At 62.9% G+C, this 56,023-nt stretch carries 56 protein-coding genes and 3 pseudogenes (1 of these 59 cut by a window edge); 17 read left to right on the plus strand and 42 right to left on the minus strand.

Annotated elements, in window-relative coordinates; translation table 11 throughout:
* Positions 1 to 122: 122 nt before the first annotated feature.
* From NKI85_RS18545 to NKI85_RS18570, 6 genes are read left to right on the plus strand one after another with little or no spacing between them, the layout of a single operon-like run.
* The gene (locus NKI85_RS18545) at positions 123 to 605 is read left to right on the plus strand and encodes a (2Fe-2S)-binding protein (protein WP_352777387.1); all 483 of its coding nucleotides are present in this window, start codon (positions 123 to 125) and stop codon (positions 603 to 605) included.
* Between the two features lie 13 nt (positions 606 to 618).
* Positions 619 to 1,986, plus strand: a complete 1,368-nt coding sequence (locus NKI85_RS18550) for a xanthine dehydrogenase family protein molybdopterin-binding subunit (protein WP_352524197.1) — start codon at positions 619 to 621, stop codon at positions 1,984 to 1,986.
* Between the two features lies 1 nt (position 1,987).
* Entirely contained in the window at positions 1,988 to 2,992 is a 1,005-nt protein-coding gene (locus tag NKI85_RS18555) for a xanthine dehydrogenase family protein molybdopterin-binding subunit (protein ID WP_337145651.1), read from the plus strand.
* A gap of 9 nt (positions 2,993 to 3,001) precedes the next feature.
* Positions 3,002 to 3,883: an AAA family ATPase gene (locus NKI85_RS18560; protein WP_352524196.1), complete on the plus strand. Its 882-nt coding sequence runs from the start codon at positions 3,002 to 3,004 to the stop codon at positions 3,881 to 3,883.
* Positions 3,880 to 5,013 carry a vWA domain-containing protein gene (locus NKI85_RS18565; RefSeq protein ID WP_352524195.1) on the plus strand — a complete coding sequence of 378 codons (1,134 nt, stop codon included), beginning with the start codon at positions 3,880 to 3,882 and terminating at the stop codon, positions 5,011 to 5,013. The genes NKI85_RS18560 and NKI85_RS18565 overlap by 4 nt, the downstream gene beginning before the upstream one ends.
* Entirely contained in the window at positions 5,013 to 5,900 is an 888-nt protein-coding gene (locus NKI85_RS18570; RefSeq protein WP_352777506.1) for an amidohydrolase family protein, read from the plus strand. The genes NKI85_RS18565 and NKI85_RS18570 overlap by 1 nt, the downstream gene beginning before the upstream one ends.
* Positions 5,901 to 6,110: 210 nt before the next feature.
* On the opposite strand, the gene NKI85_RS18575 is transcribed toward NKI85_RS18570, so the two are convergent.
* The 7 genes and pseudogenes from NKI85_RS18575 to NKI85_RS18605 form a co-directional block, all read right to left on the minus strand.
* Entirely contained in the window at positions 6,111 to 6,518 is a 408-nt protein-coding gene (locus NKI85_RS18575; protein ID WP_352524194.1) for a carboxymuconolactone decarboxylase family protein, read from the minus strand.
* Between the two features lie 217 nt (positions 6,519 to 6,735).
* Complete coding sequence (locus NKI85_RS18580; protein WP_352524193.1) at positions 6,736 to 8,232, minus strand: sugar ABC transporter ATP-binding protein; 1,497 nt, start codon at positions 8,230 to 8,232, stop codon at positions 6,736 to 6,738.
* The gene (locus tag NKI85_RS18585) at positions 8,232 to 9,290 is read right to left on the minus strand and encodes an SMP-30/gluconolactonase/LRE family protein (RefSeq protein WP_352777391.1); all 1,059 of its coding nucleotides are present in this window, start codon (positions 9,288 to 9,290) and stop codon (positions 8,232 to 8,234) included. The genes NKI85_RS18580 and NKI85_RS18585 overlap by 1 nt, the downstream gene beginning before the upstream one ends.
* Positions 9,287 to 11,410, minus strand: coding sequence for an ABC transporter permease (locus tag NKI85_RS18590; RefSeq protein WP_352777393.1), 2,124 nt, complete (start codon positions 11,408 to 11,410; stop codon positions 9,287 to 9,289). The genes NKI85_RS18585 and NKI85_RS18590 overlap by 4 nt, the downstream gene beginning before the upstream one ends.
* An 82-nt stretch (positions 11,411 to 11,492) precedes the next feature.
* Positions 11,493 to 12,518 carry a sugar ABC transporter substrate-binding protein gene (locus tag NKI85_RS18595; protein WP_352524188.1) on the minus strand — a complete coding sequence of 342 codons (1,026 nt, stop codon included), beginning with the start codon at positions 12,516 to 12,518 and terminating at the stop codon, positions 11,493 to 11,495.
* A gap of 60 nt (positions 12,519 to 12,578) precedes the next feature.
* Positions 12,579 to 13,565: an ABC transporter permease gene (locus tag NKI85_RS18600; RefSeq protein ID WP_352524186.1), complete on the minus strand. Its 987-nt coding sequence runs from the start codon at positions 13,563 to 13,565 to the stop codon at positions 12,579 to 12,581.
* A gap of 280 nt (positions 13,566 to 13,845) precedes the next feature.
* A pseudogene (locus NKI85_RS18605) lies at positions 13,846 to 15,287 on the minus strand (DHA2 family efflux MFS transporter permease subunit).
* Positions 15,288 to 15,519: 232 nt separating this feature from the next.
* Between NKI85_RS18605 and NKI85_RS18610 the strand changes: the two are divergent.
* Both NKI85_RS18610 and NKI85_RS18615 read left to right on the plus strand, forming a co-directional pair.
* Positions 15,520 to 16,521: an ornithine cyclodeaminase family protein gene (locus NKI85_RS18610; RefSeq protein ID WP_352524183.1), complete on the plus strand. Its 1,002-nt coding sequence runs from the start codon at positions 15,520 to 15,522 to the stop codon at positions 16,519 to 16,521.
* Positions 16,518 to 17,998 (plus strand): annotated as a pseudogene (locus tag NKI85_RS18615) (HAL/PAL/TAL family ammonia-lyase). The gene NKI85_RS18610 and the pseudogene NKI85_RS18615 overlap by 4 nt, the downstream one beginning before the upstream one ends.
* 51 nt (positions 17,999 to 18,049) lie before the next feature.
* On the opposite strand, the gene NKI85_RS18620 reads toward NKI85_RS18615, so the two are convergent.
* The 14 genes from NKI85_RS18620 to NKI85_RS18685 form a co-directional block, all read right to left on the minus strand.
* Positions 18,050 to 18,850 (minus strand): 3-methyl-2-oxobutanoate hydroxymethyltransferase, encoded by an 801-nt coding sequence (locus NKI85_RS18620; protein ID WP_352524180.1) that lies wholly within the window; start codon positions 18,848 to 18,850, stop codon positions 18,050 to 18,052.
* 37 nt (positions 18,851 to 18,887) lie between these two features.
* On the minus strand, positions 18,888 to 19,193 hold the full coding sequence (locus NKI85_RS18625) for a MocE family 2Fe-2S type ferredoxin (protein WP_352777396.1): 306 nt from the start codon (positions 19,191 to 19,193) through the stop codon (positions 18,888 to 18,890).
* Positions 19,194 to 19,235: 42 nt separating this feature from the next.
* On the minus strand, positions 19,236 to 20,324 hold the full coding sequence (locus NKI85_RS18630) for a fatty acid desaturase family protein (protein ID WP_352524178.1): 1,089 nt from the start codon (positions 20,322 to 20,324) through the stop codon (positions 19,236 to 19,238).
* Between the two features lie 91 nt (positions 20,325 to 20,415).
* Positions 20,416 to 21,597, minus strand: a complete 1,182-nt coding sequence (locus NKI85_RS18635) for an aldose 1-epimerase family protein (protein ID WP_352524177.1) — start codon at positions 21,595 to 21,597, stop codon at positions 20,416 to 20,418.
* 34 nt (positions 21,598 to 21,631) lie between these two features.
* Positions 21,632 to 22,414 carry an ATP-binding cassette domain-containing protein gene (locus NKI85_RS18640; protein WP_352524214.1) on the minus strand — a complete coding sequence of 261 codons (783 nt, stop codon included), beginning with the start codon at positions 22,412 to 22,414 and terminating at the stop codon, positions 21,632 to 21,634.
* Complete coding sequence (locus NKI85_RS18645) at positions 22,411 to 23,415, minus strand: ABC transporter permease (RefSeq protein ID WP_352524176.1); 1,005 nt, start codon at positions 23,413 to 23,415, stop codon at positions 22,411 to 22,413. Before NKI85_RS18645 ends, NKI85_RS18640 begins: the two co-directional genes overlap by 4 nt.
* Positions 23,416 to 23,475: 60 nt before the next feature.
* Entirely contained in the window at positions 23,476 to 24,417 is a 942-nt protein-coding gene (locus NKI85_RS18650) for a sugar ABC transporter substrate-binding protein (RefSeq protein ID WP_352524174.1), read from the minus strand.
* Between the two features lie 37 nt (positions 24,418 to 24,454).
* Complete coding sequence (locus NKI85_RS18655) at positions 24,455 to 25,369, minus strand: sugar phosphate isomerase/epimerase family protein (RefSeq protein WP_352524173.1); 915 nt, start codon at positions 25,367 to 25,369, stop codon at positions 24,455 to 24,457.
* Positions 25,370 to 25,411: 42 nt separating this feature from the next.
* On the minus strand, positions 25,412 to 26,500 hold the full coding sequence (locus NKI85_RS18660) for a Gfo/Idh/MocA family protein (protein WP_352524172.1): 1,089 nt from the start codon (positions 26,498 to 26,500) through the stop codon (positions 25,412 to 25,414).
* Between the two features lie 35 nt (positions 26,501 to 26,535).
* Positions 26,536 to 27,609, minus strand: coding sequence for an ABC transporter ATP-binding protein (locus tag NKI85_RS18665; RefSeq protein WP_352524170.1), 1,074 nt, complete (start codon positions 27,607 to 27,609; stop codon positions 26,536 to 26,538).
* Position 27,610: 1 nt separating this feature from the next.
* Positions 27,611 to 28,702, minus strand: coding sequence for an ABC transporter ATP-binding protein (locus NKI85_RS18670; RefSeq protein WP_352777399.1), 1,092 nt, complete (start codon positions 28,700 to 28,702; stop codon positions 27,611 to 27,613).
* A complete protein-coding gene (locus NKI85_RS18675; protein WP_352777401.1) occupies positions 28,699 to 29,658 on the minus strand; it encodes a carbohydrate ABC transporter permease in 960 nt (319 codons plus the stop codon). The genes NKI85_RS18670 and NKI85_RS18675 overlap by 4 nt, the downstream gene beginning before the upstream one ends.
* Positions 29,655 to 30,515 (minus strand): carbohydrate ABC transporter permease, encoded by an 861-nt coding sequence (locus tag NKI85_RS18680; protein WP_352524166.1) that lies wholly within the window; start codon positions 30,513 to 30,515, stop codon positions 29,655 to 29,657. Before NKI85_RS18680 ends, NKI85_RS18675 begins: the two co-directional genes overlap by 4 nt.
* Before the next feature lie 78 nt (positions 30,516 to 30,593).
* Positions 30,594 to 32,207 (minus strand): extracellular solute-binding protein, encoded by a 1,614-nt coding sequence (locus NKI85_RS18685; RefSeq protein ID WP_352777403.1) that lies wholly within the window; start codon positions 32,205 to 32,207, stop codon positions 30,594 to 30,596.
* Between the two features lie 370 nt (positions 32,208 to 32,577).
* Between NKI85_RS18685 and NKI85_RS18690 the strand changes: the two genes are divergently transcribed.
* Both NKI85_RS18690 and NKI85_RS18695 read left to right on the plus strand, forming a co-directional pair.
* On the plus strand, positions 32,578 to 33,609 hold the full coding sequence (locus tag NKI85_RS18690; RefSeq protein ID WP_352524164.1) for a LacI family DNA-binding transcriptional regulator: 1,032 nt from the start codon (positions 32,578 to 32,580) through the stop codon (positions 33,607 to 33,609).
* 110 nt (positions 33,610 to 33,719) lie between these two features.
* Positions 33,720 to 33,926: an SIP domain-containing protein gene (locus NKI85_RS18695; protein WP_352524163.1), complete on the plus strand. Its 207-nt coding sequence runs from the start codon at positions 33,720 to 33,722 to the stop codon at positions 33,924 to 33,926.
* Here NKI85_RS18695 and NKI85_RS18700 read toward each other — a convergent pair.
* The 3 genes and pseudogenes from NKI85_RS18700 to NKI85_RS18710 all read right to left on the minus strand — a co-directional run bounded on the left by NKI85_RS18700 (position 33,923) and on the right by NKI85_RS18710 (position 36,045).
* Positions 33,923 to 34,363: an aconitase X swivel domain-containing protein gene (locus tag NKI85_RS18700; RefSeq protein WP_352524162.1), complete on the minus strand. Its 441-nt coding sequence runs from the start codon at positions 34,361 to 34,363 to the stop codon at positions 33,923 to 33,925. The two genes, NKI85_RS18695 and NKI85_RS18700, sit on opposite strands and share 4 nt — an antisense overlap.
* On the minus strand, positions 34,360 to 35,610 hold the full coding sequence (locus NKI85_RS18705) for an aconitase X (RefSeq protein WP_352524213.1): 1,251 nt from the start codon (positions 35,608 to 35,610) through the stop codon (positions 34,360 to 34,362). The genes NKI85_RS18700 and NKI85_RS18705 overlap by 4 nt, the downstream gene beginning before the upstream one ends.
* A gap of 185 nt (positions 35,611 to 35,795) precedes the next feature.
* Positions 35,796 to 36,045, minus strand: a pseudogene (locus NKI85_RS18710) (hypothetical protein).
* A gap of 227 nt (positions 36,046 to 36,272) precedes the next feature.
* On the opposite strand from NKI85_RS18710, the gene NKI85_RS18715 reads away from it, so the two are divergent.
* Entirely contained in the window at positions 36,273 to 36,650 is a 378-nt protein-coding gene (locus NKI85_RS18715; RefSeq protein WP_352524159.1) for a hypothetical protein, read from the plus strand.
* A gap of 546 nt (positions 36,651 to 37,196) precedes the next feature.
* Here NKI85_RS18715 and NKI85_RS18720 read toward each other — a convergent pair.
* The 4 genes from NKI85_RS18720 to NKI85_RS18735 form a co-directional block, all read right to left on the minus strand.
* Positions 37,197 to 37,421: a DUF2934 domain-containing protein gene (locus NKI85_RS18720; protein ID WP_352524158.1), complete on the minus strand. Its 225-nt coding sequence runs from the start codon at positions 37,419 to 37,421 to the stop codon at positions 37,197 to 37,199.
* An 86-nt stretch (positions 37,422 to 37,507) separates the two neighbouring features.
* Positions 37,508 to 37,720, minus strand: coding sequence for a hypothetical protein (locus NKI85_RS18725; RefSeq protein ID WP_352524156.1), 213 nt, complete (start codon positions 37,718 to 37,720; stop codon positions 37,508 to 37,510).
* A 122-nt stretch (positions 37,721 to 37,842) separates the two neighbouring features.
* Positions 37,843 to 38,148, minus strand: a complete 306-nt coding sequence (locus tag NKI85_RS18730; RefSeq protein ID WP_352524154.1) for a DUF1236 domain-containing protein — start codon at positions 38,146 to 38,148, stop codon at positions 37,843 to 37,845.
* Between the two features lie 363 nt (positions 38,149 to 38,511).
* Positions 38,512 to 38,808: a hypothetical protein gene (locus NKI85_RS18735; protein WP_352524153.1), complete on the minus strand. Its 297-nt coding sequence runs from the start codon at positions 38,806 to 38,808 to the stop codon at positions 38,512 to 38,514.
* 191 nt (positions 38,809 to 38,999) lie between these two features.
* Between NKI85_RS18735 and NKI85_RS18740 the strand changes: the two genes are divergently transcribed.
* The gene (locus NKI85_RS18740) at positions 39,000 to 39,275 is read left to right on the plus strand and encodes a hypothetical protein (RefSeq protein ID WP_352524152.1); all 276 of its coding nucleotides are present in this window, start codon (positions 39,000 to 39,002) and stop codon (positions 39,273 to 39,275) included.
* A 532-nt stretch (positions 39,276 to 39,807) separates the two neighbouring features.
* Here NKI85_RS18740 and NKI85_RS18745 read toward each other — a convergent pair.
* From NKI85_RS18745 to NKI85_RS18765, 5 genes are read right to left on the minus strand one after another with little or no spacing between them, the layout of a single operon-like run.
* Positions 39,808 to 40,131 (minus strand): hypothetical protein, encoded by a 324-nt coding sequence (locus NKI85_RS18745; RefSeq protein ID WP_036245970.1) that lies wholly within the window; start codon positions 40,129 to 40,131, stop codon positions 39,808 to 39,810.
* Positions 40,131 to 40,334, minus strand: coding sequence for a hypothetical protein (locus NKI85_RS18750; RefSeq protein WP_352524151.1), 204 nt, complete (start codon positions 40,332 to 40,334; stop codon positions 40,131 to 40,133). Before NKI85_RS18750 ends, NKI85_RS18745 begins: the two co-directional genes overlap by 1 nt.
* On the minus strand, positions 40,319 to 40,588 hold the full coding sequence (locus NKI85_RS18755) for a hypothetical protein (RefSeq protein ID WP_352524150.1): 270 nt from the start codon (positions 40,586 to 40,588) through the stop codon (positions 40,319 to 40,321). The genes NKI85_RS18750 and NKI85_RS18755 overlap by 16 nt, the downstream gene beginning before the upstream one ends.
* The gene (locus NKI85_RS18760) at positions 40,588 to 40,800 is read right to left on the minus strand and encodes a hypothetical protein (RefSeq protein ID WP_352524149.1); all 213 of its coding nucleotides are present in this window, start codon (positions 40,798 to 40,800) and stop codon (positions 40,588 to 40,590) included. Before NKI85_RS18760 ends, NKI85_RS18755 begins: the two co-directional genes overlap by 1 nt.
* A 1-nt stretch (position 40,801) precedes the next feature.
* Positions 40,802 to 41,590: an N-acetylmuramidase family protein gene (locus NKI85_RS18765; RefSeq protein WP_352524148.1), complete on the minus strand. Its 789-nt coding sequence runs from the start codon at positions 41,588 to 41,590 to the stop codon at positions 40,802 to 40,804.
* Between the two features lie 157 nt (positions 41,591 to 41,747).
* Between NKI85_RS18765 and NKI85_RS18770 the strand changes: the two genes are divergently transcribed.
* The 5 genes from NKI85_RS18770 to NKI85_RS18790 all read left to right on the plus strand — a co-directional run bounded on the left by NKI85_RS18770 (position 41,748) and on the right by NKI85_RS18790 (position 43,953).
* Positions 41,748 to 41,933 (plus strand): hypothetical protein, encoded by a 186-nt coding sequence (locus tag NKI85_RS18770; RefSeq protein WP_352524147.1) that lies wholly within the window; start codon positions 41,748 to 41,750, stop codon positions 41,931 to 41,933.
* A gap of 140 nt (positions 41,934 to 42,073) precedes the next feature.
* Entirely contained in the window at positions 42,074 to 42,256 is a 183-nt protein-coding gene (locus tag NKI85_RS18775; protein WP_352777409.1) for a hypothetical protein, read from the plus strand.
* A gap of 120 nt (positions 42,257 to 42,376) precedes the next feature.
* The gene (locus NKI85_RS18780) at positions 42,377 to 42,604 is read left to right on the plus strand and encodes a hypothetical protein (RefSeq protein ID WP_352524145.1); all 228 of its coding nucleotides are present in this window, start codon (positions 42,377 to 42,379) and stop codon (positions 42,602 to 42,604) included.
* Between the two features lie 158 nt (positions 42,605 to 42,762).
* Positions 42,763 to 42,930 (plus strand): hypothetical protein, encoded by a 168-nt coding sequence (locus NKI85_RS18785; protein ID WP_352524144.1) that lies wholly within the window; start codon positions 42,763 to 42,765, stop codon positions 42,928 to 42,930.
* 321 nt (positions 42,931 to 43,251) lie between these two features.
* Positions 43,252 to 43,953: an acyltransferase gene (locus NKI85_RS18790; RefSeq protein ID WP_352524143.1), complete on the plus strand. Its 702-nt coding sequence runs from the start codon at positions 43,252 to 43,254 to the stop codon at positions 43,951 to 43,953.
* Here the strand turns inward: NKI85_RS18790 and NKI85_RS18795 are convergent.
* The 9 genes from NKI85_RS18795 to NKI85_RS18835 form a co-directional block, all read right to left on the minus strand.
* Positions 43,942 to 44,655: a class I SAM-dependent methyltransferase gene (locus tag NKI85_RS18795; RefSeq protein WP_352524142.1), complete on the minus strand. Its 714-nt coding sequence runs from the start codon at positions 44,653 to 44,655 to the stop codon at positions 43,942 to 43,944. The genes NKI85_RS18790 and NKI85_RS18795 overlap by 12 nt on opposite strands.
* A gap of 72 nt (positions 44,656 to 44,727) precedes the next feature.
* Positions 44,728 to 44,910, minus strand: coding sequence for a hypothetical protein (locus NKI85_RS18800; RefSeq protein WP_352524140.1), 183 nt, complete (start codon positions 44,908 to 44,910; stop codon positions 44,728 to 44,730).
* Positions 44,911 to 44,914: 4 nt separating this feature from the next.
* Positions 44,915 to 48,118 carry an SGNH/GDSL hydrolase family protein gene (locus NKI85_RS18805; RefSeq protein ID WP_352777413.1) on the minus strand — a complete coding sequence of 1,068 codons (3,204 nt, stop codon included), beginning with the start codon at positions 48,116 to 48,118 and terminating at the stop codon, positions 44,915 to 44,917.
* Between the two features lie 166 nt (positions 48,119 to 48,284).
* The gene (locus NKI85_RS18810) at positions 48,285 to 48,635 is read right to left on the minus strand and encodes a hypothetical protein (RefSeq protein WP_352524138.1); all 351 of its coding nucleotides are present in this window, start codon (positions 48,633 to 48,635) and stop codon (positions 48,285 to 48,287) included.
* Positions 48,636 to 49,470: 835 nt separating this feature from the next.
* A complete protein-coding gene (locus tag NKI85_RS18815) occupies positions 49,471 to 49,956 on the minus strand; it encodes a hypothetical protein (protein WP_352524136.1) in 486 nt (161 codons plus the stop codon).
* Positions 49,937 to 52,591, minus strand: a complete 2,655-nt coding sequence (locus NKI85_RS18820; RefSeq protein ID WP_352777416.1) for a hypothetical protein — start codon at positions 52,589 to 52,591, stop codon at positions 49,937 to 49,939. The genes NKI85_RS18815 and NKI85_RS18820 overlap by 20 nt, the downstream gene beginning before the upstream one ends.
* The gene (locus NKI85_RS18825; protein WP_352524134.1) at positions 52,591 to 53,082 is read right to left on the minus strand and encodes a hypothetical protein; all 492 of its coding nucleotides are present in this window, start codon (positions 53,080 to 53,082) and stop codon (positions 52,591 to 52,593) included. Before NKI85_RS18825 ends, NKI85_RS18820 begins: the two co-directional genes overlap by 1 nt.
* Positions 53,083 to 53,084: 2 nt before the next feature.
* Positions 53,085 to 53,756, minus strand: a complete 672-nt coding sequence (locus NKI85_RS18830; RefSeq protein ID WP_352524133.1) for a hypothetical protein — start codon at positions 53,754 to 53,756, stop codon at positions 53,085 to 53,087.
* 233 nt (positions 53,757 to 53,989) lie between these two features.
* Positions 53,990 to 56,023: the 3' portion of a phage tail protein gene (locus NKI85_RS18835; RefSeq protein ID WP_352524132.1), read on the minus strand. It continues 318 nt past the right edge of the window; the window shows 2,034 of its 2,352 coding nt (coding positions 319–2,352); the start codon falls outside the window, past its right edge; its stop codon occupies positions 53,990 to 53,992.

Here is a 56,023-nt window from a genome sequence, read left to right on the forward strand (position 1 = left end):
CCCGGGCGTGGTCCCCCACCCAGGCCCGGCCGGCCAATCGCGGGGGTTTGCGGGGGCCCTAAAATTCCCGTTGGGGGGGCGGGGGCTGCCCAAAACCGGCAAGGCGCGCAAGGGAGGAAAACATGGCAAAGGTCCCGGTTCAGTTCACGCTCAATGGCGCCGAAAAGGCCGAATTCATCGACAGCGGCACGACACTGCTTCATGCGTTACGCGACAAGATCGGCGATACCTCGCCGAAGGGCGGCTGCCACCAGGGCACTTGCGGCGCCTGCTCCGTCATCATCGACAGCGAGCTCCGGCTATCCTGCCTGACACTGGCCGAGACCTGCAACGGTGCTGCCATCACCACGACATCAGGCCTTTCGGAAGGCGGCGTTCTGCATCCGCTGCAGCGCGCCTTCCTCGATGCGTTCGCCACGCAATGCGGCTTCTGCACGCCAGGCATGATCATGGCGGCCAAGGTGCTGCTCGACCACACGCCGGAGCCCAGCCGCGACGAGGTGGTCGAGGCGCTGTCCGGCAACATCTGCCGCTGCACCGGCTACGAGCCTATCATCCAGGCGGTGTTGACCGCCGCGCGGTCCAATTCGCAGAACGCGGCTTGAGGGAGTCAGGAAAATGGAACTCCGCAAAAGCTATTTCGCCGACCAGCGCAAGGACGATCTGCATGAGATCGGCCAACCGCGGCCACGTTCGGATTCACCTGGCCATGTCACCGGCAAGACGGCCTATTTCGCCGATCGCAATTTTCCCGGCATGCTGCATCTGAAGATGGTTCGCAGCCCGCACCATCATGCGCGCATCCGCAGCATCGACACGTCCGAAGCGGAAAAGCACCCGGGCGTCGTCAAGGTGCTGACCGCCAAGGACGTGCCGCACAATGTCTACACCATCCTGATCCTGATCCAGATCGGGCCGGAGGACGAGACGGTGCTGGCCGACGGCAAGGTGCGCTGGAAGGGCGAGGCGGTGGTGGCGGTGCTGGCCGAAACCGAGCGCGCCGCACAGGAGGCCGCCGCCAAGGTCAAGGTCGACTACGAGGTGCTGCCGGCCGTGTTCGACATGGAGGAAGCGCTGAAGCCCGGCGCGCCGATAGTGAACGAATATCACGGCCAGAACTATTACCTCTATGACAGCGGCGAATGCCGCAAGGTGCGCTTCGGCGATGTCGAGGCAGGCTTCGCCGGGGCCGACCACGTGCTCGAACAGACCTATCAATCGTCGCCGATCGAGCATGCGCCGACCGAGACGACCGGCTGCATCGTCGCGCCCGAGGGCAATGACCGCTTCACCTGCTACACCAACACGCAGGCGATGTTCTTCACCCTCGACAACGCCTCGATCATCCTGCAGATGCCCGGCAACAAACTGCATTTTGTCGGCGGCACCGTCGGCGGCGGTTTTGGCGGCAAGGTCGATGTCATCGTTGAGCCAATCGCCATCCTCGGCGCCAAACTAACCGGGCGCCCGGTTTGTTTCATCTACAGCCGCGAGGAGGAGATGCAGATTTCCTCGCCGCGCGCGGCGGAAAAAGTCGTCATCAAGGATGGCGTCATGAAGGACGGTCGCATCGTCGCGCGGAAAGTGACCGGCTACACCGATGCCGGCGCCTATTCGCGCCATTCGCCCTATGGCGCACAGAAGGGCGCCGGCCATTATCCCGGGCCGTATACGATCCCGAATGTCTGGATCGACACCTACTGTGTCTACACCAACCGCACCCCCTCCTCCGCCATGCGCGGCTTCGGCGTCACCATCGGCGATTTCGCGCTTGAAGTGCAAATGGACAAGCTCGCCCGGCTGATCGGCATGGACCCGCTCGAATTCCGCTTCGTCAACGCCTATCGCGACGGCGACATGAAGGCGCATCGCCAGCCGACCGAGGGTGCGGCGCTGATCGAGTGCATGCAGGAAGCCTCGCGCGCCGCCAACTGGCCGGTGGCGGAAAAATACCTCTCCATGTCGTCTTACGCGAAGGGAGCTTGAGATGGCGATCAGGCGCGGACGCGGCGTCGCCGCAATCAACTACCCGACCGGCATGAATCTCGGCGGCGACCCGACCCAGGCGCTGGTGCATTCGACGCCGACCGGCAATTTCATGGTCACGCTGTCCAGTGTCGATCTCGGCCAAGGCATGAAGCAGATCATGGCGCAGATCTGCGCCGAGACGATCGGCGTGCCGACCGATCGCGTCGTCGTCGACACCGCCGACACCGACACCGGCCCGCACTGCATGGGCACCTTCGCCTCGCGCGGCACCCACCGCGCCGGCAACGCCGTCATCCAGGCCGCCAGGGAAGCCCGCCAGGTGATGCTCGAAGTGGCGGCCGAGGAGCTGGAAGTCAATGCGTCCGACCTTGAGACCGACGGCCAGGGCAACATCCTGGTCAAGGGCGCGCCGCAGAAATCGATCTCGATCTTCGATGTCGCGCTGTCGGCGCATTTCAAGCGCGGCCGCTCGATTTCCGGCCGCGGCATGTTTTTGATCCCACGCTCGTACCCGGAGAAGGAGACCGGCGCGATGAAGCCGTCGACCTGCTATGCGCATGCCTGCACGGTGGCCGAGGTCGAGGTCGACGACGAGACCGGCGAGGTCACCGTGCTGACGGTGAAGAACGTGTTTGAGATCGGCCGTGCGCTGAACCCGAAAATGGTTGAACAGCAGCTCGTCGGCGGTTCATGGATGGGCATCAGCCATGCGCTCTACGAAACGACCGAACCCTATTATCCCAACCGCGACCATGGCGGCACCGATTTCAACCAGTATCTGATGCCGGGGCCGGGCGATCTTGCCGAAACCGAGATCATCGTGCTGGAACGGCCCTCGGCGGACGGGCCGTATGGCGCCAAGGGGCCGGGCGAGATGTGCGCCAACCCGCAGATCCCGGCGGTGGCCAACGCCGTCTTCGACGCGGTCGGCGTGCGCATCGATACGCTGCCGATCACGCCGGAACGCATCCTGCGGGCGCTGAAGGCGCAAGCATCGAACTGAGTGTTGGAAATGCCCAAGAGAAGTGCCGAGACAGTCGCGACCTCGCCGGAGGCGGTCGCGTCGCGCCTCGCCGCCTCGCGCTATCTGGCCGATGAAAGCCTGGCGACCGCTATCTTCCTGGCGATAAGGCTGGGCAAGCCGCTGCTGCTCGAAGGCGCGCCCGGCGTCGGCAAGACCGAGGCCGCAAAAGCGATAGCTGACGTTCTCGGGCGCGATCTGGTTCGGCTGCAATGCTATGAGGGCATCGACGCAGCACATGCGCTCTACGAATGGAACTACCAGCGCCAGCTGCTCGCCATCCGCCATGCCGGCGAGCACGAGATCGACATCTACGACGACCGCTTTCTGATCGCGCGGCCGCTGCTGCAGGTGCTGAAGGCGCCGGAAAAGCGCGTGCTGCTTGTCGACGAAATCGACCGTTCCGATCATGAATTCGAAGCGCTGCTGCTGGAGTTCCTGTCCGATTTCCAGATCAGCATTCCCGAGCGAGGCACCATTCGCGCGACGGCGCAGCCGATCGTCATCCTGACTTCGAACCGCACCCGTGAGCTGGCGGAAGCGCTGCGGCGTCGCTGCGTCTATCACTGGATCAGCTATCCCGATGCCGGGCGCGAGGCCGAGATCATCATGCTGCGCGCTGGCGACGTCGCCAAGGCCACGGCGCGCGCCGTGGCCTCTGCCGTCCGCGACATCCGCGCCCGCCCGCTGGCCAAGCCGCCCGGCATCGCCGAGGCGGTCGAATGGGCCAATGCCGCCACCATCCTCGAAAAGGGCGGCAGCCCGTGGCCGGAAGCGTTTCGCCGCGCCATCGGCGTGCTGATCAAGGACGAGGAGGACCTTTCCTGCATCGCGCCCGAGCTCGGCAAAATTGTCGAGGAGGCGCTGGCGTGAGTGCCGCAGCCCTGCCTCAAGGGGCGAGGCCCTTCCTCGGCTTCGGCCGGCTGCTGCGCCGCTACGGCTTCCCGGTGGCGCCCGAGCAGGTGTCCGGTTTCATGCAGGCGGTGACGCTGCTTGGGCCGCGCTCAATGAGCGACATCCATGAGGCGGCCCTTGCCATGCTGGCGCCACCGCCCGACCGCCGCGACGAATTCGAGGCGTATTTCCAAAGCCATTTCTATGGAAGCAGCGCGGTCCTGGCCGAAGGCGACAGCGACGAGGAAACCCGGATCAAGGACGATGGCGGATCGAGCGAACAGGAAATCAAAGTGATCCGCCAGGAGGAAGGCGGCGAACTGTCTTCGGCCAGCGAACAGTTGAGCGTCCGCGAGTTCCAGCGCGACAGCGACGGGCTTGCCGCCTTCCGCCGCAAGCTCGCAACCGCTTTGCCCGCCCGCCGCTCCTTCCGCACGGTGCGCACGCATTTGCGCGGCAAGCTCGATCTGCGCCGTTCGCTTAGGGAGATCGTCAGTGCCGACGGCGATGTGCCGTCGCCGCTGCTGCGCAGGCGGCAGAGCGTGCCGCGCAAACTTCTCATTCTGATCGACGTGTCCGGCTCGATGAAACTCTACACCGCCGACTACCTCAAGCTGGTGCATGCGGCCGTGCAAGGCGCCGACCGAGCGGAGGTATTCACTTTCGGCACACGGCTGACCCGCATCACCTCGGCGCTGCGCATTCGCGACCGCGACCAGGCGCTCGCCCGCGTGGCCGCGCAGGTCGACGACTGGGACGGCGGCACCCGCATGGGGCCGACGCTGCTCGCCTTCCTCTCAGTACCGCGCTTTTCGGCATTTGCACGCGGGGCGGCGATCGTCATCCTGTCGGATGCGCTGGAGCGTGGCGACCATGCCGAGCTGGAGATGGCGATGCGCCGGCTGAGCGCCCGCGCCTATCGGCTTTCGCTGGCAACGCCATTGGCCGGCGATCCGCGTTTCCAGCCGGCCACGGCAGCACTTCGCGCCATCCTGCCGGTGCTCGACGATCTGGTCGACGGCTCGTCGATCGCCGGCCTCACCGATTTCATCCTGTCGCTCGCCCGCCCTGCCCCGGCGGCCGCGGCAATCTGGACGAGGGTTTCATGATGCAGAAGGCGATCGACGCGCATTTCCACATCTGGCGCCGAGAGGACCAGCCCTGGCTGCGCGGGCCGATGGTGCCGCGCATCTTTGGCCCTTACGAGCCGATCCGCCGCGACTATCCGATCGAGGAATTCCTCGCGGACCAGCAAGGCTCGGGCGTCGAGAAGGCGGTCTATGTGCAGACCAACTGGGCGAAGGAGGATTTCGAGAACGAGGTCGCCTTCCTGCAGAAGACCGCGGAAGAAACCGGCTGGCCGCACGCCATCGTCGGCTATGCCGACATGACGGTGGACGACGTGCGTCACCAGATCGACCGGCTGATCAAGTATCCGCTGCTGCGCGGCGTGCGCATGCAGCTGCACTGGCACGAAACGCCGGCCTTCCGCTTTGCCCCGTCCGCCGATCAGGTCATCGACCCGAAGGTGCGGGCCAACGTGGCGCGGCTGAAGGACTATGGCCTGTCCTTCGACCTGCAGCTTTTCCCGGCCCAGATGAGAGACGGGTTGACGCTGGTCGGCGACAATCCGGAGACCAATTTCATCCTCACCCATGCCGGCATGCTGACCGACATGGAGCGGGAGACCACAGAGGCCTGGAAGGCCGGTCTGCGCACGCTGTCGGCGGCGCCCAACCTCTATGCAAAACTGTCCGGCCTCGGCACCTTCGTCCACCGCAACGATCCGGCGCTGATCGCCTATATCGTCGACAACGCGATCGACATCCTCGGCAGCGATCATCTGATGTTCGGCTCGAACTTCCCGATCGAGAAGTTGTGGACCAGCCATTCCGAGCTGATCAAGGCGCACCGGGAAGCGGTGGCGAAACACGGCGCGGCGGCCGAGGCGGATATTTTCTGGAACACGGCGGAGAAGGTATATCGGCCGGCGTGAGACGCGCAGACCTCCCCTTCTCCCCCTGTGGGACAAGGTGGATCGGCGCGAAGCGCCGAGACGGAAGGAACGCGACGGAGGAAATATAAAGCAATTTAAGCACTTACGCTTCAATGTTGCGATCCTTCCGGCACCCCTCATCCGACCGAGCTTCGCTCGGCCACCTTCTCCCACAAGGGGAGAAGGGAAGGCGCCGCGTCTCGCCTCGCCTCACCTCACCTCAAACTCTGGATCGACCGGAACCTGCATCGCCGTCACCAAATGATTGGTCTGCCCGGCCAGCCCGATGATCGCCACCAGTTCGCCATGCTGCGCGTCGGTCATGCCCTTGGCGCGGGCCGCCGCCGTGTGGGAATGGACGCAATAGGAGCAGCCATTGGCGGTCGAGACCGCGATGTAGATCATCTCCTTGGTCAGCGGGTCGATGACGCTGTCCGCGATCATCACTACCTTCAGCTGTTCCCAGATCCGCTTCAGCGCTGGGGGATCATTGGCCAGCCCACGCCAGAAATTGTTGACGAAATCGGATTTGCGCGTCGCACGGATGTCGTCGAACACCGCCTTGACCGCCGGGATTTTTTCCACCTCGGCATCGCTCAGAAGTCTTGTGGTGGCCATGGCATTTCCTTTCGCTTGATCGTCGTGTGAATTGAATCAGGCCTTGAGCAATCGCTGCCAATCCATTCGCTGATTCACTTTTCCGGCGGCGACGTAGAGATTCAGGTCAGGCCGAGTCGAAAATGGTGGATTCCGAGAACCGGAGCGGAGCGTACTTTTCGTACGTGAGCACCGGAAGCGCAGGAAGCCGCCATTTGCAGGCCGGCCTCAGCTGAATCTAGTGAACCGCCGCATACATGATCTTCTCCTCCGTCGCCTCGGCCGGCGAGAACTCCTCGACGATGCGGCCCTGCCGGCAGACCAGGATGCGGTCGGACAGGTTCATGATCTCAGGCAGGTAGGACGAGATGACGACGACTGCGAGGCCTTCATCGGCCAGCCGGTTGATGATCTGGTGGATCTCGGCAATCGCGCCGACATCGACGCCGCGCGTCGGCTCGTCGAAGATGACGATGCGCGGTTTCTGCACCAGTCCCTTGCCGATCACCACCTTTTGCTGGTTGCCGCCCGAGAGCTCGACCACGCGGGCATTGTCGTTGATCGCCTTGACATTCAGCGTCTTTGTCCATTCGGCCGAGAGCGTCCGCATCTCCTGCGCGTTGATCACCCAGCCCTTTTCCCGCCCTGCCGCCAAAAAGCCGCCGAACAGGTTCTCGGCGACGTCCATGGTCTCGAAAATCCCCTCGCTCTTGCGGTCTTCGGTGACATAAACGATGCCGTCCGCCACGGCCTCGCTGGGCACGAGATAGCGCACCGGCCGGTCGTCCAGCTCGATAGTGCCGCCGCGCAGGAAGTCGCGCTTGTAGATGCCGGAGACGATCTTGAACGTCTCGGTGCGGCCCGAGCCGATCAGTCCGAAGACGCCGGTGATCTGGCCCTCGAAGATCGAAAAGGAATTGTTGCGCACGACATTGCTCATCGAGATGTCCTGCACCGACAGCACTTTCTTGCCGGGCTTGCGCAGTTTCGTTTCGTCGCGCTGGCTGTAGAGCTGTCCCGAAAGCGTGCGCCCGACCATGGCGGCAACGATCCTGTCGCGATCGAAGGCGGCGGTATCGTCGGTGATCACCAGTTCACCGTCGCGCAGGATGGTGATGCGGTCGGCGATATCAAGCGCCTCTTCGAGCGCATGACTGATGAAGACGATCGACACACCCCTTCCCTTGAGCCGGCGGATCAGTGCGAAGAAGTGCCGCTTTTCCTCTGGTGTCAGCGTCGCTGTCGGCTCGTCGAAGATGATGATCTCGGCATTGTGGTGGACGGCGCGCGCGATCTCGACCATCTGCCGCTTGGCCGCACCCAGCGTCGCCACAATGGCGTTCGGATCGACGGGAAAGTTCAGCGATTGCAGGAACTGCTGCGCCGAAATGTAGGTGCCGCGCAGTCGGTTGAGAAAGCTTTCGGTACCCAGATAAAGGTTCTGCGCCACCGTCATCGACGGCACCAGGCTGGTCTCCTGGAACACCATGGCGATGCCGGCTTGAAGTGCCGCATGCGGCGAGGCGTAGGCGATCTCCTGGCCCTTGTGGAACATCTTTCCCGATGTCGCGTCGACGACGCCGGCGATGATCTTGGTCAGCGTCGATTTTCCCGCACCATTCTCGCCGAGCAGCGCGTGGATCTCGCCCTTGCGCAGCTCGAAGCTGACACTCTTCACCGCGGGCACACCGCGATAGGTCTTGGTCACGTTCTCCAGGCGGACGATCGGCTCCATCAGCGATGCCCTCCTGAAGCCAGATCGATGGCCAGCAGGCAATCGCCGCCTTTCGAAGCGATGAACAGACGACCGTCCCGTTCCATCGCGCTGCAAATGCCGTGGCGCGTGCCGTTGGCGCGGCTGTGCAAACTGTGCTGCGGCTGCATGTCCCGGTCGAGCTTGACCACCAGCCCGTAGGAGCGGCTCGGCGACCACGGCTTGTGGATGCCCATGGTGCGGATGCCGCCGCATTGCAGCGGCTCGAGGAAGCTTCGGTTGGAGGCGAGCGCCGGCGCGATCCAGTGTTGCGGCGGCACTTGCGTCAGCATGTCGTTTCGATAGTGCGTTTCCTGCAGTACGAATTCGATCAGACGGTTGCGCGGCGCAAACAGCGTCAGCCAGGCGCCGCCATCGGCGGCAGGCGACAGCCGTGCGGGATAGCCGGGCAGATGCGCCAGCACCGTCGAGCGGCTGCCTGTCGCGCCATCGAAGCGGACAAGTTGATGGCGCCAGCTCTCGCTGACCAGCACATCCTTGCCGGCAGGATGCAGCCCATAAGGAAAGGCGATGTCGCCGGCGACCTTGCGGAATTCGCTGCCCGCCGGTTCACGCTTCCACAGCGAACCCGATGCCCCCTTCTTCATCAGGTCGGCAGCCCATTCCGACGGCGCATGTTCGGCCGAGCCATTGGCCAGCCAAAGTGCGCCATCTGCCGCATAGGCGAGTGCTGTAATGCAGCGGATCTCTGCCGGCAGGGGAGCCTCCTTGCCGGCAATCAAAAGCTTGCCGCTTTCGAGCCCCACGGTCAGTTCGCCGGCGGGCGAAAGCGCAAGCGCGGTAACGCGCGAGGGAAATGTCTCAACCATCGTTGGCGCGCCAGCGGCGGCGGCCGTGTAGACGGCATTGCCGCTGGAGGCCATCAACCGGCCGTCGGCGAGCAGCAGATTGTCGGGCTCGGTCAGATCGGCAAAATCCGGCGCATCGTCCAGCAGCGTATTCGGCCTGAAGGCACCGTCAAGCGGCGGGATTGTCACCGCCTTGCCGCGAAAGATGTCGAGGATCGGGTCCAGCATCATGGCTTGGCACCCCAATAGGAAGCGGGGCTGGTCCAGTTCGGATCGGCGCCGGCAATCCTGTAGCGGCCGATGCGGTTGTTCAGGATACCGCCGACGAAGAGATAGCCCTTGTGCTCGCGCATCGAGGTCACCATCGGATGCGTGGCGCCCGACAGGTCGCCCATCGCTTCGACGATGCCGCCCGTCTCGTTGAATTTCACCACACCTCCGGTGTTGATGTTGGGGAACAGCCATTCGTCCTGCGGCAACCGGCGCGTCATGCGCTTGCGCATGTCTGGATGGCGCAGCGACAGGTCGAAGCTCGGCGTGCGCATGCCAAGCCAGGCCATCCAGTAATTGCCGTCGGAGGCACGGTTGATGTTGTCGGGGTAGCCAGGCATGTCGCGGATGACGCATTCAGCGGTGCCCGCCTTCGGCCCTTCCAACCAATAGCGGTGCACGCGGCAGGCCCAGCTTTCGGCAAAAAACAGCGACTTGCCGTCATGCGCCATGCACACCCCGTTGGTGTAGCGGTAGCCGTCGAGCAATGTCTTCGTCGAACCGTCCTTCGGGTCATAAACGAGCAGCCGCCCGGTGGCGCGGTTCTCGATCGAATCCAGCGCCCAGTCGTGCGCGTCATAGCGCTTGGTGGAGTCGGTGAAATAGATGCGGCCGTCCGGCGCGATATCGCAATCATTGGGATCGCGCAGCCGCGCATCGTCGACGATCGAGGTCCAGGAGCGCGACGTTTCCGCCGAAAGCCGCTTCACCTCCCGCTCCGGTGAGACCGAATAAAGCCCCATCGCGCCGACGCAGCTGATCAGATTGCCTGTTTTGTCGAAGGCCAGGCCGAGCGGAAAGCCGCCAATATGGGCAAAGACCTCGGAGCGTTTGTAATCCGGTGCGAAGCAACGGACGATCTCGCCATGCCTGGTGCCGCAATAGAGATGATCGTCGCGGTCGAGGATGACGTCTTCCGGCCCTTCCAGCTCGCCGAGCCCGATATGGTCAGCCTCCGAGAGCCGGTTGTCGAGTTCGAAAGGGGTGCCGGAGCCCGGTGCCGCCGACTGCGTTGCGCCCATCTTCAGATAGACCGGTGCGACGTAGACCTCGTCCAGCACCTTGTGTCGGTTCTTCAGCCAGCGAATGTCGATCGTGACCGCGACCGCCAGCATGATGCCCAGCACCATCTGGTTGGTGCCGGTGCCATAGCCCAGCCGAATCAGCCCGTTGGTCATCGTCAGCACGATGATCGCGCCCATCAGCCCCTTGATCACCGAACCGCGGCCGCCACCCAGACTGACGCCGCCGACGACCGCCGCCGTCAACGCCATGACCTCAAGGTTGAGGCCTGTGCCCGGCCCTGCCCCGCTCAGCCGGCAGGCAATAAGGAAGCCGCCGAGCGAGGCGCAGAAGCCGGAGAACACATAGGTCATGAACACGGTGCGGCGCACGCGGATACCGGCATTGTGGGCCGAGCGCCGCGACCCGCCTACCGCCTGCACATGCCAACCGGGCCGCGAGCGCGTCAGCGCGACGTGGGTGATGATGGCCAGGATAATCGCCGCCCACACCGCGACCGAGAGGCCCCAGAAGGTATCGTCGCCGATGAAGTCCAGCACATCCGATGTGGCATTGGAAAGCTGGACGTCGGCGGCATAGGTGGTGACCAGTATGTCGAACAGCGCCCGGCCGAAAATGAAGGTGACCAATGTCGTCAGAAAAGCGCGCAGCCTGAAATAGCCGATCAGATAGCCATTGATCGCGCCGAACAGCAGGCCGGAGGCGATCGAGGCGGCCAGCGCCAGCCACACCGATTGTTCGAGGATGAAGAAGACAAAGACCGCGGAAAAACACGACAACGCGAAGATCGAGCCGACCGAAAGGTCGATGCCGCCGCCCAGCATGACCACCGTCATGCCGGTGACGACCAGCGAGAACTCGCCGAGCTGGCGGGTCGATTCCTGCAGCGACATCGGCTTGAAGAAGCCCGGAATGATCGAACCGAACGTCGCCAGCGTCGCCACCAGCGCCAGGAAAGGAATGGCGTTGTCGGTCCAGCGTTTGCTCAGTATCTCGCCGACGAGGTGGTCGGGCACGAGATTGTAGCGCCAGGACTGAAGGCGTTCGCGAAAGGACATCGGTTGCTGCTGCCACTCAAGAGAGAAAGAGGCGGCCGAACCCGGTCCGGCCACCTCGTCGATGCGTGCAACGGACCGCGGTTTACTTGGCCGCAGCTTGGGCTTGCAGTGCTTTCAAGTCCCAGCAGCTGTCTGGCTTGAGGTCGGCCTTGGTTGTCGCCTTCTCCAGCGTGTAGATGTAGGTGTGCGACGTGCCGGCCGGCTGGCCGCTCTGCAGCAGGAATTTGATGACGGCATTCATGTCGCCCGACTGGCGGGCAAGATCGGTCATCACCACCGCGCCATAGGTGCCGTCCTGCAACTTGTCGCAGTCGGCGGTCTTCTCACCACCGCCGGTGGTGACCAGGAACACCTTGCCGTCAAGCTTGGCGTCGCGGATCGCAGCCGAAGCACCGGTCGCGTCGCCGTCCCAGAAATCGATGATGGCGCAGATGTCGGGGTTCTGCTGCAGCATCGTCGTCGTCACATTGCGCGAGGTCGTCGCATCCCAGTTGGAGTCCGGCTTGGCCACGACCTTGAAGTCGGGGTTCTTGTCCAGGACCTTCATGATGCCGGCATATTGGTAGAGGCTCGACGAGTTGGCCTGGTCGCCCTGCACCAGCCCGATCTTCTTGGAGGAGTTCGGCCCACAACCCTTGATTGCCGCTTCGGCTTCGAGCTGGCCGAGCCGATCCCAGTCGCTGCCGACAAAGGCATCGGCCGGGAAGTTCGCCGGATTGTCGACCAGCAGGACATAGGTGCCGGCGGCCTGCGCCTTCTTCATCAGCTTGGCATAGGAGTTGAGGTCCGGCGAGTGGATGATCAGCACGTCCGGCCTGGTGTCCGACGAGATCGCGTCGGTTATCGCCTGCGCGCCCGCATCGACCACCCAGTTCGGATCGCGCGTTTCGAAGATGCCGCCCCAGGCCTCGACCTCCGTCTTCAGGAAATGCGCCCAGCCCTGTGCCAGGTCGAAGCCCATGGCCATCGGAACCAGCATCACGCGCTTGCCCTTGAGCGCTTGCGAATAGGCGGCCGGACCCGGATCCTCGGCGGCGAAGCTTGGCGCCACGAAGGCGGAGACAGCAAGCGCTGCCGCGGCAGCCATAAATGTCCCGATGATTCTCATGTCACATCCTCTGGTTTGGTTATTGTCGTTCGCGGCCGGCCCCCAACCGTCCGCCTCAGTCTAAATGTCGCCTTGCTGGGCGGTCTGCTCGTCGCGCGGATTGATGAAGCCGTCGACGATGATCGCCGCCAGCAGGATCGCCGCCTTGATCAGGTTCTGATAGAGCAGCGGAATGTCGATGATGGTCATGGCGTTGAGCAGGATTCCGATCAGCGCGGCACCGACCAGCACGTTGCGCACCCCGCCCCGCCCGCCCGACAGGCCGATGCCGCCGATCACCGCCACCAGCACGATGTCGTAGAGCAGCGTGGAGTTGACGATACGGGTGTTGATCGAATGCAGGCTCGCGGCAGTGAGCAAGCCGGCCACCAGCGAGACCAAGGCCGACAGCACATAGCGCAGCACCAGCATCGGGCGCACCGGAATGCCGATGTTGCGCGCCGCGACCGGATTGTCGCCGGCGAAATAGACGTAGCGGCCCCATTTGGTGTAGCGCAGGAACAGGAAAAAGGCGAAAGCCAGCCCGGCGAAGACAAAGACCTCGACCGGGATGTCGAGGAAGCGCAGCCCGCCCAAAAGCTCGACCCAATGGCCGGGCGGCACCGGCACGGCGTCCTGCGTGATCAGTTGCGAACGCACATAGCCGAAGACGAAGGACGCGGTCGCCAGCGTCACGAAGATCGCCGGGACCTCGGCGTAGGCGACCAGGATTCCGTTCAACAGCCCGATGGCGAGAACACCGGCGAGCACATAGGCGAAGGCCAGCCCGTCGGACGTCCCCGAATTCAGCAGTTGCAAATACCACGCGACCGACATGGCCATGATCGCCACCGCCGACAGATCGATGCCTCTGCCGATAATGACGACCGCCATGCCGAGGGCCAATATGCCCAGCACCGAGACCGAGCGCACGATGGCAACGAGATTGTTCGAGTTGATAAACCCGGGCAGCCCGATCGCAGCGGCAATGAACAGCACAACCGCGATGGCAAAGACAATGCCCTCCTGGTTCAGGCTTCTCCAGTTTAGCCAGCCGATCGCGTTCATTGCCCGCTTTCACCCGCGATGGCTACGCCCTGCTCCCTCTGCGGCCATCGGAACGAAAGCTAATCGGCTCAAGACCAATTCGTCAAATGAATCCGCGCATTGCAGGCCGGCTTGCGAGGAAATTCTGCTGTTGGGCGCATTGATTGGCGACGCCGGCGCAATGCCCGGAACTCAAGCACTTTTGCAATTGATCGTGCCGATCGAACCGCTGGCGAAGGTTCGCTCCAAGACGAGCGGAGCAAGCAGAATTTATGTCCGCGCTCGCCGCGGAGTTCCCGCGTCAAATCCGCAAAACATGGCCCGAGACCTCGGCGCCGGCGGCCTTCGGCAACGCCAGAAGCGAAACGAGGCGACGAGCCCGATTGCGCCGATCACCAGGAAGGCAAGGCGGAAGTCGACGAGATCGAGCGCCGCCACGCCCCTGGCGATCTGCGACAGGTTGAGCAGTGCCGCCGCGACCGCTACGCCGAACAGCATCGCCACCTGCTGCAGCATACTGGACAGCGTTGCCGCCGAACTGCGCTGCGGCGAGGCCACGTCGGCGAAGGCCAGCGTGTTGAGCGCGGTGAACTGCATCGAACGCGACAGTCCGGCGATCAGCATCAGCACCACCACCAATGCTTGCGGCGTCTGGGGCGAAAGCGCTGCGCAAGCCATGATCGACAAAGAGGCGATCACCCCGTTGACGATCAGCACCGAACGGAAGCCGAAGCGCCTCAGCGTCGGCGTCGTCACCGCCTTCATGCCGAGATTGCCGAGGAAATAGGCCAGGATCATCATGCCCGCATCGACCGGGCTCAGGCCGAAGCCGACCTGGAACAAAAGCGGCAGCAAGAATGGCGTGGCGTTGATGGCGATCCGGAAAATCGTGCCGGCCGACAGCGTCGAGATGGCAAAAGTCTGCACCTTGAACGCTGTGAGATCGAGCAACGGATGGTTGGCGCGTCCCAGATGCCGCGCCGCCAGCCAGCCGACCAAAATGCCCGTGCCGAGCAGTGCCACGGTCGGCAACACACCGTCTTCCGGATGCGCGATGCGCTCGAGGCCATAGAGCATCGAGGCGAGCCCGACGGAGGTCAGCAGGAAGCCCGGCCAGTCGAGCGGCTTGGCCCCGGCTTCGCGGTCGCCAGGAATGAAGCGGGCGACCAGCAACAGGCCGGCAACGCCGAGCGGAATGTTGATGAAGAAATTCCAGTGCCAAGAGAGATAGGTGGTGATGAAGCCGCCAAGTACCGGCCCGACCACCGGCGCAAACAGCGCCGGCCAGGTGATCAGCGCGGTGGCGCTGAGAAGCTCGGATTTCGGCGCATTGCGCAGCACCAGGATGCGGCCGACCGGCGTCATCAGCGCGCTGCCCAGGCCCTGAACCGCGCGCGCCGCGACGAATTCGGTCAGGTTCTGTGAGATGCCACAGGCGATCGAGGCCAGCGTGAACAGGGCGATCGCCACGAGGAAGATGTTGCGCGCGCCGAAACGGTCCGCGAGCCAGCCGGACAGCGGCACGAACACCGCCATGGTCAGCATATAGACGGTGATGCCGATGCTCATCGCCACCGCCGGCACGCCGAAGGATTCTCCCATCTGCGGCAGCGATGTCGAGATGATCGTCGAATCCAGAAGCTGCATGAAAAAGGCGACGGCGACAATCAACGCCACCCGCCGGGCTTGCTGCGCCGCCGTCGTGGCTTCGGGCAAGGGGTCGTTTTCGGGAATGGCGGTCATGCGCAGAACTGTCCGAAGGGAATTTTCTCCCGCTCCATCGGCAACCGCCCAATTGTCCGGCAAACCGATGACGCACCGGTTTCAACAGTATTTGGGCGGCGTCGTCCAGACATGGGCAACAAACTTTCATGTGACATCGCAGCCGGTTATGCGATGACTTAGCCCTGCCGCCGAACCGGCCTTTTACAATCCGCGATGACGCTTCGCTCTTTCTGACCAGGAATCTTCTCGCATGAAGCCCATCTATATCGATTATCTGAACGCCCTCGACATCGATGCCTTGGCAATGACTGACGCCGAAATCATCGGTGCGGTCGAGGCGGGCCTGGTGGCGCAAGGCAACGGCCAGACCGTGATCGAGCCGCGCGTCCATCTTGAGCCGGACCCGTCCTTTCACGGTCATTTCAATGTGCTCCGCGGCTACGTCGCGCCGCTCGATGCTGCCGGCGTCAAGATCGTCGGCGACTATGTCGACAATTATCTGCACGGCCTGCCGTCGGAATTCGGCATCCTCAACCTGTTTGACCCGCGCACCGGCACACCACGTGCCATTCTCGACGCCACCGTCATCACCGACATGCGTACCGGCGCCGTCACTGCGATTGGTGCGAAACATCTGGCGAAAAAGACGTCAAAGATCCTCGGCCATATCGGCGCGCGCGGTACCGCCTACTGGAACGTGCGTCTGCTCGATCATCTGTTCGACTTCAACGAGATCCGCGTGCATTCGCGCCGACCGGAAAGCCGCGACGGTTTTGCCGCCAAGCTGTCCGCCGATCTCGGCAAGCCGGTCACGGCCGTCGCCGACTGGCGTTCCTGCATCGAAGGCGCCGATATCGTCGTCGAGGCCTCGCGGCTGCCGGAACCGCAGCCGCTGCTCAAGACAGAATGGATCAAGCCCGGCGCGCTGGTCGTACCCTACGGCACGATGAGCGCGGTGGAGCTGTCGCTGACCGATATTATGCAGAAAATCGTCGTCGACGACTGGGGCCAATGCAAGGGTGGTAAATTCGGCTCCTTGCGCGCCCATGTCGAGACAGGACGGCTCAGCGAAGAGACGCTGCACGCCGAGCTTGGCCAGATCGCCGCCGGCCTCAAGCCTGGGCGGCAAAGCGACGACGAGACGATCCTGTTCTGGCATCGCGGCCTGTCGCTCTCCGACATCGCACTGGGCAAGGCAATGCTGGCCAAGGCGCAGGTGCAAGGCATCGGCCAGCGGTTGCGCTTCGCATGAGCTCGCTCGTCCTCACCGGGTCCGGCGTCAGCGTCGAAGACGTCGCAGCGGTGGCCCGCGACGGCCGCAAAGTCGAGGTGGCGCCTTCGGTTATCGACAGGCTTCACAAAGCACGAAAAGTGCTCAATGACGCCGCCGCATCCGGGCAGCAGATCTATGGGCTGAACACCGGGCTTGGCGCCAATCTCGGCACGTCGGTGAGCGGCGACGCCAGCGCCTTCCAACGTCAGTTGCTGGAGGGACGCAGCGGCGCTATCGGCGATGCGCTGCCGCAAGAGATCGTGCGCGCGACGATGCTTACCCGCGCATCGATGCTTTCGGCCGGCGGTTCGGGCATTTCGCCCGACGTGTTTGTCGCCTTGGTCGAGGCGCTCAATACGGGCGTCCATCCGGTTATGCCGTCGCTGGGTTCAATCGGCGCCGGTGATCTGGTGCTGATGGCAGCACTTGGCCGCATGCTGATCGGCGAAGGCGAAGCCGACTATCAGGGCCGGCGCATGCCGGCGGCCAAGGCGCTGACGTTGGCGCGCCTCGCCCCCGTCAGCCTCGCACCCAAGGACGGACTGTCGCTGATCAACGCCTCGGCCGTGGCGGCCGGCAGCGGCGCGCTGGCGGTGGTCGATGCACTGTCGGCCTTGGCACAGCAGCAGCAGGCCGGCGCGCTGACCATGGAAGGCATCGGCGCCAACCAGACGATCCTCGACCCACGCCTGCAGACGGCACGGCCGGCGGCTGGCCAGGAAGAAGCAGCAAAAGGCCTGCGCGATCTACTTGCCGGTGAGGAAGGGCCGGCGCCGACTACCTTGCAGGATCCGCTGTCGATCCGCTGCATGCCGTCGATCCATGGCGCGTTGCTACGGGCGATCGATCAGGCGCGGCAGGCGGTCGAGATCGAAGTCAACGCCGCCGCCGACAATCCGCTGGTGCTGGCCAACGACAAGCTGGTGCTGTCGACCGGCAATTTCCACACTGCGTCGCTGTCGCTGGCCTTCGAGACGCTCGGCCTGGCGATCGCTCAAGCCGCAGCCGCCAGTGCCGCCCGCTTCATCCAGCTCACCGGCTCCGGCCGCCACGGCCTGCCCAGATATCTGTCGCCGATCGGCGGTGCTTCGGCCGGTTTCGTGCCGCTGCAAAAGACCGTCACGGCGATTCTCGCCGCCATCCGCCACAAGGCCAACCCGGTGATGCTTGATTTCCTGCCGGTTTCGGAGGGCGTCGAGGATCACGCGACCCAGACACCCCTGGCCATTGCGAAATGCGCCGACTGATCGGGCTATGGCGGCGGCTGATCGCCTTCGAACTGATGGCCGCGGCACAGGCCGTCGACCTGCGTGACGGGCTGACACTGGCGCCGGGCACGGCGGGAATTCATGCAGCGGTGCGTGCCCTCGTCGCGCCGCTCAAGGAAGACAGAGCGCTGGGCATTGACGCCGAGGCGCTTTACGCTGCACTGGCTACCGGAACATGGCGGCCATAGCCGGCCGTCGCATATGCCGGCTGACGATGAGCAAGCCCTGGCCGGCGTGTCTCATCCGGCGTCGAGCTTCTCCAGGAACAGGCTGAGCTGGTCCGGATCCATATGCACCACATGCCTGTCCTCGGGATATGCCAGGCTGTTCACATCAGCGACATATTCGGAAAAGGCGGCGATGCGTTCGGCCTGCAGGCGGTCGTATTCGGCGGCGAAATTGCGATAGACCTTGGAATGGCGAGGCATGTGGCCCCGGTTCTGGCCAAGTATGTCGTCGGCGAACAGATACTGCGCGTCGCAGCCGGTGCCCGCCCCCATCGACAGCATGACCAGCGAGGTGCGTTCCGAGATTGCCTTGGCCACCTCCACCGGGACCACTTCGATCTCGGCGCCGATCGCGCCGGCGGCCTCCAGCTGTTTCACCGCCTCGAACACCTGCATGGCGGTGTCTGCGGTCTTGCCGACAGCCTTGAAGCCGCCGGTCCAGGTGGCGCGTGACGGGATGAGGCCGACATGGCCGATCACCGGAATGGCATCGTCTGCCATTCGCTTGATGGTGGCATAGCCGGCGCTGCAATAGACCGCATCGGCGCTGGCCTTGTAAAGCCGGAACGCCCAGCGGACGAAATCATCGGCGGTGCCGATCTCGAAGAAATTCTCGCCCGGCATGGTGAACAGGCTGGGTGCCGCATCGCGGTACTGCGGATTGAGCACCAGCTCCGGCGGCACCGAGACGATATCGACGCCGGCGCGTTCGGCGGCCTCGGCCTCGTCCATCGTCAGCACGCGCAGCATCGTCAATTGCCGCTTGCCCTTCATGGCGCGCAGGTCTGCAATCGTGGGTCTTTTCCGGCTCATCGATTCTGGTCCCCTTTGTTGCATGTATGGAGGGCGGTTAGGCGATCTGGATCATCACCTTGCCAGCTTCGACCTTGACCGGATAGGTGTTGAGGTTGACACAGACGGGAGCGCCTTTTGCCTGGCCGGTCTTGTAATTGAAGCGGCCATTGTGCTTGGGGCATTCGATGATGTCGTCCATGACAAGCCCATCGGCCAGATGCGCCTTCTCATGCGTGCAAAACCCGTCGGTGGCGAAGAATTCATCGTCCGGCGAACGATAGATAGCGAAGGTGCGGCCGCCATGGTCGAAGCGGATGACATCCTCATCGTCCACGGCGCACGCTTCGACCCAATCGGCCATTTCTGCTTCTCCTGAAATTTCTGCGTTGCGCTGGTGCGGTGCCTATTCAGCCGCTGCCGACATGTTCACTTCGTGGAACTCCCCACGGTAGGGGCGCGCCGTCGGCGGCAGCTCACGCTTGAGGAAGTAGTCCTCATAGTTGAGCTGCCTGAGCAGGACCGGCCAGACCTCGCGATAGGCATGCCATATCGACGGGTTCGGCTCAGGCAAATCGTGCTTGATCAATTCATGCAGCCTGGGCAGCGCGTGATAGGGCACCATCGGGAACATGTGATGCTCCACGTGATAGTTCATGTTCCAGTAGATGAACCGGCTGATTGGGTTCATGTACACGGTCCTGGTGTTGAGCCGGTGGTCGACAACGTTGTCGGCCAGACCGATGTGTTGCAGCAGGCCGGTCAGCACCATGTGCCAGGTGCCGTAGAGGCGCGGTACGCCGATGAGCACCACCGGCACCCACGACTGCATGGTGAGGGCGAGCGCGATCGTGGCGATGTAGATGGCAATATGCCAGCGCGCGGCGATGACGGCCTTGTGCTGTTCCATCTCAGGCACGTAGCTTTTCTCGTCGGGCGTGAGCTTGCCGAACGCTTGGCGTACCAGCGCCGGAAGCGAATAGCGAAAATCAAGGATACCGGTGAAAGCGAGCGCTGCACGCAACAGGTCCGGCGGGCGCATCACGGCTATCTCTGCGTCGCGGCCGACGATAATCGTGTCGGTGTGATGCCGGGCATGGCTCCAGCGCCAGGTCACCGGGTTGCGCATCAACATGAAGCTGGCGATCTGGTAGACCACATCGTTCATCCAGCGTGTGCGGAAAGCCGTGCCGTGGCCGCATTCATGCCAGCGCGAGTCGCTGGAGGAGCCGTAGAGCACGCCGTAGACGAAGAAGAACGGCACGCACCACCAGGTGCCCCAGAAATAGACGCCACCGGCAGCGGAGCCCAGAATGGCGACGATCCAGATGATCGTGTCACGGATCGCCGGGCCATCTGAGCGTTGCATCAACTCCTTGATCGCCTTGCGGGGGACGTTGGTGTGATACCACTCCGCCGAGGCAAGCCCGGTTTCGATCGCAATCCGCGTGCTTTCGCCGACCAGGCTGTAATCGCGCTTTACCTTGCCAGCCATTGTGACCTCCAATTCCCGATCGGCCGCGAGCCCTCCCCGCTCGGGCAGGAACCAGCCTCCCAACTGGTGTCTCCTATCGTCCTCGCCATTATCACGACCTGCCTCCAAGAACAGGAAAATGGCCCGACGGCCCCGGGTAGTCCTGCTGCGGCTGTCTGGCAATCGCCGCGATCCGGCCCTCCGCATCGGCGATCTCGCCGACACCGTCGAGAACTCGGAACACCGCATCGTAGGAGCGGCTCTCGCCGTGCTCCAGCCAGATCATCTCGCCGCGTTCGCGCGCGGCCAGATTTCCCAGCACATGATGCGTCGACGGCTCGATCCCAAGCGCGTACTGCCCGGCCTGGAAATTCTGCCATTGGTAGGCGCAGGGCAATTGGTCCTTGCGCGTGACCACCTCGAAGCCGAGACCGAGACTGTCGTTGACCACCGCCACCGGCACATTGCCGGCGCCGTCGGCGCCGAGTTCGTGCTGCCAAACCTGTTCCTTGAAACCCAGTTGCGGCGCCGGCACCGTGCGATAGCCGACCTTCTGCGCTTCATAGCGCTCGCCGGCATGCCCGGCCCAGATCACGTCGCGGATCGGCGCCAGGTAGCGCGCCCCCTGATCGAGCACCGGATAGCTGACATTGATGTGGTAGAAATACATATGCGGCGTCCGGTTGAAGCCGTGATTGACGACACGGTCCGAAAGCCGGATCTCGTTGCCGCCGACATCGGCCTCGATCCGGCGCAGCAGATGCAGATCCTCGCCGAATACAGTCGATTGCTGGACGATGCCTTCCGCCCACAGCACGCAGCGGTCGCCTTCCCAGGTCTCACCATAGCCGGTCAGCCGCGCCGGGATGGTGCTGATGCGGCCATGCAGCGAATGGCGCACCGTCTTCTTCGGCGGATAGTTGTAGGTGTCGGCCGGTACTTCGTTCATGAACAATATATGGTCGAGGCCGCAGGTCAGCAGAAGGCCGGAGAACGATCGCGCCCACGCCAATCCCTCTTCGCCTTCATACTCGTGCAGGCCCGGATGGCGAAAACCGCTCGGCGAGTGCCAGCCGATCGCCTGGCCCTTGAAATCGCAATCGGCGATATCGAGCGCCCGGTCGACAAGCGCGGTGAAGCGCAGGCCGGAGCCGGTGCGGAATTCCAGCATGCGGATGCCGCGCTCGACGCCATCGCCCAGCGTCATCAGCCGCACGCCGGCGAACTGCGACAGCATGCCGGACCGCTCCGAAACCTGCCGGCGCGACAGCGTCTTGCCGTAAAGCTCTACCATGTGACGGCCAGTTCCTTCACTTCGCTCCCGCCCTTCACTTCGCCCTCGTCTCTTTCAGCAGGGCCGACATATCGGCGCCGGTGATGATGCTTTCCACGGTCAGCAGGTCGGTATCGGCGACCGTCTGTTCGGCGACGATCTCGCCGCGGCGCATGACGATGATGCGGTCGGCGACCTGGAAGACGTGATGGATGTTGTGGGTGATCAGCAACACCGAATGGCCGGCGTCGCGCACCTCCTTGACGAAGCGCAGTACGCCGTGTGTTTCCTCGACGCCGAGATTGTTGGTCGGCTCGTCGAGGATGATGACCTTGGCGGCAAACTGCATGGCACGCGAAATCGCGATCGACTGACGCTCGCCGCCAGACAGCGTGCTGACCAATGCATCGGCGTCGAGTTTTTTCGAAATGCCGACGCGCTTCAAAAGCGCCGAGGCGGCGTCGCGTAATTTGGCGAGATCGAGCGGCGCGAACACGCCGAGCCATTTGAGGTTGACCGGCTCACGGCCGAGGAAAAGATTGCGCGCGATGCTGAGGTCCGGCGCCAGCGACGTGTCCTGGTGGATGGTCTCGATACCAAAATCCATCGCATCGCGGGCCGAGCGGATGGAGACCTTCTGGCCACGCACATAGATGTCGCCGCGGTCGACGGGAAACACGCCCGAGATCGCCTTGATCAACGTCGATTTGCCGGCGCCGTTGTCGCCGAGCAAGGCCACCACTTCGCCCTCGTTGAGCGTGAAGGAGGCGCTCTTCAGCGCACGCACGCTGCCGAAGGACTTTTGAAGGTTCTGCAGCCGAAGCACTTCCATGATCAGCTCCTGGCGGCGTTCTTTTGCAGCAAAGCGTGCAGGATGAGCATGGCAAGGATAATGACGCCGACGAAGATGTTGTAGGCGAGGCCCGGCACGCCGATCAGCACGATGCCGTTTCGGATGCTGCGCAGCATCAATGCGCCGACGATCGTGCCGAGGATCGTGCCGCGCCCACCGGTCAGCGCCGTGCCGCCGACCACCACCATGGCGATCACTTCGAGCTCATAGCCGGTACCGGCCACCGGCGAGGCGGCAGAGATACGGAAGGCGCTGATCATGCCGGCGAGACCGGCAAGCACCGAGGTCAGGATGAACAGCCAGATCTTGACCGCATCGGCCGGCACGCCGCGCGCCACGGCAGCGTTACGGTTCGAGCCGATGGCGCTGATCCAGTTGCCAAGCTTGGCATAGCGCAGGATGTAGATCGCCAGCAGCGATAGGCCGATGAACCACCACAAGGACGTATAGAAACGGAACGTTCCGATATTGAAGCTGCCGGCCAGCAGCGTCACGAAAAAACCCGGCTGGTCCCAGGATTTCAGCGGAAAGCCTTGGGTGATGTAAAGCGCTGCCCCACGCACCACGAGCAGCATCGACAGTGTCACCAGGAAGGACGAGATGCCGATCTTGGTGACGATCAGCCCGTTGATCGCACCGATCGCTATGCAGAGCAGCAGGCCGGCCAGCAGCGCGACGCCAATATCAAACCCGCCGTTCTGCACCAGCAGCATGACGACGACCGGCGCCAGCCCGAACACAGCGCCAACCGAAAGGTCGAACTCGCCCGCCGTCAGAAGCAGCGTCATGCCGAGCGCGATGATGCCGAGCTCGGGCAGGAACGCCATCATGTTGGAGATGTTGAGCGGCGACAGGAAATTCGCGTCGGCGATCGCGAATACCGCAAGCAGGACGATCAGGATGACGAGCGACGAGAACTGCGGCGAGCGGATCAGGCTCGACCTGCGTTTGGCACGCGGCATTTCCTCTTCTGCGGCAATTGTCATGACAACTCGACCATACGCCAGGGTGACGCCCGCCGCCTGCGCGGCGAGCGTCAGTTCCAATCACTTGTTGTAGAGTTTCAGGATCGGTTCGACGCTTGAGGCGTCGTAGAGGCTGAAGGTGTGAATGTCGTAGCCGATCGGTTCGCCCGCGGCGGCGAGACCGAGCAGCGCCACCGGCATGAAGCCTTGCGCCGATGGGAACTGCCAGGCAGCCGCGTTGATGAAGCCGGACTTGACTGACTCGGCGGTTTCCTTCGAATTGCCCCAGCCGACGACCGGAATCTTGCCGGCCGGCACGCCGGCGCCGTCGAACACCCGCTTGACGCTGGCCGCCACGGAATCGCCGAGCGCGATGATTGCCGGCGGATTGTTGGCCACCATATAGTCCGTCATCTTGGCGATGATGCCGGCCGGATCGGTGCCGCAATCGACCACGTCATATTTGATGCCGAGCGGATCGAAGACGCTGGCAATGCCTTCCGTCTCGAGCTGCTGGTAACTGGCGCCCGGCACTTCGACCGGCAGGAACACCTTGTCACCTTGCTTCACCATTTTGTGGTCGACCAGATATTTCGCCCAGATGACACCGGCTTCCTTGAGGTCGGCGCCGACATAGGCTTGCCGGCCGGTCGCCGGATCGTCGGTGTTGAAGAACACGATCGGGATGCCGGCCGCCTTCGCTGCCTTGACCTCCTCAGTCCACAGGCCGGGCTGCGCCGAGGTGGTGGCGATGCCGTCCGGCTTGGCGGCGAGTGCGGAGTTAAAGGCCTCCTTCTGCGCCGCCATGTCGCCACCGCTGAACGAGATCTTGCAGGTCACCTTGAGCTGGTCGCAGGCCTTGATGGCGCCGGCATTCCAATCGATCCAGAAGGCATCCGACGGGCCGCCATGCGACAACAGGTAGAACGTCTTCTGGCCGTCCTGCGCCAGCGCCGGCGTAGCCAGCGCCACACTGGCAAGAACGGTCGCCGCGGACGCGATTTTCAACGCGAATTTCAACATTTCTCTTCCTCCCTTGTTTCGTAGCCGAACCGCGCCATCATAGTCCGTTGGCGATGAATTTCCCGTCGAGGAATTTCTTGGCGCGCGGCACGTCGTCTTCCGAAAGATGCTCGATGATGACCGGGATGTTCGGGTGCTTTTCGGCCAGTCGCTTGAGATAGAGGTCGTAGTTCAGCGAACCGAGGCCGGGCGCCGGCAACTCGATCTCGCCGACGCCGCGGAAAGTGTGGCTCTCCAGCGCATCCTCGTCGCCAATGTCGGCGTGCTTCTCCGACTTGTCGCCGCCTGAGCGCTTGACGTCCTTGGCGTGCGCGATTTTGATCTTGTCGGTCAGCGTGTCGAACACCTGGTTCAGGATCTGGTCCATCCTGTCGATGTTGTGGGTTTCGAAATAGTTGGTCGGATCCATCAACAAGCCGAGTCCAGGATGGTCGACCTGCGCGAACATCTTCACTGTCTCCTCGACCGAGCCGACGACATTGTTGACATAGGTTTCGAGCAGGAACACCGCGCCGTGGTCATAGGCAGTCTGGGCAAGCTCGGCGATAACCTTGCGGCATTCCTCAAACCCTTCCTCGGTCTTGTTCTTCGGGTGATGCACCCAATCGGACTCGGTGTTGTAGGTACCGGTTTCCGAGATCACGTAAGGGGTGCCGAAATGGCGTGCGTTACGGATAATCTCCTTCAAATAGCCGACGCGCCTCTCGCGCTCCGCCGGGTCCGGATGGATAATATTGGTGTAGCCCGACACACAGCAGATCGGCAGATTGTGATCGCGGAACGTATCGCGGACAGTCTTGGCCTTGTCCTTGGTGATCTGCCCAGCCGACAGATCTATATCCTTGAAATGCAGGTCGAGCTGCACGGTGTTGAAATCGAGCGCGCGGATCTTCTGCGCGGTTTCCTTGAGGCCATACGGGAAATAACCCGTGAAAATACCTGCCTGCATCATGGTGTGAAGTCCTCCCTGTAAGTGATTCAGTCGCCTGGTGTTTCAGTTGATCGAGATTTCGGAAAGCTTGACTGTGCGGCCTTTGTCGATCGAACGATAGCCAGCTTCGACCAGCGCCATGGTCTTGACGTTGTCGGCGACCGAGAGCGCCGGCGGCGTGCCCGTCTTCACGGCGTGCTGGAGCTGCTCCATGACGCCGATGAAGGCATGCGGGAACCACATCGTGTCCCAACTGGGTGTTACCCACTTGCCGTCGGTGGTCTCGGTCGAGGCATAGGTCAGGGTCGAGGCAGAGCCTGTCGGCCAGCCGATGGTGCCCTTGGCGACGCCCTTGGTGCCGTCGACGCGCCAGTTGATATGCTGGTCGTCCTTGTAGCCCTCCTGGCGCGGACCCGACCAGACATCCTCCAGCGATACCGCGAGCACGCCGGACGGGAACTTGATCGTCGACACGGTGATGCCGTCCGAATGATCGAAGTGGGTGCGCGGGTCCTTGCGGGTCAGCGTCGTAATCTCGTCCGGATCGCCGAACAGGAAGCGCAGTACGTCGAGATGGTGGACGCTCATATTGGCGAGTGTCAGCCGGTCGTAGTCCTCGAGGAAGCTCTGCCAGTGCGGGATGGCATGCATGTCGATCTGCGCGAAGACGATGTCGCCGAGCGCGCCGCTGTCGATGATCTGCTTCAAGACGCGCATCGACTGGTCGTAGCGCATGTTCTGGTTGACCGAGAGGATCTTGCCGGCCTTGGCCGCCTCGTCGCGCAGCTTGACCGCTTCTTCGACCGACAGCGCCAGCGGCTTCTGCGCCAAAATCGCCTTGATGTGCTCCTGCTTCAGCGCATGGCGGATCAGCGCCGGTTGCTGGTCCGGCGGAAAGGCAAGATCGATGATCTCGACATTTTTGTCCTCGATGAGCCGTTCCGGCGTGTCGTGGACGGTCGGTATATCCCAGCGATTGGCGACCTTTTCGGCGCTGCCTTTGGTCCGCGAGGCGATCGCCACCACCGGAAAACCGGCTTCCTTGTAAGCGGCAAGGTGACATTCGGCCATGATCATGCCGGCGCCGACGCAGCCGATCTTGTATTCCCTGGTGCGGACTTTAACGTCCGGCTCGAAGCCGCTGCTTGCCATATGTTCCTCCCGAAGCTCGTTCCTTGCAGCCGCCGTCATCGTGCCAGCGCTCCCCCGCTCTGTCCGAAATAATGCACCCTGCCCGGCTCGCAGGATATCGCCACCATCGCGTCCGGCCTGATGTCCGGCTGGCCGCGCAGCAGCGCCCGCAGACGCGCCTGCCCGGCGGCGAGCGTCACGACGGTGTAGCCGCCGAGCGGCTCGACCTCGAACACTCGCGCCGGGCGGCCCGCGCCCCCCTCCGGCATTTCACCCGACCAAGTCCTGACCTTGATATCTTCCGGCCTGAGCCCGATCTCGACTGCATCGGCCGGCGCAGCCTTGTCCGCGATGCGGATTGTGCCTTCCGCCGCCTCCACGCCTTCCGCGCCGCGCACCGACTTCAATATGTTCATCATCGGCGAGCCGAGAAGCCGCGCCACATAGGTGCTGGCCGGTCGGTCATAGATCTCGGCCGGCGCGCCGACCTGTCTGATCTTGCCGTTCTCCAGAATGGCCATGCGGTCGGCGACCGACATCGCCTCTTCCTGGTCGTGCGTGACATAGATCAGCGTCTTGCCGAGCTCGCGCTGGATGCGCTTGAGCTCGACGCGCGTCTCCTCGCGCAGCCGGGCGTCGAGCGCCGAGATCGGATCATCCATCAGATAGGCAGCCGGATCACGCACCAGCGCGCGAGCGATCGCCACGCGCTGCCGCTCGCCGCCCGAAAGCTGCGCCGGCGGCTTGTGCAGGATATGGCCGATATGCAGCTTGGCCGCGACGTCGGCGACGCGTTTTTCGATCTCGGCTTCTGCCACCTTCCGCTCGACCAAAGGAAAACGGATGTTGTCGCGCGCGCTCATGTGCGGAAACAGCGCCAGGTTCTGAAACACCATGGCGACATTGCGCTCCGCCGGTGACACTGCGTTGACCGGCCTGCCGCCGATCAGGATCTCGCCTGTGTCCGGTGTCTCGAGCCCAAGCACCAGGCGCAGTATCGTCGACTTGCCCGACAGCGGCGGCCCGAAGAAGCAGAAGAACTCGTTGTCGTTGACCGTGAACGAGGCATCGTCGACGGCCAGTGTGGCACCATAGTGTTTCGTCACATTGCGGAAAACGACATCAGCCATCTCAACCTGCTCTCAACGCAAGGCCGGAAGCGGCGTCGAAGACGCGCACCGCCTCCGCCGTAGGCGCGACGACGGCTGTCTGCCCGATCGCCAGCCCGACATCATTGTCGAACACCGCCTTCACCGCTGTCTCGCCGTCGCCAAGATGGATGATGGTGCGAGCACCGATCCGCTCGACGAAACTCACCGGCATGGACAGGCCACGGCCGCCTTCCGCCAGCGTCACCTGCTCCGGTCGAAAGCCATAAAACACTTCGCCGCGCATCCGGCGTGCGGCATCGGCGATCTCGACCGGCAGCGGCGGCGTCGCCCCCAGCGGGCCGAGATCGACGACCATGCCACGGTCACTTTCCGCCGGCCTGCCTTTGAGCAGGTTCATGCCCGGCGCGCCGATGAAGCGGGCGACGAAGACATTGGCTGGATTGTTGTAGACCTCGAGTGGCGTGCCGACTTGCTGCAGCACGCCATGATCCATCACCGCGATGCGGTCGGCCATCGTCATCGCTTCGAGCTGGTCGTGGGTGACGTAGACCATGGTCTGCCGGAACTGCCGCTGCAACTGCTTCAGTTCGGTCCGCATCACTGCCCGGAAGGCGGCATCGACATTGGACAGCGGCTCGTCGAGCAGGAAGATCGCCGGCTCCATGATCGCCGAACGGCCGATCGCCACCCGCTGCAATATGTTGACCGACAGCCTGTCCGCCTTGCGGTCGAGCAGCGGCGTCAGGTGCAGCATCTCTGCAATGGCGCCGACACGGCGGTCGATCTCGGCCCTTGGTGCGCCGCGCATTTTCGGCCCGTAGGCGAGGTTCTGCCGCACGCTCATATGAGTGAAGATCGCATAGTTCTGGAAGACGAAGCCGACGCCGCGCCGCCCCATCGGCACGCCGGCCATGTCGCGCTCGCCAAACAGGATCTTGCCGCTGGTCGGCTCCTCCATGCCGGCGATCATGTTCATCGTCGTCGACTTGCCGCAGCCCGACGGTCCGAGCAGCGCCATGAACTCGCCGTCGGCAATGGCCAGGTCCATCGTCTTCAGCGCGGTGAAGTCGCCGAATTTCTTGACTAGGTTCTGCAGGTGGATGGTGCTCATGCCGCCACCTCGCGTACCCGAGCCATGCGTTTCATGGCAAACACCGCGACGATCGACAGCACGATCAATATGGCCAGCGCGATCGCCGCGACATAGCCCCAGATCAGGTCCTGGGTGGTGAGCTTGTAGATGTAAACGGAAATTGTTTCGGTAGCGACGCCGGGACCGCCGCCGGTCATGATGTAGAGCGTGTCGAATATCTTGAAGTTCTCGATCACCCTGATCGCGAGCGCGATGATGATGATCGTTTTCATCTTCGGCAGCACGATGGTGACGAAGCGCTGCCAGGGGTTGGCGCCGAGCAGCGTCGCCGCCTTGATCTGGTCCTCAGGCACGCCGACGAGGCCGGCGAGCAGGATCAGGAACATCAGCGGCGTCCACTGCCAGATGTCGGCGACCATCACCGCAATCAGCGCCAGCGTCGGGTCCGACAGCCAAGCGATGGTGACGGGAAAGCCTGACATCGCCGATAGGATGTCGTTGACCGGGCCGCCCGACTGAAACAGCATGAAGAACATGTAGCCTGCCACCGCCGGCACTACCATCATCGGCATCAAGAGGATCGAGTAGAAGATCCGCTTGCCGGGAAACTCGTCGGCAAACAGCGTCGCGAGCGCGAGGCCCAGCAGGAACTCCGCCGGCACGCAGACGATCATGACGATGGCCGTGCGCTTCAGCGCACTCCAGAAGCGCGCATCGGCGGCAAGGTCGGTGTAGTTGGCGAAACTGTTCCACATCGACCAGGCGTTCCACCAGCCGAGGCCGGACAGCGGCGACCAGTCGGTGAGGCTGACATAGAGCTGCATCAGAAGCGGGAAGACGGCGATGAACAGCACCAGGATCTGCGCCGGCAGGGTCAGTCGGAACCCGAGCCGCGCTCCCTCGTCCGGCAACACCGGCTCTGCCCGGGCGGCATTCATGGCCTCCTCCGAAATTGTGGCCGTCACCGCGCTCATTGCTTGAGCGCCCCGAAGGTCAGCCCGCGCACCAGATGGCGCTGGATGGCGATGCCCATGATCACCGGCGGCACCGCCGCGATGAGACCGAGTGCGGCCTTGGCGCCGTAGAGCTGTCCGGTCATCGAGGAGGACAGCGAGGCCATGTAGACGGGGACCGTCACCCATTCGCGCGTCGTCAGAAGCAGCGCAATCAGATAGTCCGACCAGTTGAGGATGAAGACGAACAGCGCGGCACTGGCCAGCGGCGCCCGCATCATCGGCAGGGTGATGCGAGTGAAGACGCGCCACCGCGAACAGCCCTCGACCAGTGCTGCTTCCTCGATCTCGCGCGGCATGTCGTCGAAGAAGGTCTTCATCAGCCAGAAGGCGAAAGGCAGCGTGACGATGCCGTAGATCAGCGACAGCCCCCACCAGCTGTCGGTGAAATTGAGGAAGGCCCACATGATCATCACCGGGGTCATGACCGCCATCGGCGGAAACAGGCGAAGCTGGATCAGCGCCAGCGGCAGGTTCTGGCCCGAGCCGAAGCGCGACAGTCCGTAGGCCGCCGCGGTGCCCGCCGACATGGCGATTGCCGTGCCGAACGTGGCCGACAGCAGCGACGACAGGACCGGCTTCAAAGCGGTGCGATCGAGCGCGACAATCAGACTGTTGGTCGATTCACCGAAGACGAAGCGGAAATTGCTGAGTGTCGGGTTCTTCGGCCACCAGGTCAGGTCGGCCCCGGTCGCCGACCATTCGGCGATCGGCTTGAACGCCATCGACATCATCCACAGGATCGGCACCAGCGTCACCGCCATTGCCACGAAGATCGCGGCATAGCGGAATATCTCGAAAGGAACGGAACGCTTCATCTGTCGGCTTTGCTGGAGTCTTCGTTAGCGAGGGGAAGAGCAATCACTCCTCCCCTCTTTGGTAGGATCCTGGGAGGATCAGGCGATCGGATCGAGAACGGTGGGCCAAGCCTCCTTGTTGGTCTTGATGGCTTCGAGAAGTTTCTCCTCGCCGGTTCGGCGGGCAATCTTCTTCCACTCGGCCTCGGTGTCGGCCATCGCCTGCTCGGCCGTCTTGGCCTTGGTCAGCGCGGCGACGAGGTTCTCGTCCAGCGCGTTGTGGAAGGCGGTGGCGCCGGGATAGTTGATGCTCGGCACGGTTCGAGCGACCGTCTCGCGCACCACGTCCATGTGGTAGGCGTGATAGGTCTGGCGAACCAGCGGATCGGAGAAATCCGACAGCCGGAACGGATCGAAGTAGCCGCCCGGATTGGCGGTCATCCAGGCGTAGATGCGGCTTGAACCCAGCCACTGCAGGAACAGGTAGCAGGCCTCCGGGTTCTTGGCTTGCGAGGAAACCGACGCCGACAAATTGAGCCACAGCACCGAACGGCTGACCAGCTTGCCGTCGATCTCGCGACCGGGCGGCAGCATCGAGCCAATTTTGCCGGTGACCTGCGAATCCTTGTTGCCGGCATTGTCGAGGAATTTCGGCAGATTGGAGAAGGCGCAGGTCATGGCCGCACCGCCCTTGGCGAAATTGCCGTACTGCTCAGGCCAGCCCCACGAGATTGCATCCGGCGAATGGTGCGAAAGCGACGCAATGTACTCGTTGGTCGCCGCGATACCTTGCTCCGAATTGATCAACGGCTTGCCGGTATCGTCGAACAAGAACTGATTGGGCGAAGCCATTGAGACATAACGCTGATACCAGTTGGTGTAGCCCCAGCCCTGGTTGCGCAGATCTGTCGAGCCGAACAGGCCCTTGTCCGGGCGCTGGAAGAAGGCCGCGATCTCGTCATGCTGCTTCCAGGTCTTCGGCGCCGCCAGTTCATAGCCGTATTTGTCGGAGAAGGCCTTCTTCTCGTTTGCGTCGCCGAACAGATCGGTGCGGTAGACCCAGGTCTGGAAGTCGCCATCCAGCGACACGCCATAGGTCGAGCCGCGATACTGATTGAGCAGCGACACGCCCTTGGCGCCATTGACGTAGCCAAGCTCGGGATTGTCCCATTCCGGCTTGTACTGGGCGACGAAGTCGTCGAGCTTCAAGATGCCGCCGGTTTCGGCCAGGTCGCCAAGGCGGTTCCATTCGACCGCGTAGATGTCATAGGCACCACCCTTGGTGGAGATGTCCTGCATCGTCTTGGTGAATTCCTGGCCGTTCGGCACACCGACGATCTCGAGCGGAATACCGGTTTCCTTCTCCCAGAGATCCTTGATCGACGGCGCACCGGCAGGAAACGGCTGGGCCAGCTGGCCGATCGAACCGTCGGACAGGCCGAGCACGATCTTGGCCGGCGCCTTGCCGGCGCCCTTCATCGCCTTGGCCGCCTCGATGGCGCGGCCCTCCGGCGTATCTGGCCCGTACTGATAGCGCTCCGAGCCGTCGAAACCCGTCGGGCCACCGATCATGCCGGGCGCCAGGGCATCGGCCGCATAGGCACGGCTTGGGCGAATGAATTTCGGTGCAATACCTGCGGCGGCAACAAGGACGGCCGCCTTTCCACCGGACGCCAGCAAACGGCGCCGCGACATGCGGATCAAATTCGACATTGGAACTCCTCCCTCAGGGCCTTGTTCCTCCACGGCCCTTATGATGGATATTGACGGCACTATACGAAGGCTGTCAACATCATAAATAATCAAGACACCTCATAACATCTCAAGGGAGGGGAGAATGGCGTTTCTCGAGGCTCTCACACTGAAGCCGGTGCCTGAATTTGAGGGAACCAGGTGCACACCCGCCCGCTTTGGTCCGCTTCGGCGTTTTGGTCTAGCGCACCCGCTTGCGCATCGGCCGAGGCCGGCTACATCATTTCCCATCAGAATCGCGGGTGGCGATGAAGCCACCATCCGACATCGGACCCATGAAATGCGTGATCTCGATGCGCCCTTGGCGCATTTTGGAATGAGGTGATCGACAGTGCGGTCCACCCTGACAGACATAGCCCGGGAAGCCGGCGTTTCCGCCGCCACGGTCGACCGTGTGCTCAACAACCGCGCCGGGGTCAGGGCGCGCACCCGCGAGGTCGTGCTCGAAACAGCGCAACGGCTTGGCTATATCGCTGAAAATTCGAATAATCCGAGCTCGCGCAACGCGCAGCACGGCGAGGTCATACGGCTCGATTTCGCCCTGCCCGCCGGCACCAATTCCTTCATCAAGATGCTGCACCGCCAGATCGAGGCGCAGGCGCAGTCGCGGCCTGACCTTGACGTCCGCGTCGCCACGATCGAAGGCTTCAATCCGGACCGGCTCGCGCGTCTGTTGCAGGAATTGCACGGACAGACGCAAGGCGTCGGTGTGATCGCACTCGACCATCCGACGGTGCGCGAGGCGATCCGCTCGCTTTCTGCCAGCGGCGTCAAGGTCGTCACCATCGCTTCCGACATCCTGCATGTGCCGAGGGTCGCCTATATCGGCATCGACAACCGCGCCGCCGGCCGGCTCGCCGGCTATCTGCTCAATCGCTTCATGGGCGCCGATCGTCCGGGCAAGGTCGCGCTGTTTGCCGGCTCGCTCTCCTATCGCGGCCACGAAGAGCGCGAGATGGGGTTCCGCCACATCCTGACGGAAGAATCGCCCAACCTGCAGATCGTCGAGATGCGCGAGATGCTCGACGACCGGGAAAAGGCCTATTCAGAGGCCTCCGCCCTGCTGGACCGGCACCCGGACCTGGCCGCGATCTACAATGTCGGTGCCGGTAACACCGGCATTGCGCGCGCGCTGAGGGAACGCGGGCGTGCACTATCGACGGTTTTTCTCGGCCATGAGGTAACGGAAGGCACCAAGGAGCTTTTGCTCGACGGCACGCTCGACGCGGTCATCGACCAGAATCCGCGCGTCGAAGCCCGCGAAGCGCTCAACACCTTGACCCATGCGGTCAGGGGATTGCCTTACGAATTGCACCAGCCAAGGCTGCAGGTGATCTTCAGGGAAAGCATCCCGGAGATATGAACCAGTCGTGCAAGTGAGACCTGGTGTCCTTTGGATTCATGACGCTCGGGCGAAATGTTTGGGGCATAAGTAGGCTTGCCCGACCGCGTGTCGAGGCTTCTCGAGATGGCATGCCGGCCGGGCTCGACGACAGGCTGGCGCGCGCCATCCAGTCGGTCGCATGGCCGGCCGGTTCGGCATTCGGCTGGTTCGCGGCGGAAGCGACTGCCGCCAGGACGGTGCGCGAACACTGGCGCGGCACCCTGGCGCTCGGCCGCAGCGAAACATTTGCCGCAGCCTATTGGCGGCGCGGCGCGGCAGGACTGATGGCCGGCTAGATCGTGCTCACCGTCGCTTGAGCATCCTCGCCCAGGTCGATCGCGATCCGGTCGCCGGAGACAATGCCCGCTATCTCGCAAACGACCAGCGGCATGCTGATTTCGTAGAGGAATTCGGCAACGATGGCGCCCACAGCAAGGATTGGGTCTGGCCGCTCCAGGATAATCCCGGCCGGCGCCGTGCCCCTGCGGATCGCTTCGGCCAGAACTGAAGACGAGGACGACGACCCCCGCCCGCTTGGCATCACCAGGATCTTGCCGGCGACATTGCCGCCCAGATCCGGATGCGAATGGTCGATGATGTCGCCTGTTTCGACGTCTACCCCGCCCCAGAAGCTGAGTGCTTGCGACAGCACCAGCGCCGAGCCTTGCGCCTCGCCAGCGAGCTGAAACGTGCCGGTGCGTTCGACGAGGCCTGTTTCGACCGACCGCGTCATGGCGTGCCCCGCGCGACATGACCCACCGCTGCCGAACGGATGCAATCCTTCATGTCGGCGAAGGCGACGGACACGCCGATATTGCCGGGCGCGTAGTAGGCCCATTTACCGGAATTGGTCATCACCACGCCGTCGAGACGATCGAGGATATCGGTGACATAGGTGCAGGTATCGGCGACCGGAATCAGGCCGAACGCGTCCATGCCGGCCAGTGCGCCCTCGTCCTGAAGCCGCGTCAGCGTCGCGCGCCCGGTATTGACATAGATCGGGACGCCCCTGCCCGGCGCAACTTCGCGCAGCAGCGGCAACAGGCGCATCCATTCGTCGTACGAGAAATGCGGCGTGCCCAGTGACACGGCCACCAAAGACGCGCCGTCAGCGACGCTCGATAGCCTGGCCAGCGCTTGGCCGATGTCGGCGCGTGTGATGCGGATCGTCTCGTCTGGCGCCATGCCGTGAAACGCCTCTTCGAGCGTGTTCGCTTCCGGGGTGATACCCACCGCATGGAACAGCGCCACAGCGCCAGTCGTCGCGGCAGCCGCACCTAGCGCCTTAAGCTGGTCTTCGTCGCGTGGTTGCGGCAAGCCCGAGATCACCGGGATGCGATCGCCACTCACTTGCCCGACGATCAGCCCGACGCTGACGAACAGGCTGTCGCTCGGTTCCAGGTCAGGATTGATCAACTCGAACAGGACCTGCCCGCGCCGGTTTTCGGTGAGATGCAGCCCCCACACCGGGGCGCGCCCGGTCAAGGCGCAGCACAAATCGATGAAATCGCCATAGCGGTTGGTCCGCGCACCGATCACCGAATTGGCAAAGACGATGGCGTTGGATTCACCCCAGGCGATCTGCTCGCCAAATCCTGGCCGGAACCGCGTCTGATAGGGCGCGCAGGTGAAGGTCGCCTGGCAGCCGAGTTCCAGATGCGCCTTCATCAGGCGCCGCGCCGGCGCCTCTTGCGACGGCGGCATCTTCACTAGGGCGGGATGGATGAGATCGAACGAGCCTACATTCAGCGTCGTTGGCACCCGAACGCGGCCGCCGCCCTCGATCAGCCTTTCGACGAAATCGAGGCTGGCCTGACCGTGATAAAGGCAGCCGTCGATATGGGCACCGGCAATGTCCAGCAGCTTGCGCGCGCCGACCGCCTTCGCGAAGGCAACCAGAATCTTCATGGCGGCAGCCGCTGCCGAGCCTTGCTCGCCATGCAGCATCGACTGGTCGTCGGCCGTCAATTCCAGCATTATCGGCAAATTCCGAGCCCACACTATGCCCGACCAAGCACTCCCTGATTGCGGAGCGTCTGGCAAGACAGAGCTTCGGATCTCTTCTACTTCGCGGCGATCAGCGGACCAGACGTTCACGGCTCATCGCGAAGCAAGAGAGTCGCGAAGCAACGGTCGGAGAGCGAACGATCGCGGCAGAAACGAGGCTATTCCTTCTGGCGCACCCCGTCGACTGCCCCGTCGCCATCTGAGGAATAGGGCAGGATGCCGAAATCGCGCGACTTGGTCCCGTGCGCCGCAGTCAGGAAACCATCGGCTGTGAGGCCTCGCCTCAAAAGCTCCCGTACCGCGGCCGACCGGCTCGGCATGCGCTTGTCGAAGCGCCAGTTCCAACGCCGCCAGTTCATCGACGGTCAGCATGATCTGCAATCGTTCCGGGCGTTCCAGTTCGGACATCTCGGCCTCCAGTCATACCAGGCTAAAAGAGCTGAGTTAGTATGTTCCTAATTCTTTGTAGAGTTAGGTATGTTGGCAGAGTACGTCAAGATCTCCAGATGCGTGATCCGTGCAGAAATCCAATGAAGCGGATCAAGCATCAACTGCACAATCGACAAAATACGCTAACTATTTGATACTAAATAATTTTTCAAGATTTTCGCTTGTCAATCGCGGACTCTGGGCGCATGGTGAAAGCGAGGGATAAACCGCTCCTGAAAGGAAGGTTTTCCATGCGCTACAGATTTTCGGTTCGCCTGCATGACGACGTTAATTCCCGAGTTCGGTCTACATTGCAGTCCAGGATTGCCATCAATCTGACTGCTGTCGCCGAAGCCGTGCGACTGCAGAACCTCGCCGAGAATGTCGCGCGCGAAGACATCGAATGGCTCGTCATGCAAGCAGCCCAACTCCAAGGGGCGGCTATCGAGTTCGACGGCTTCACGGAAGCCGATCTGGCGGAGTTCGCGTGCCCCGAACTGATGCAAAGCAGTCCCGCAGTGGTCCGGGACGCCTTGGAAGGCGGGGTGGCCGTTTCGCCGGATCTTGGCCGTCAAACGCATTGAGCTATTGTGAGCCCCGCCCTGCTGCCGCCACGTGCAAGGCGGCAAAAAGCCCACCATTGGGATGGCGGGCTTTAGACTGGATACCGGCGCCGACATTGATGCCGGTGCCGACGCCAACCCCCGCGCCCGCAGCAATGCCGCTCGAACCGACGACCGTTGCGACCCTGGCACGACTAGCAGCACGACGGGTGCCATGAACTCCAATGCGGATGAAAACTGCCCTGCAACCCCCGCAAGGTGCTCAACCCGATGCGTCCAACAAGCCTGCCGGGACGGTTTCACCGACTGTCAACGACAACAATTGCAGTAAGTAGTTAGCCGCGACAACTGGGCTTACGATCGCGGGGGGCTTACGCTCGCGGGACCAGTTCTAGCTGGTCCCGCTGCCGACCACGGAACGGGGTGCAAGGAACGCCTGACGATAGGCCCGGCGGAACCGGGAGTCCGTGCCACGAATGTAGCATGCGCTGGATTTAAGATCCCGCGCTGGTCTTCAGTCTCAGCAGGATTTTCTTGCGGACTTGGTTGAATCAAATCCGCTCGAGTTCACGCTTTGCGTGGTCGCGCCTTGGGTTTGGTTTCCTCCTTGGCGGCCGGCTTAGGCTGGCGTGCTTTCGGCTTCGGTCGGCTGGCGGTCTCCGGCGTGGCGGTTTCTGCGTCGATTTCGGCGGTAGCCTGATCCCAATGCTGCTGATGCGCCCCGTCGGGCCTGCCTGCCTGTTCCCAGATCGCGTGTGCCCGCTGGCGAATCCGTTCCTGCCTGTCCGTCACTGTTGCCTCCGTCGGCTCGGTTCATGCGTAAGCAACGTTGTTCTAGCCGAAATTTCGAGCCGCGTCTTGAGCGGCAGGCAACACGGTTATTGAGCCTCTCTGTCACACAGGACAGCGACGCCGAGGAGCGCCGCCTTCTTGATGATCAGCCCTTCAAGATCGGCGTCCGAGCGCTCCGTTCCGGTGCGTTCGCGCAACAGTGCAATCGCTGCCTTCATCGACAGCAGGCCATCGCCTCGTTCAGCAAGCAGTTTGTCGACAGCTGCGGCCACGTTGGTCGGCTCGACATGCGGCAGCATGGGAATGGCTCCTTTCCTTGTTTCGAGGCGACTGCGGCAACTCCATCCCGATCGCTCGGGATGGAGTTCGATTCATAAGACCGTGACCTTTCCAAATCCGGTTCGCGGTTTGGGAACGCCGATCACTCGATGACCTGCACGATCCTGCGGGTGCCTGGGTCGACGAGCACGGTGCGATTGCCGACGACGACGTATCTGTACCGCACGTCGGGAACATCGATCGGTTGCAGCTCGACCGTATCGGGCAACGTGGAACCGATATTGAGCTCCACCCCCAGAAGATTGATCGACGCCAACGGGTGCTTGTGGACGTATTCGCGGATGACCGTCTGCTGTTCGGGCGTGACAATCACCTGGTCTGCGGTGGCCACGCCGACGCCGGCGAGCAACACCAATCCCGCCGCAGCAGGAACAAGGTGGATTTTCATCGTCTACTCCTGTTGTTAACGGGCCTCGCCTTTACGGTTGCGACGCGGCATTCCGGTCGAAGCGGCGGACCCTCTAGGCAAACGCCCACGCCACCTTGTTGTTCCGTAAGTCGCGGCTAATCGAACAGCGGTGAAGTGCCCGTGCGGCGGCGAATGGGCTGCGGTGGCCCGCGTCGCAAGACGCGGGCCGATCGGTTTCCCGATCAGCAGCGATACCGGAGGGGGTGATATCGGCTGCGTCCAAAATAACATTTAGGACAAGCTAATGTTCCTGAGCGAGGGCAACAATGCTGCCGGCTCAAGCGGCGCGGCGTTGCCGCCCATAGCAGCCCCTTGGTAGCCCCATGGCGGCCAATGGACGGGCTACTGCTTTGGCGGCTGTGGCGGCACCTCGCCGGGCTTGATCACGGGGGTCTTGCCATCATCCGGCGGTGGCGCCGCCATGCCCTGATCGCCCGTTGGCGGCGGCTTCAGCACACCATCGCATGGCTCGAGCGTATCGGACAAATTGTTGCCGGCCGGCTTCTGCTGCTCGCTCTTCTGGTCCTGCGGCTCGACCTTGCAGCGGTCGGATTGTGCCGGTTCGCCCGTCTGCGCGGCCGCCGGCATCGCCAGCACCAGCGCGCCTAGCATGTACGGCAAGAAAATGAGCGGTCTCATGTCGAGCTCCTTTCGCGCCAAGATCGTCTGACTTGTGAAGACAGGCGGGCGCGATTGGTTCCGTCGTGCGGCAATGCGCCAAGCCCGCAGTCGTCCGGGAACCGGCCGCGGGATTATGAGTTCAATCATGGAGACTTATGAGTTCAATCATTGAGTCAGTTCAAGGCCGCCGACATTATGGAGAACCAGCGATGGAACCGCGCAGGAAAGAACGAACCGACGACGAGACGGAGAGCCCGACCATCCAGCAGCAGGACTGGGATGCCATCCGGAGCGGGAGAATCCTCCCTGACGGCGTGCCGCAAAACGGCGACATCCGCTACGACGTCGAGAAAGACGGCGAACTGCCGGAGGAGGACGACGATAACGCTTACCAGGAAAGCGACGAGGCCTTGCCGGACGACACCGATGAACGCGCCATTTCGCGCGATCTCCAACGGGAAGGTGGTCCTTTCGACGAGGAATGAACCGCCGCCTTCCGCACTCTGCGTCGGCGGTCGGATGAAAAGCCCCTGCTTTCAATCCGGGAGGTCGAAGACCGGATCCTGGCAGCGATAGACCAGACATTGACCGTCACGCGTCCTGACATAAGCGGCGCCGGGCACCGCCGGCCAGTCGCATTCATTGCCGAATTGGCGGACGTATCGTAGGTGTTCTGGCCGGTGGTCAGCACCACCGAGCGATGCCTCTGGATCAGAAGCTGTGTCTGTTCGCAGGTCATCGCGCGGCTGTCCGGCCGGGCGTGGGCCGTCGCGGCAAACATGAGCGCCCCGGCTGTCAGAACTGCCGCTTCTGTCAGGACTCTGGCCGGCATGACACCATCTCCTGTGAAGCCTACTTCTGTGAAGCCTAACGCGCATCTTGGTTTCGCAAGCGCCGGAAGCCCTCGCGCAGAGGCAAGATCGTACAGAATGCGAGGGAAAATGCAAAAAAACCCGCCGCACCTTTCGGCGCGGCGGGCTCCAACTGAACGTCACTCTTTCGTCAGGCTTGGGCGGCTTACTCCTCCTTCACCGGCCCGAACCGGCGCACGATCACTTCGAAGACGATGTCTGAGATCCACATGGCCGAGACGCCGATGAGGAACGCCGCGGCGAGCGTCGTGGTGTCGTCGTCCGGAGAGGGGATGGGCAGGCCGGCAGCGCGGAAATAATGCACGACCGGCAGCGTCAGATAGGCCGCCGCCAGCGCGCCGCAAATCGGTGAGGCCACCATCTCGCGGACCTTGTAGCGGTGACGCGACAAGGCCCGCAAAATGCCGCCCGAAAGGCCGGCGACCAAGACCGGTGCCTTGATGCCTAGGACGTCGAGCAACTCGTGCATCATGGCGTCCACCCGCACCATCTGGCGCCCTGCCCGTTGAAGGCATTCATCTCGTCGAGCTCGGGCCGGGTCATGGCGGCGACGACGGAGGCGGACGGACGGCGCGGCTGGTTGTGGTCGCACCAGACCTGGCGTGGGTTGCCGGCCGGCGCGGTTGTCGTACAGCCGGCGAGCACCAGGCAGAGGATCAGCGCCTTGCCCATTTCCCAGCCTCCGCTCTGGCTGCCGCATCGGTCATGCCGGCGGCCTTGCGCCCTTCGGCGGCGGCCTCGCGGTTCATTTCGAGGCGGTCCTCGGCGGCCGCGACTTTTGCCTCGGCCTGTTTGACCGCCGCCTTATTCGCCCGGTTGATGCCGCCCGCAACGTAAAGGCCGATGCCGCCGACCACAGCAGCGAATACCGTCATGACGGCCTTGTTGCCGATGATGGCGCTGAGAATGGTGAGGAGCGCGGCCATCACAAATCCTCCGCGCGGCGGCGGCGAAGGAACTCGGTCAAAACGCCGTTGATCACAAGAAACCAGGGGAACCATTCCCCCGGGATAATCGGCGAAAGAACCTGCGGGTCGACATAGGTGACGATGGTCGCAATGATGCCGATGGCCGCCTGAAGCCGCGCCCAGAATATTGTTTCGCTGTCGCGGAAAAAGTTCTTGATCCGGGTCCACATGTCATTTCCTTCCGAATAGTTTCAGGATGGCTGTGATCAGTGCTGCCCAGAAGCCGGGCTTGCCGACAGGTACGGGAGGCGCGGCAGAGGGCGTGGCGGGCGGCTGTGGAACGGCAATTGGCTTCGCGGGCTCTGGCGGAGCTGCAGGCCGAAGGACAACCACCGATGACACCGGACCGGCAGACGGCCAGCGCGTGTCCTTGATGCGCGACCATTTGCGATAGGCCTCGGCAAGCCTGGTATCGTAGGCGTTCTTACGATAGCCGGCGCCGTTGTAACCCTTGGCGAATCCCGCCCAGTCATGATTGCGCAGATTGTCGTCGAGCCGCTTCTCGACGATGAAATCGATCGCCGCGCTGAGCTGCAGCGCCTCGTCCGCCATCATCGCCTCGACCATCGCCTGCACGGTAAGAAAGCCGGTCGCCTTGAAATTCTCGCCGAGAACCTGGCCCAGTCCCCACGAAGCGGATTTGAGCGCCGCGGTTTCGTCGATCGCACAAGCTGCCTTGAGCCGTGGGTAGCTATCCCTGGGATAGGGCTTCTCGCCCCACTTCGGATAGGCCAGGCCAGCGGCTGCCGCTTGCGCCCGCTTGGCGCCCGACAGATTGCGGTAGAAGACATGCGGTTCGAACAGGATGACCGGCCGGCCAACGGCGTCGAAGCCGTGCCCGCTGGTTTCAACATCGAGGAACGCGTGCATCTCGTCTTCGCCGACGCCGATCCGGGCGCCGAGTTTCGGCAAATCTATATCGTCGAGGCGCCTGGCGGCGCCCTTGAACGTCATTTCCATGGGCAGTCCTTTCCGCCCTTGTGGGCAGGGTTTTGAGGTTGAAAAACAGATGCGTCGCGGCAAAGTAGAATTGGGCGGCAGCGCGTGCCGATGTTGCGGCAGCAAGCAAGGTTGATGTTTTCGACCCGCCGTGTGAAATGGGCGCGGGATGGTGAACATGTCTGAAGATGAACAATCGGCTGCGGCGCGCTGGACGGTGAAATCCGAACTCCGCGCGGTCGGCCGCGACAAGCCGCTGCTGCTGGTGCTGGCGGCGATCCTCTGCCTCTATTGTGCGTTTATCGCCGGACCGATCGTCTACGCGGTGCTGGCCATCAACGGCATTGCAGATTTCTTCAAATGAAGCCGGTTCCGGCGATCTCGCTCCGTTCCGCCGCGCCGCGTCTATCGGCCCCGAAATTGCTTGACCTGGACGAAATTGCTTAGCCGGGATGAAACTGTTCCCGTCTATCGTTCGTAGCTTTAGGGGGTACGGGAGGACACGTGACGATAAGAATCAGGCTTCCGGGCGGGACCTTGAAGATCAAGAAAAGGGAAGAGCTGCGGCGGCGCGAGCAGAAGCGCGAGGTGCCGGTTTGGCAGGTCGGCAGTTACTTCGTCATCTGGTGGCCGAGCGGCATGTCCGATCGCCCATCCTCGCCCAACAAGTCCTCGCCCAGGAAATAGCCCGCGCACCCGACGATCCCGGCTGGGCACTGACGCCTCCGTGCGGGATCAGGAACCGCCTTGCGCGCCCAACCTCCGACGGCCGCTCAACTAGTCCCAGAAATAGTCAGGAGGCAGGCATTGACTCTTCCGCCACGGAAGGTCTCTGGTGCTGCATTGCACAATGGGGCGGCGGAATCGATGGCGGTGCGTATCAGGATGCCTGGCGGCACGCTGAAGGTGAAGGTGTACCGCGAATTGCGCGACCGCGAGCGCGCCCGCCGCATCCCCGTCGTCAAGATCGGCCGGGTTTATTTCACCTGGTGGTCGAACCGGCAAAGCGCCGTCAATGATCAGCCGCTGGGCTGACCCACCTGACGCTCGCGGCTTGGCGAGGCGCCTCCTCACCGGGCTCTGCCTTCCGGCCCAAGAAAAGTTGATGAAGCCGCTGTTGACTCTTCCGTAACGGACGGTCTCTATTACCGCATTGCACATCATTGCTGCGCTGCACAACGGGAGTTGGACCGATGACGGTGCGTATCAAGTTGCCGGGCGGCACCTTGAAATTGAAGACCTATCGCGAATTGCGAACCCGCGAACGCGACCGCCGCGTGCCTGTGATGAGGATGGGCTCGCTGTATTTTGTCTGGTGGTCGAAAAGCCAGGACCCGCACCAGAAGCCGCAGGACAGCTGACGGTAGCCGCTGCGCCGGCGGATCTGGGTCCGCGTCAGCGATGAACCCTAGCCGAAATACTGTCTCCCCAAGGATTTCTGGTCGAGTTGCCGTGCCATGTTGGTGCGCTCGAGCGGCTCCCGATTCTTCTACCGCCTTTCGGCGATTTTCAAACGGCGTCTAGACTGGCGGACGCGGTCGTCTCACAAGCTTGCAAACCGCCGCCGCTTGTCGCAATAGCTAGGCCGTAAGGAGACGCATGGATGATGGAGGCGGACCTGTCTATTGCGAACAGCCAATTTCGGTTGTCGGTTCAGTTCGCCGACGAGCCACTAATCCCACGTGCAATTATTGATACGGACCTCGAAGACGCGGCGCGGGCATTCTTGGAAGGGGTATCTGAACACCAACATTGGAAGCATTTCAGATTCTTCGAGCGATCGCAGCTTTTCGCTGAGAGGGCGCGAAAATCGCGCTTCGGCTGTAACTGATATGCCATTCGTTCCACCATTCCTCTACCGCCTAGCCGGCATCAACTCCGGCCCCGCAACAAAGCTAAGTTTGCGGAGCGTCCGCAGTTTGCGACGGGGCAAGCATGCGATCGGCGAAGAATGCATCATCAACGGCGTCTTTTCCTTCGATCGCGCCGATGCAAAGATCACCGTTGGAAAAAGATCCTATATCGGCAAGAGCCACCTCGTCGCGGCTGAGAGGATCGAAATCGGCGATGACGTGATCATAAGTTGGGGCACCACAGTGGTCGATCACAACTCACACGCGACAGGTTGGCAAGACCGCAAGGAAGATGTCGCCGACTGGCATCAGGGAAAAAAGAACTGGTCAAAGATCACCATCGCGCCAGTCAAGATTGAAGACAGCGTCTTTATCGGCTTCAACGTCATCATTCTTAAGGGCGTAACGATCGGCAAGGGATCGGTCGTTGGTGCGGGGTCTGTCGTCACAAAAGACGTGCCGCCCTTTAGTATGGTCGGCGGTAATCCTGCAAAGCAGATCGGTGGCGCTGCTACCACATCAGCGATTTGAGCACAGAGCTCCGGCCATGTAGGCCATCCAGCGCATCGCCATGTTGGGTGCGAACCTGAGAAATTCGGTCCGCAGCCTGTGTTTCACCCATCCTTTTGTCGTGCCAGCCAGATGCTGTTCATAGGCGAGGTCGTGAACAAAGACCTTTAGTCGTTCGACCTTTAGCCCAGACGTTGTGAGCAGGTTTTCAAACGTCTGGGTCGTGTAGAAGTTGATATGCCCATACGGACCCGACATCCGAATGGCTTTGCTGAGATCTCGCGTATGCTCCAAAGGCACTTCGACATAGAGCTTCTTGCAGACCCTTGCCGCCTCTGCCAAGAACATCCGCTCGTGCTCGACATGCTCGACGACGTGAATGGCAAGACCTAGATCAAACGACTTGTCGGGATGGGGGATGTGATAGCCGTCGAAGATGTCGAGGCTGGCCAGGTTGATTATTTTTCTGGCCTTGATCGCCTCGACGCCGCTGGTCGATATCTCGACGGCGCCAAGGGTCTTCCCGAGGCCCTTCTTGCTCAACTTGTCCAGCACCGCACCTTCACCGGCGCCGATGTCGAGTATCTTGTCGAAGGACTGCCCGTGAACGATCGCTTCGATGTGCCCGATCGACTGATTTGATGCGATTTCCCGTTTTGCGGCTACTTTTCCATCGGCGTAGTAGTCGTCATAAATCGCGATAATGCTGCCGGCATGAGCCATGGAACAATCCTCCAAGGACGCGCCCCCGCCGACGTAATGCTGCCATTGCCCGCGAATGGCGTCTAGTGCGGACTAGGCGCCGCCCAGCCAGACTGCAACGAGACCCTCGACATCTCCGTCAGGCGCCGGGATTTCCCGGCCGTGCGTCGGATCGCTTGGCTTCGCGACCATAATCATCGCGCCCACCACCAGCCATTCCTCGCCCTCCTCGAGCTCGGTGACGATTTCGCCCTTATGCTGAATAGCGAATGCCATTGCTTTATCCCCTTTCCGCGACTTGTTCGATGAAGCGCAGCGCATTGCCGTCATGGCCGGCATCGTTGAAATGCAAGCCCTCTTGATAGTTTCCCGAATTGATGTAGTCGAAGCCGTCGATCGGGATGGTCAGCACATTGCGCGATCGATAGGTCTGACGGATTGCGCCAAGGGCGGCATCATAGGTCCGACCGCCCGTGTAGCTTGCATCCCATGCGGCTGACGGCCGCGTCGGCGGCATCACAATGATACGCGGTGCAGCTGCCGCCTCCAGCGTGTTGATGATTGTTGCGATGTTTGCCGATATCGTGGCCGGTGGCGTGCCAAAGCTGTCGTTGATGCCGAGCGCCAGAACCGGCACGATCTTGCCGCCGGCATACCCGCATTGAGCGGCGGCCGACGTAAGACGCGCGGTGTTGAACGACGAGAAGGCATAGCTGCCGTGTGCCGCGCGCAAGGTGCGCAGGCGCGGACGCGAGCCGGCCGCCTTGAGGCCAAGCCGGATAAGCCCGGTAATTTCGACAGGACCGCCGACTGCCGTAAGCGTGTAATTGCCGCTTGCCGCTTGCCCGGTCAGGGACGGCCCAGAATATTGATCCAGCAGGAGTGCCCCGGCGCAATTGACGGTCTTGTAGGCAGCACCGCCATTGAACGCAAAGGCAAGGGAGCCTTGGCCGGCGTCCTGTGTATAGTGCACGTCGACCTGTTCATAGGCGCCGGTGAACGCCACAGACGCGCCTGCCGCCAAGATGATGCTCTCGCCGATCGGCCCGCGCGATCCTGTCGACACGCTGCCGGCGACTGTCACGCCATAGAAGGTCGGAACATAGGTAGAGCTTGGCCGCAAAGCAGTCATGCCCGGCTCGTCAGCCGCAATGCCGAGATTGGCGAAACTGGTGACCAGGTGGAACCAGTGTTTCGCCCCATCGCTGGCAAGCGCCCAATGGCCGATGCTATCGGCGATCAGGCAAAGCACGTCGTTGTTGGCGATATGCTCAGCCATTTTCGCGCGGAAGCCGTCATACAGATTTTGCAAAGATGGCCGGCGCGGAATGAAGAAGCGCTTGCCGCCGACCACCGGCTTGCCCGGCCCCCAGAAGCCGTCGCCAGATGCAGGAATGGCCGTCAGGGCAAAGCTTCCGGGCGGCACATAGGGATTGGGATGAGCGGCAGCCGCCGACGCAAACAGCGCGGTCGCGTCAACGACGCCGTTCGTATCGGCGCCAGCCAGCAGGTTCATGCCGGTATTGCTAGCGCCGCCGGCCAAGGCCCGGTCGGCATCGGCGAGCAGACCGGTCTTGATCGTAAAGCGAACCTCATATCGATGCTGGGCGGACGATGCTACGGTCGCGCCATTCGACAGCGCGCCTGCCTTGATCCATGCCGGAATGCCTTGCGGGTTGACGCTGTTTTGAAACTTGTAGGCGCCGCCGCTGATTGCCGGATACTTGCCGGCGGGGATCGGGATACCCAGCGGGATATGAGCGACGCCGTTGATCAACGTCACAGCATAGGTGCTTAGGACGTTGACGACCAACCCGCCGAGGTAATCGACGACGTGGATGAATGCTTGACCGGCGGCAGCGCCCGCGCCGACGTCGACTGCGGTAATGTACCCATCGGCCGGCGCTGGCGTCTGCATGATGGCGCTGTAGCTGCCCGGAACGTCCGGCCCCGTATTGACCAGCGCCGGCCACCCGATTTCCTGACTAAGCCCGACAGCGGAAACGAGACCGTTTGCCGTGGTATAGGCTGCGCGCGCTTTGACGGCAACTTCACCGCTAAAGGTTGCGTTCCATTGTGGACCATTTACCGCGCCTATGGTCTTGGCAGTATGCGAGGTCGGAACCGCCGCTGTGAACCACTCGACTTCACCGTTCGGAATTGCCCCGGCAGTATAGTACCAGCTGCCAACACCAGTGCGCTGGACGCCCATGACGCTGCCGGCCGGCTTCAGGATCGCGAGCCCCGAAACAACTGACGACGGGCCGGCTGGAACGGATATCGTTTGCTCGGAAACCAGGCTAAGCGTCCCGTCGCCCTCGAGGTGGGCGAAGACAATATGGGCTGTCCCCGGCACGGCGCCAAATCCAAGCTCCAAGGTCGACAGATATTCATCGGCCGCCGACACCGATCCAGGCCAGAAATAGACGCTGTCGTTGGTAATCAGCGTGCCGCCGACAGAACCAGTGATCGGAACCGGCCCAACGACCCGCGAGCTGATCAGGGCAATTTCCGCCGGTGACGCACGAATGCCCGTATCGACGGCAATCGGGCCTGTCCCGACGCTGTAAAGCCCCATAATGCCGATGCTGACAGTGGTCCAGAAGTACTCGCCGACATCGACATTCCTGCCCAGCACCACCATCGCGGCGGCGCCGGCCAGCCCTGCCGAAGCCGCAAAGCTGAACGTCGGCGCCACTGTGTAGGAGCCCGGCACCGTGATCAGTATCTGCGTCAGCGCTCCGCCCGCCACCACGAAGCGGCCGGCAGCACCCGAACCGGTCCCGCCGGCAAACGCCAGGTCGAACGTGCCGTTGGCGCCGCCCGAGCCTGCCGTGATCGCGCCATTGCCGACGACGCCGAAGCCGATTGCCGCAGCAGTCGTCGGGAAGATGCCCTTGCCGTAGAGCGAAGCGTCGCGTGCAGCCTGAGCGCTGATGACTGCCGCCGCGGCTGCGACGGCATCGGAATTGGTAGCAGCCCGGTCGGCAGTGGTTTGTCCGGCATTCGCGGCGGAAGCGGCGGCACTGGCGGATGCCTGGCCGGCGCTGGCCTCGGCGGCATCCTTCAGCGCCTGGGTTTCATCGCGCAGCGCTTCGATCTCATCGATCGCGTCCGCGATGTCGGGCGGAACGGAGGCGGCGACCGTGATGACATCGGTGCCGATAGCCGGCTCGTCGGCCGTAAACTCAAAGACGCGGTCGGCGTTGGCGGTGCCGATCTGGGTGTGAACGGTCGTGCCCTTCTGCAGGGTCCGAGTAGTGCGGGCGTCGGCGGCACGGAACCAGTCGCCTTCGCTCGCCGTGTAGATGCCGTTCTGCGTCGGGTCGGCCTGGTCCTTGACCAGCACGCGGTCGCCGGCCTGCGCCGGCACGGCGTCGATCGTCTGCAGGCCGTGCAGGAGGATGTTGGCCGTGGTTGCGAGGCGCACGGGTTCGCGTCCGCCGGTCAGGAGACGAACGGCGGCAGTTGCAGGTCGGGACATGAGGTCGCTCCAAAAAAAAAGCCCCGCATAAGCGAGGCTGGAAGGGGCTTCGGGTTCAGTGCGGGGCGGCGGGAGACTTAAAGCTACGCGGCCGGACACGGCGCTATCTGGCGCAGCCGGCACGGACGATTTACATTTGCGGACAGCGAGCAACGCGATTCGGGGCTTACAGCAATCCGCCAATGAGCCTTCTTGTGCCGCCCATGGCGGCCAGCCCGCAGGCCATGCCGGCGCAGTCGGCGACCCAGTCGAGGATATCCATATCGCGCGCTATCAGTTGCGCGCCTTGAAGAAGCTCGATCGCCGCGCCGGTCATGGCGAGGAGCACGACCAGCCTCGTCTTGTGTTCCGGCCAGCCGAGGCTTCCGAGTGCCGCCAACACCGCGAACGCCGCGGCGTGGTTGAGTTTGTCGTGCTGGAAGGTGAAGCCCATGTCCAACTCCTGCAGGAATCGCGCTGGCGAAAGCGCGAGCAGGAGAACACCGGCCAAGGTGAGCAGAAAAACGATCCTTGCCATGGTCGGAAAAGAGTCTGTGCGCAACAAGATAGGGTCAATCCTTCATCTGAAACAGGATGTCTGATCCTGGAGGCACCGCCAATTGGGACCGCTCTGCGGTTATCGACGCCATAAGCCAGCATCGTGACCACAATCAGGCCGCTGGCCGATCGCGGCACGCTCTGCCTGTCTGGTTGCCATCGCCGGCGTGATCCGGTCGAACCGGCTGCCGGCCTGCATCAGCGACGAGCCACGGAGCGCTCATTACATCACCTCGGAAGCAACGGAAGCACGTCTCGTCACGGAACTTGAGGCGTCCGCCCAACATTTCGGCGTAGGCAGGAGTCGCCGGCACGTTGACCGGGATAATGTCCGCGACTGATTTTTCCCGCTCGCGCGGCTTCGACCCACTCTTCCATGGCGCCTATATAGCCGTCTAGGGCATCATAGGGTGTCTTGGCGTAGTGGCAGGTTACATAGGCTGGGGGCACGTCGCCGACGATCACCATGTCCATGACGGTACATCGGTTTGGCCGGCATGAATTTAAAGAGAAAGATATAAATGACGCCATCTATGCAGTATCCAGGATATTCGCCCTTGATGGCCGATACCCAGCTATGGGATTCCAGGTATGCGCGAGCCTCACGACGGGCGCCCTTGAACTCGAAACTGCCACAAGGATTGCCGGGCGGCAGGGCCTTGACACTGCTAAAATCGGGGCTGGCATCGTTCGAGTTTTCCTCCAGGCCGTCTGGGAAATGCGTGACCGCTCGGGTTCGAGACCTGGTTGGCGAAGGTGATCACCGCACGGGTAGCGTCCTTAACTGACGGCGCTTGCCCACAAGCGGCAACCGATCACTCTCGAAGTTCTGGTAATACCCTTTCGTCGAGGAATTTGAGACGGCTATCCAACATTTCGGCGTTGGCTGGGCTAGCCGGCACATTGACCGGGATTAGATCCGCCACCGAGTCCCCTCGTCGCGCAGCTTCGACCCACTCTTCCATGGCGCCGATATATCCATCCAGCGCCTCGTATGGAGTCTTGGCGTCTACAGCCGGCAGATATGTCGGGGGCACATCGCCGACGATTACCCATATCCATGGGTCAACTTCTGGCCTGCCCGGAACAATCTCGAAGAGAAAAATATAGATTATGCCATCGGCACCGTATCCAAGGTACTCCCCCTTGATGTCTGAAACCCAATCATAGAAATCAAGATATTTTCGGGCTTCCAGACGTGCAGCATCAAGCTCTTCATCGCCTGTGCTTTTGTCAGCCGACGGCAAGCGGGTGACGCTAGTCAAGTCGGGTTTGACGTCGCTATAATTTCTCTCGACCACTTGTGTTCCCTTTCATTTCTTGCTTGAGCCATCTTCTTCTTGCCCAGCGAGCATAGTCTCCTGCATCGCTATGGTGTTTAATATGATCTGCTCTCGCACGATGCGTGATGTTTGATACGTGATCTGCCCCCCCGTCGGCCAGCACTTTCTCGTGAGACACATCCATATTCCGGCCCGTAGCAGGATCCTTCGGCCAAGGCTGTCCGTGCAGCAGTTCCCATTGCCTGCGCAGCGCCTTATTGGTTGTAGTGCGCTTAGTGGGCACGAGGCTGAGATCGTACATCTCAGCCTGTGTCAGGTTCCCTGCGGCGGATGAAGCTCTTGTGGAATTGACGCCATCTTGTGCCAGGTCGACAGGGTCTTCGACGGCAGCCGTGGGTATCGGTGAAGCCTCGTCTGCCTGACCTGCAGCAAATTCAGCATTTGCAGTACGGCCGGTGAGCTTTGCCACCACCTGGCTGCCAACTGCACTGAGTCCCTCGGCAAGGACATTGCCGCCCGCCCCCCAAAGCGCGCCGTTGGCAATCCCCCACGGGACGCTCCCGCCGGTGTTGTAGGCGTATGCCCCGCCATAAGTGCCACCCGCCACACCCCCGACGCCGGTTCGGGCAGCAAGACCGATCAAGCCGTTCTCCGCCGCCGCGCCAACGCTTGCCCGGCCCAGCAAACCGAACAGACCCTTCGCCAGGCCATATCCGCTCAAGCCGGCGCCGAGGGCCTCCGCCGCCCAACCGGCCGAGCCGGCCCGGTCCTCGGCGTCCGCTGTCTCGGCCTGCTCATCTTCAAGAAGGTTCTCGTAGTTTCCGCTCGACCAAACGGAGTCCAGCCCGGCGGAGATCGCGTCCGCACCGTCGGCAGCCGCGCCCTTGGCTGTTAGGCGGCCGACATCCGAGAACGCCAAGCCGAATTGCTGCAGCAGCGGCATGGTGCTGTACTGGGCTCGGGCCGGATGTTCCCCGATCCACGCCAGCCCGTTCTTGAGCACTGCAACCTGGGCTTCCAACAACTCTGGCGCGAGGTTCGGATCTTGGGCGGCCTTGGCTCGCCACTGGGCTTCCGCCGTCAAAGAAAGCTGTTGGGTTGTCGCCTTGCGAGCATCCGGATCGCGAACCGCCAGGACAATCGAACTCAACTCGGCAAGGCGCTTTTCGAACGGCACGCTTTGGTCGATGTATTTCGCCGCCTGCTGGTCAGCTGCGGCCCAGGGCAGCGGCAGTATCCTGTCAAAACCCATCTCTTGCTGGGCCGCGATGGCCCAGGTGATGGCGGCCTCATGATCCTCCGGAGTTGATACCTTGCTCCAGTCCGGAGCCTTGTTCGAGAACAGTTGGCCGACGTAACCGGCGGGATCGGCGCGCCTGGCACCCAGCACCAATTGCGCGGCGCCGGCCCTTATCTCGTATTGCTCGCGCTCTTCCCGCGAGTCGTAGGGGCCGGGTTCAAAATCCCGAATCTGGGCGTGTATCGCCCGGTTCGGGACGGGTCGCATGTCGAAAACCGCGCGGCCGATATCAGCCGTTATGTTGAAGGCTTGGAGGCGCTTGCCGCCATCTTCGGCGCCGTAGACGGCAGTGAAGTCTTCGGCATTCGGTGTCTTGCCAGAATAGCTGCCGGTATTGGCAATGGCAGCCGGGGCGTTCTGCAAGGCGAGGTCGATGTCGGTGCGCGCATCGACCAGGCTTGCGGCAGTCGCTACCTGCGCCTTCCGGCCGAGATCCTGAATCGCGTCCGGCGACAGGTCGGCCATCCAGGGTCCTGCGGCAGCCCAGGCCGTATTTCCGACAGGCCCCATGGAACCCGTGCGGATAGGTGTTTTGTCGGATGGAAGGCCACTTGCGGGCGCTTCGCGCGTCGCCAGCACGCTGGACCCACTCGCCCGAGGTCCGCCCACAGCCTCGATAGTATCGTCCTTAGTCCTGCCGTCCGTTGAGACCGGCCCTCCCCCCAGCATCCCGGCGGCGCGCTTCGGATCTTGCGCGATCATCGCCTGGACGAGCGCCTTTGCCGTGTTGCTGCGCCAGGCAGCTTCGGCCGCTTGCCTGGCGAGTGGGTTGCCCATCTTGCCGATCAGCCCGAGCCCGCTCTGCCTGATCGCCTCGAACGTGCCGCTATCGTCCGGGTCGCCCTGCGCGATGGCGATTGTGTAGCCGTCCTCGACCTTACTCCACTCGGCCTGCTCATAGTTCTGGCGCCGCGCGTGCTGCTGCGCGGCCATGCGCGCCGAGCCGGCGAGCCGCAAAGCCTGCTTTTGTGCGAGGAAATTGGCGCGTTCGCTCTCCGGCACTTTCGCCGCGGTGTCGTCGAAGATCTGGTCGAACAGGCCGGGCTTGACGACGCTATCGCTGCGCGGATCGAGCTGGCCATACATGAAGTCGTGCAGGCCGCTGCCGTCGGCCGGCGCGGTCTGCACCGCCACGGCCTCGGCGTGGGCGATGCGTGCGTTGAGCTCGCGGCCGATAATGTCGGCGTCGAACGCATCCTGCTGCTGCTTCTGCTGCCGAAAGCGTTCGGCTATCGCCGACAGCTCGTCGCCAAAGCCTTGCATGGCGGCGCCCACCGGCGAGCCGTTGGGATAGGAAACCACGTTGCCGCTATCGAAGCGGCGCTGGGCAAGCTGGAGGGGGATGGTGGCCATCAGTAGAGGCCTCCGCCCGGCGCCGGCGGGAAGGCGCTTCTGCCGAACGTCACCGCCTTGGCCGGGTCGTAGAGGCCGGAAAGGCCCGACACGAGGTTGCCGCCGGCCTTGAAGATCGAGGCGCCCACCGCCTGCTTGCCGGAAAAACGCGCGATCGCCGCCTGCGTGGCGAGACTGTCCTGGCGCAGCTGCGAGCCGTACTGGATCGCCTTGAGGTCGAGCTGGCCCTGCCTGGCATTGGCGGCCAGCACCTCGGTCGGCGAGCCTGATATGCCAACGCCCGAAGCGCCAGCCTGGGCACGCGCCTGCGCCTGCAGCAGGTCCTGCTTGTGGCGCTCCTGGCCCTGCTCGAAGGCCGAGCTTTGGGCGTCGGCCCGCGCCTGCTGTTCATAGGCTTTGGCCTGGTAGTCGGCCATTTGCTTGGACTGCTGGCCTTCCGCCAGCGCGCCGCCGACGGAAAGGGCCGTGCCGATAAGAGCTAGTGTGCACATGGTCAGCCTCGTTCGCCGGCGGGAATGAATTTGCTTTTGATGCCTTCGACCGGTGCGCCGATCGCAGGGCGCCGGTCGAGCACGCCGCCTGGGCTGAGGAAGGACAAAAGCAGCCTGTCGGCCTGGATCGCCGGGCGGCTGAGACGGGATGGCGCGGCGGCCCGCGCGCCGGCCATGGCGGCGCGGCGGATGGTGGTCAGGTTGACTTTGAAGTCAGCACCGCCGTCGGTGTCGAACAGGCCGTTGGCGGTGGTGATGGCGCGGTTCAAGGCATCGGCCGCGAACAGTTCCTGGCGCAGCTGTTCGATCAGCCAGTGGACCATGCGCCAGCGCTCGCCGAGAGCCTCGGCCTTTGTCCTGACCTCGTCGCCGGGCGCGGGCGTATCGGCGCGCGGTTCGGCGGGGGGTTCGTCCAAGGGGGCGTCGACGCGACGTTTTTCCGCGTCCTCGATGGCTTTCTCGACGAGCGCAATTGCAGCGTTGCAGTCGTCTAATGCGGCACGCGCCGCCGCCAGGTCGCCCTCGCCGAAGATCGCGCGATCCTCGGCCTGTTGCAGCTCCTGCTTGCGGGCGATCGCCTCGTTGAGGTCGGTGTCGAGCAAGGCGATGACGGCGGCGAAATGGGCAGCCGTCGGCGCCCTGCCGAGTTGCTCGGCATGGGGGATTTGGGTCACGGGATGAGTTCCTTTGTTGGGGAGGCGATGGAGGACGGAGCGGGTAATCTCCCCCCTCGAGGGGGATGCCGAGCTGTGGCAAAGAGGGCAGGCCAGAGGGGGTCGCCTCGCGTGGAGCGCCGGCGTTCTCGCCCGCGATGGAGGCGATAGGAGGCCGCGTCAGGACGAACCGACCCCCTCTGTCGCCTTCGGCGACATCTCCCCCTCAAGGGGGGAAAGATTGGCAGTTTCAGCTAAGGCTCGGCATCGAACACCGGCGTCATCGCCCTGATCGTGCACGGCGTCGGATTGGTGTGGCGGATCTTCACCCTGCCCTGCCCTTCCCACGAATCGTCGATTGGCACCTCGACATTGCCGGTGAACAATGTCGCCATGCCGTCGGGAGCAACCACGGACGGGACGCGAACCTGCTCCCAGCGGCCGCGGATGAACGACTGGACCTGGAGCCCGGTGGTGTCGGTTTCCAGCAGCGATAGAATGACCTTGGCGACCTTCTTGCGGCGGCCGACAATCGAACCATCGCGGCCGCCGACGTCGAGCTCCAGCGTGTTGGCTTCGGACTGGTAGGCGAGCCCGACCTGCCATTTGGCGGCGGTGGCGCCACCGGGCAGCATCACCTGGCCGGAAGCAACCGTAAGCCCTTTATAGACCTTGCCGCCGGCCAGCACGTCGACCGGCTGGTCTTCGAGATGATCGAGGCCGGAGACGACGTTGACGGCGGCGCCCGAATAGGTCAGCCCGCAGTCGATCTCGAATGCGTCCTCGACCGCGCCATACTCGAATGGCACCGTCTTGATCTCGATATAGCGCCTGGTCGCGCCGCCGATCGTACGCTTGACGATCAGCCAGAGATCGTCGTTGCCGCCCTGGCCGGGCGTTACGACGGCACTCTCGACAATGGCCCAGCCCGATCCGGCAAAGCTTCCGGCGATCTGGTGGATGTGCATGCCGCGAACGTCTTGCGACGGCTGATGGGTGTAGCCGCCGAGTTCTCCATCCCCGAGCGGGAACCAGAGCAGCGGGTCCGGGTCGGTCTGGAAGGCGAGTTCGATCACGCCTTTCTTCGCAATGTGCTCTGATATCTGACCGACATCGTCGGAGGTGAAGCGGCCGGTGGCGTTTTGCGTCAGCTCGGCGATCGATTTCCGGGAGCGGGTCACATAGAGGAACGACTGCCCCGCATCGACAGGACGCAGCGGGGCACAGCCGAAAGTCCGCGACCGGCGGTTCTTGAACGAGGACGGCGTCAGCGCCTCGTCGATGCCGGAGCCCGACAGCGCCCTCACACCGCCAAGCGTTCCGATGATCAACGCACCGTCCGATTCCGCCACCCACGTAATATCATTGGCCTGACCGCCACCTGCCTGCACGAACTCCAGCGCGTCGGTGTCTTTCTCGCCGGTGGCGAAGTTGTCGAAATCGCCGGTTTGCGAGGCATAGACCGAGAATTTTCGGCTGAACGCCAGACGCTCCTCGTAAAGCGAACCGCTCTGGACGTACTTGCCGGGCACGAACGTGCCGAGACGCCAGCGGGTGATCGGGCTAAGATCGGGCAGAGCGTGCCCGTACAACTGGATCGTGACCACCGTCGTGCTGGTCCGGGCAATGACCTTGGCCCAGCGCCAGAAGCCATCCGCGCCAAGCAGCCGAATGGCGCGGCCGACATCGCTGGTCTGGAAGCCAGTACCGTCGTTGATGCCGACGATCGAGGAGGCCGAGAGATCAAATGGCGTTTGCGACGGCGCGTATTCGTGCAGGGCCAGTTCGGCGATAGCGGTTCCGTCGCTGCCGCCACCTGAAAACAGCAGCTGATAATATTCGTAGGCAACCGTGTTGTTGAAGCCGTCGAAGAAGCGGGTTTCCGACTTGGACCAGCCGGTCTCTCCGTCCCGGCTGTCGAGCGTCGTCCAGTCGGTGCCGTTGTGCGAGGCCTGGAATTGCCACTGGGTTGGCGATGCAGTGTCTGAGTGATCATTCGTCGCGGTAATCCAGTAGGCGTCGACTGCCTTGGCCCCGCCGCCGCCGAACTGGTAGCGCAGATACCCGCTCGGAAATCCCGCTATGTTCTCCCCCTTCTGCTTATCGCCGTCGAAAACCTGCCACACGTCGGATGAGCCGTTGCTGTTGCTGACCGTGCCGCTTGGCAGCGTATTCGAGGCCATAACCGGCATGGCGTTGCCGGTTGCGGCCGGTGTCAACGTCGTGGCGGTGGTGTTGATCTTGTCGTATGGGCCGTCGAGAAAGACGAAATCGGCGAGCGTCCAAGT

The organism is Mesorhizobium sp. M0571 (genome assembly GCF_040320985.1).
In the GTDB taxonomy this organism is placed as follows: domain Bacteria; phylum Pseudomonadota; class Alphaproteobacteria; order Rhizobiales; family Rhizobiaceae; genus Mesorhizobium.

Bases quoted from the DNA above. Each gene is read 5' to 3' on its own strand.
- NKI85_RS18545 (WP_352777387.1), top strand. From the start codon at position 123: ATGGCAAAGGTCCCGGTTCAGTTCACGCTCAATGGCGCCGAAAAGGCC.
- NKI85_RS18550 (WP_352524197.1), top strand. From the start codon at position 619: ATGGAACTCCGCAAAAGCTATTTCGCCGACCAGCGCAAGGACGATCTG.
- NKI85_RS18555 (WP_337145651.1), top strand. From the start codon at position 1,988: ATGGCGATCAGGCGCGGACGCGGCGTCGCCGCAATCAACTACCCGACC.
- NKI85_RS18560 (WP_352524196.1), top strand. From the start codon at position 3,002: ATGCCCAAGAGAAGTGCCGAGACAGTCGCGACCTCGCCGGAGGCGGTC.
- NKI85_RS18570 (WP_352777506.1), top strand. From the start codon at position 5,013: ATGCAGAAGGCGATCGACGCGCATTTCCACATCTGGCGCCGAGAGGAC.
- NKI85_RS18575 (WP_352524194.1), bottom strand. From the start codon at position 6,518: ATGGCCACCACAAGACTTCTGAGCGATGCCGAGGTGGAAAAAATCCCG.
- NKI85_RS18580 (WP_352524193.1), bottom strand. From the start codon at position 8,232: ATGGAGCCGATCGTCCGCCTGGAGAACGTGACCAAGACCTATCGCGGT.
- NKI85_RS18585 (WP_352777391.1), bottom strand. From the start codon at position 9,290: ATGATGCTGGACCCGATCCTCGACATCTTTCGCGGCAAGGCGGTGACA.
- NKI85_RS18590 (WP_352777393.1), bottom strand. From the start codon at position 11,410: ATGTCCTTTCGCGAACGCCTTCAGTCCTGGCGCTACAATCTCGTGCCC.
- NKI85_RS18595 (WP_352524188.1), bottom strand. From the start codon at position 12,518: ATGAGAATCATCGGGACATTTATGGCTGCCGCGGCAGCGCTTGCTGTC.
- NKI85_RS18600 (WP_352524186.1), bottom strand. From the start codon at position 13,565: ATGAACGCGATCGGCTGGCTAAACTGGAGAAGCCTGAACCAGGAGGGC.
- NKI85_RS18610 (WP_352524183.1), top strand. From the start codon at position 15,520: ATGAAGCCCATCTATATCGATTATCTGAACGCCCTCGACATCGATGCC.
- NKI85_RS18620 (WP_352524180.1), bottom strand. From the start codon at position 18,850: ATGAGCCGGAAAAGACCCACGATTGCAGACCTGCGCGCCATGAAGGGC.
- NKI85_RS18625 (WP_352777396.1), bottom strand. From the start codon at position 19,193: ATGGCCGATTGGGTCGAAGCGTGCGCCGTGGACGATGAGGATGTCATC.
- NKI85_RS18630 (WP_352524178.1), bottom strand. From the start codon at position 20,324: ATGGCTGGCAAGGTAAAGCGCGATTACAGCCTGGTCGGCGAAAGCACG.
- NKI85_RS18635 (WP_352524177.1), bottom strand. From the start codon at position 21,597: ATGGTAGAGCTTTACGGCAAGACGCTGTCGCGCCGGCAGGTTTCGGAG.
- NKI85_RS18645 (WP_352524176.1), bottom strand. From the start codon at position 23,415: ATGACAATTGCCGCAGAAGAGGAAATGCCGCGTGCCAAACGCAGGTCG.
- NKI85_RS18650 (WP_352524174.1), bottom strand. From the start codon at position 24,417: ATGTTGAAATTCGCGTTGAAAATCGCGTCCGCGGCGACCGTTCTTGCC.
- NKI85_RS18655 (WP_352524173.1), bottom strand. From the start codon at position 25,369: ATGATGCAGGCAGGTATTTTCACGGGTTATTTCCCGTATGGCCTCAAG.
- NKI85_RS18660 (WP_352524172.1), bottom strand. From the start codon at position 26,500: ATGGCAAGCAGCGGCTTCGAGCCGGACGTTAAAGTCCGCACCAGGGAA.
- NKI85_RS18665 (WP_352524170.1), bottom strand. From the start codon at position 27,609: ATGGCTGATGTCGTTTTCCGCAATGTGACGAAACACTATGGTGCCACA.
- NKI85_RS18670 (WP_352777399.1), bottom strand. From the start codon at position 28,702: ATGAGCACCATCCACCTGCAGAACCTAGTCAAGAAATTCGGCGACTTC.
- NKI85_RS18675 (WP_352777401.1), bottom strand. From the start codon at position 29,658: ATGAGCGCGGTGACGGCCACAATTTCGGAGGAGGCCATGAATGCCGCC.
- NKI85_RS18680 (WP_352524166.1), bottom strand. From the start codon at position 30,515: ATGAAGCGTTCCGTTCCTTTCGAGATATTCCGCTATGCCGCGATCTTC.
- NKI85_RS18685 (WP_352777403.1), bottom strand. From the start codon at position 32,207: ATGTCGAATTTGATCCGCATGTCGCGGCGCCGTTTGCTGGCGTCCGGT.
- NKI85_RS18695 (WP_352524163.1), top strand. From the start codon at position 33,720: ATGCCGGCCGGGCTCGACGACAGGCTGGCGCGCGCCATCCAGTCGGTC.
- NKI85_RS18700 (WP_352524162.1), bottom strand. From the start codon at position 34,363: ATGACGCGGTCGGTCGAAACAGGCCTCGTCGAACGCACCGGCACGTTT.
- NKI85_RS18715 (WP_352524159.1), top strand. From the start codon at position 36,273: ATGGTGAAAGCGAGGGATAAACCGCTCCTGAAAGGAAGGTTTTCCATG.
- NKI85_RS18725 (WP_352524156.1), bottom strand. From the start codon at position 37,720: ATGCTGCCGCATGTCGAGCCGACCAACGTGGCCGCAGCTGTCGACAAA.
- NKI85_RS18730 (WP_352524154.1), bottom strand. From the start codon at position 38,148: ATGAAAATCCACCTTGTTCCTGCTGCGGCGGGATTGGTGTTGCTCGCC.
- NKI85_RS18735 (WP_352524153.1), bottom strand. From the start codon at position 38,808: ATGAGACCGCTCATTTTCTTGCCGTACATGCTAGGCGCGCTGGTGCTG.
- NKI85_RS18740 (WP_352524152.1), top strand. From the start codon at position 39,000: ATGGAACCGCGCAGGAAAGAACGAACCGACGACGAGACGGAGAGCCCG.
- NKI85_RS18745 (WP_036245970.1), bottom strand. From the start codon at position 40,131: ATGCACGAGTTGCTCGACGTCCTAGGCATCAAGGCACCGGTCTTGGTC.
- NKI85_RS18750 (WP_352524151.1), bottom strand. From the start codon at position 40,334: ATGGGCAAGGCGCTGATCCTCTGCCTGGTGCTCGCCGGCTGTACGACA.
- NKI85_RS18755 (WP_352524150.1), bottom strand. From the start codon at position 40,588: ATGGCCGCGCTCCTCACCATTCTCAGCGCCATCATCGGCAACAAGGCC.
- NKI85_RS18760 (WP_352524149.1), bottom strand. From the start codon at position 40,800: ATGTGGACCCGGATCAAGAACTTTTTCCGCGACAGCGAAACAATATTC.
- NKI85_RS18765 (WP_352524148.1), bottom strand. From the start codon at position 41,590: ATGGAAATGACGTTCAAGGGCGCCGCCAGGCGCCTCGACGATATAGAT.
- NKI85_RS18770 (WP_352524147.1), top strand. From the start codon at position 41,748: ATGTCTGAAGATGAACAATCGGCTGCGGCGCGCTGGACGGTGAAATCC.
- NKI85_RS18785 (WP_352524144.1), top strand. From the start codon at position 42,763: ATGACGGTGCGTATCAAGTTGCCGGGCGGCACCTTGAAATTGAAGACC.
- NKI85_RS18795 (WP_352524142.1), bottom strand. From the start codon at position 44,655: ATGGCTCATGCCGGCAGCATTATCGCGATTTATGACGACTACTACGCC.
- NKI85_RS18800 (WP_352524140.1), bottom strand. From the start codon at position 44,910: ATGGCATTCGCTATTCAGCATAAGGGCGAAATCGTCACCGAGCTCGAG.
- NKI85_RS18805 (WP_352777413.1), bottom strand. From the start codon at position 48,118: ATGTCCCGACCTGCAACTGCCGCCGTTCGTCTCCTGACCGGCGGACGC.
- NKI85_RS18810 (WP_352524138.1), bottom strand. From the start codon at position 48,635: ATGGCAAGGATCGTTTTTCTGCTCACCTTGGCCGGTGTTCTCCTGCTC.
- NKI85_RS18820 (WP_352777416.1), bottom strand. From the start codon at position 52,591: ATGGCCACCATCCCCCTCCAGCTTGCCCAGCGCCGCTTCGATAGCGGC.
- NKI85_RS18825 (WP_352524134.1), bottom strand. From the start codon at position 53,082: ATGTGCACACTAGCTCTTATCGGCACGGCCCTTTCCGTCGGCGGCGCG.